This is a genomic window from Pseudomonas sp. IPO3774 (assembly GCF_013386835.1).
GTDB lineage: Bacteria > Pseudomonadota > Gammaproteobacteria > Pseudomonadales > Pseudomonadaceae > Aquipseudomonas.
The window spans coordinates 1-51,222 of record NZ_JACAQY010000072.1; the positions used below are offsets into that span (position 1 = coordinate 1).

Here is a 51,222-nt window from a genome sequence, read left to right on the forward strand (position 1 = left end):
GCTGTAAGAGCGGAACCAATCTCAAACATCACCCAAAAACGGATATACCCCCAATCACCCAGCCACCAAATCCCCCACCCGAGCACTCTGCAAATACGTCTGATACAACGCCGCATAAGCCCCCCCACGATCAATCAACGCATCATGCGCCCCAAGCTCAACGACCTGCCCATGCCGAACCACGGCAATCCGGTCCGCATCCCGGATCGTCGCCAGCCGATGGGCAATGATGATCGCCGTGCGCCCCAGGCACAGCCTGCGCAAGGCCCGTTGAATCCGCCGCTCTGTGTGAATGTCCACCGCCGAAGTCGCCTCATCCAGCACCAGCACCGCCGGGTCCGCCAGATACGCCCGCACCAGGCAAACGAGCTGCCGCTGCCCATGACTCAAATACGCTCCCAAAGGCCCAACCTCGGTGTGGTACTGATGCGGCAACCGCTCCAATACCTCATCGGCGCCCAGCTCCCGGGCCGCCGCGACCAGGGTCGCGTCATCCGCCAACGGCGCCGCCAACCGCAAGTTGTCGAGAATGCTCCCGCTGAACAACACATTGTCCTGCAACACCACCCCGACATTGCGCCGCAACGCATGCTGGGCCAGCTCCCGCACATCAATCCCATCCAGCCGCACCACGCCCGACTGCACCTCATAAAACCGCGTGAGCAACTGCACCAGCGTGCTTTTCCCATGCCCCGAAGGCCCGACAATCGCCAACACCTCACCCGCAGGAATATGCAAATCCAGCCCATTGATCACCGGCGCCTGCGCACTTGGCACATAACTGAAACCCACCTGCTCGAACCGCACCTCACCCCGCGCTCGGCCCAAATGGCGCGGTGTAGCGCTGTCGGTAATCTGCGCCTGGGTATCGAGCAACAGGAAAATCCGCTGCGCCGACGCCGATCCGGTGGCGTAGCGTTCAAACAGGTCCGACAGCTCCTGCAACGGCCCCAAGAACAGGAACACGTAAAACAGACTTTCGGCCACTTGCCCGACCGACACTTCACCGGCCGCCAGCCCATAGCCGCCCACCAGCAATAACAAGGCGATTCCCGCCGAACTCAGCAGCGCCGTAAAGGGCGCAAACCACCCCGAGCGCAAGCTGCCGCGAATCAGTGCATGGTTGAAGTCATCCAACAGCCCGCGATAACGCCGCAGGTTCGGCGTCTCCTGGGCGCACTGCTGCAGCATCCGCGCGCCGCTGACGCTTTCCACCAGGTGTGCGGTAAAACGGCTGCGGTTTTCCGCAACCCGCGCCCAGTTGCGCTGGGAGATCCGCTTGAAACTCCAGGTCGCCAGCACCAGCAACGGTACGGTGGCCACCAGGCTGAGGAAGAAACGCGGGTCGATACGCCACAGCATCACCGATGCCAGGCCACAGCGCAGCAAGGCACCGAGCAGTTCAGGCGGGCCCTGGATCACCAAGGGTTCGAGGGCGTCCACGTCGCGGTCAACCCGGGAAATGATCCGCCCGGCACGGGTCTGGTCGAAGTAGCTGACGCTCAAGCCCTGGACATGCGCAAACACCTGCACCCGCAGGGCGTTCAGGACGCGGATCGCCGCGCCACCGGCAACAAACTGCGAGACCCCGGCCAGCAGGAATCGCACCAGCCAACTGGCGGCCAGCCCCACGCCCAGCCATAGCACCAGGCGCTCGTCCAGCAGCCAGTGGTCGGCCTGCTGAATCAAGCCACGGTCCAGCAGTTCACGCACGAACCAGGGTCGCAAAAACACCGTGAACACCAGCAACAGCTCAATGCCGATCACCGCGAAAATCGAGCAGCGGATTGGCCTGAGCAGCGGCAGCAAGCGTTTGAACATGCTGCGGTCGAGGGCCTTTTTCGCGAGCATTTCTTCAATTTCGATATCGCTCAAGGCTTTGCCGGCGATTGGATTAGCCATGGTCGATCCCCAGCAGGTCGCGGTAGTGCGGGTGGGTGTGTTGCAGTTCGGCGTGGGTGCCTGTGGCGGCGATTTTGCCGTCCGCGAGCATCAGCACCCGGTCGGCCAGGAGGATGGTCGACAACTTGCTGGAGATCACCAGCACGGTGGTACCGCGCAGTTCTCGCAGGTTGTTCAGTACGTGCCGTTCGCTGATGGCGTCGAGGGCGCTGGTGGCGTCGTCCAGGCACAGGATGTCCGGTTGGCCCAGCAGCGCCCGCGCCAGGCACAGGCGCTGGCGCTGGCCGCCGGACAGGGTCACGCCACGATCACCCAGCGGCGTGGCCAGGCCGTGGGGCAGGCGCAGCAAGATGTCGTCCGCTGCGGCGAGGCGCAGGGCTTCAAGCAATTGCTCATCAGTGGCGTCGGGAGCGTTCAGGCGCAGGTTGGCGGCGAGGCTGCCGGCGAACAGGAAGCTCTCTTGCGGCACCACGTGCACCCGTTGGCGCAACGCACCGAGGTCAAGTTCGCGAATGTCTTGCCAGCCAGCGCCGTCATAGCCCAGCAGCACGCGCCCGGTGCTCACATCAGTGAGGCGTGGCAACAGGCTGGCCAGCAGGCTTTTCCCGGTGCCGGTGGCGCCCACCAACGCGACAATTTCGCCGGGCACCAGGGCCAGCGAGCAGTCATGCAGAATGTCCCGCCCACCGCCGGGAGCGCTGACACTGACGTGCTCCAGGCGCAACCCCAGGGGCGAAGCGGGCAGGGTGGCGCTGCCGCTGCGTATCGCTACGGGGGCGTCCAGCAGTTGCCAGATACGTTCGGCACTGGCCCGGGCATCGGCGAAGGTTTGCATCACCCGGCCAATGCCTTCGATGCGAAATACCAGGGTGGTGGCGATCAGCAGCGAGGTCACCAGTTCACCGATGCCCAACTGACCGGCCGCCACCAGGTGGGCGCCGTAGACCAGGATCCACACATGTCCGAGGGCTACCACCGCCTGGGGCAGCGGAATGCGTGAACTGGAATAGGCCAGCGCCTGGCGGGCCAAGCCTGCGAACACTGTAACCTGTTCGGAAAAACCCTGGATACGGCTCTGCTCAAGGGCAAAGGATTTGATCACACGCACCCCGCCGATGCCTTCACTGAGGTCCTGGTTGACGCGGTCGTAGGCCGCGCCGACGCTGCGGTCGAGTTCAACCAGGCGTTCGGTTTGCAGCACGAAAATCCACAATCCGGTGACGGTCAGCAGCAGCGGTACCAAGCCCAGCCACGGGTTGTACCAGCTCAACAGGCCCACGGTGGCCAACACCACCAGCGGGGTTTCCACCACCTGGCGCCAGAAGGTGATCAGCGCGTCACGCACCTTGTCGGCATCGCGGGTGGTGCGGGTGATCATCTCGCCCATGCCGTGCTGCCAGTGATAACCCAGGTGCAGGCTTTGCACCTGGGCGAGGATGCGTTCGCGCAGGCGTGTCAGCAGTTCCTGGCTGAGCACCAGGGACATGACGCTGGCGGCGTATTGCAGCGCGCCACGGCCCAGGGCCACGGCGAGCATCAGCCAAAGCCAGTGCCAGCCAAGGCTGGCATCGAGGCTGCCGTCGGCGTGGCGGATCACTGCGCGACCGGCGCTGACATCGTTGACCGCATGGCCGATCAGCCATTGTTGCCAGACCAGGCCGAGGTTGATGGCCACGAACAGCCCGGCGACCAGAGCGAAGCGCCAGGGCATTTCACGGTAGATCGCCAGGCTGCGCAGAAGGGGGTGTCTTTCGATCATGAAAAGCTCATTGGGTTTATTGATCCTTCCCAAATTGTGGCGAGGGAGCTTGCTCCCGCCGGGTTGCGAAGCGACCCCAAAAACAGGGCCTGCTGCGCAGTCCAGCGGGACCAAGTTCCCTCGCCACAGGGATGTGTTGGGCTGGTCTAGCGAGTGGTAGCGCCCTGGGTTTCCTTGGCATTGAGGATCGCCGTGTACTCCCCCGGATCAATCCCGTTCAGGTAGTAGTTGCCCACATGGTGCAAGCGCCAGCGAATCGGGTCGTGGGTGGTATGCACCCGGGCGTTGCGCCAGAACCGGTCGAGGTTCCATTTGCTCAGCGACGAACTGGCCCCCAGCAACGAGAAAATATCGCTGGAGATCTTCAACGAAGCACTGTCCGAATGCGCCCGTGCCGTGGCCACCGACAGGATCAATTCGTCCTGCAGTTCCTTGTTCTCCGGGTCCAGCTCATGTGCGTCGAACACCCGCGCCGCATCCCGCAGCAGCGACTCGGCTGCACGCAGGGCCACCGCGTATTCACCGATCTGCTTGATGATGTGCGGCTCTTCATTGGCGTGGTCCACGCCGCTTTCCACCCAGGGCCGGGCGTTGTGCTTGAGGTACTCCACCGCCGCGGTCAGCGCGCCCGAGGCAATCCCGGTATCGATCGCCGCATGCAGGATCTGCGGGAAGGTCAGGCCGGTGCGTTTCATCGGGCCCTTGCGCTTCGAAACGAAGTCTTCATCCAGCTCGATATTGTCGAAATTCACCGTGCCGCTGACTGAGTTTTTCTGGCCGAAGGCTTCCCAGTCATCCACCAGGGTCAGGCCCGGTGCGTTGCGGTTGAGCAGCACGCCGGCGCCGCCGTCATCCGAGGCCGCGGTCAGGGAGATCCATTCGGCAAGGTAGGAACCGGTGGAGTAGAACTTGCTGCCATTGAGTACCAGCTTGCCATCTGCACGCCGCTCGACGCGGGTCTTGAGGGCGAACTTGTTCTTGCCGCCGACTTCCGCCAGGGCATTGCCAAAGCGCTTGCCGGCCAGCACATCGGCCACCAGGCGATCACGCACCGCATCCGGATAGCCGTTGAAGATGCCCCGCAGCATCACGTTGTGAATCTGCAGCAACTGGCCCACACCACCATCGGCCACCGAGACCAGGCGCACGGTTTCGACGATGGTTTGCACCGAAGCCCCCAGCCCGCCGAATGCCTTGGGCACACCGATGGCGGTCAGGCCGCTTTGGGACAGCAGTTGCGCCTGGCGCCACGGCAACTGGCCGTTCTGGCTGCTGTCGGCGGCAATCGCGGCGATCTCCACGGCGATTTCCTTGGCTGCGGCAATGGCTTCGGCCTCGCTGTGCAATTGGCGTACCGGTACCTGTTCGAACGTACTCATAGTTTCTTCCCCTGATTTGGCCCGTGTGTTTAAGCCCCTCTGCAGGAGCCGGCTTGCCAGCGATGGACTCAAGTGCACCGCGTAAACCCGTCAGTACACGTCATCGTTAACCACCATCGCTGGCAAGCCAGCTCCTACAGGGGATTGCGCTGGATGTCGGGCATTGAAGGTGCCTTGAGCAAGTTCTGCGCCAATGCCGAAAACCACCCCTGGCGGGGCCTGCGATAACGGGGTGTTGCTGGGGCAGCAGTGGCGAACGGGTGACTGCTGGGCCAGCAGCAGCGCTGCTGACAGGCCAGCAACAGTACTTCGACTCTTTGCGCCAAAGCCCTGCAAACCGGGGCTTTGGCCAATTGGCACGGCCTCTGCAATACCTCCATGGACTGCCTTGCCCAATTCAATGGAGCTGCCCATGACCCTTTCCGCGATCCTGCCCAAGCCTGCGCTTGAGCAGATCTGGTTTACCCGCTGCCCGGTACCGACCGCCTCCGGCATCGCCTACAAACTCGGTTGGCTGGGCGACGAATTCGCCGCCGACGGCCTGCCGGTCTCGACCTTGCAGGAGGCCCGTCAACTGGGCCATCACCACTACGATCACGAGCTGCCGGGGCTGTTTCGCGAAGGCGGTAATGTGCCGGCATTGGCCGCCCGTGCCGCCGGCGCGCCGAGCCGTTTGATCGGCCTGACCTGGATCGAGGAATGGCAAACCATCCTGGTCCGCCCGGACTCCGGCATCACGCGTCCCGAGCATTTGAAAGGCAAGCGCCTGGCCTTGCCGGCCTGGGGTGACAGCCGTCCGGGGAGCATCGCCCGGGCCATGAGCCTGCACGGTTACAAAGGCGCGTTGAGCCTTGCCGGCCTGGGCTTTGATGACGTGCAACTGGTGGAGGTCGCGCTGCACGATCAGGAGCAGGCGCCCAACCCACAGGAAGGTTTGCAACGCCTGTGGTCGGGCCTCGATTACCTGGCGCGCGGCGAAGTGGACGCGGTGTACGTCAAGGGCGCTTCGGCCGCCGACGCCGCGCGCCGTCTGGGCCTGGTGGTGGGCATCGACCTGGACCTGATCGCCGAGCCGCGCTACCGCATCAACAACGGCACGCCGCGCCCTATCACCGTCCACCAGAGCCTGCTGGACAATCACTTTGACCTGGTGGTGCGTTTCCTCGCACAAACCCTGAACGCGGCTGACTGGGCCGCGAACAATCGCGACGGCCTGAACGCGATTCTCGAAGAAGAAACCCGCGCCGGCAGTGCCGGTGTGGCCGAGGCCTATCGCGGTGATTTCCATACCACCCTGGCGCCGGACCTGTCGGCCGAGCGCCTGGATTTCCTCGGCATCCAGAAAGACTTCCTGTACCTGCACGGCTTCCTGGAGCGCGATTTTGCGATCGCCGACTGGGTCGACCCGCGCCCTCTGCAAGCTGCCCATGAACTGTTGGCCAAGCGCCGCGCCTGAACCCGGAGAAACTGCCATGACTGCCATTGTCCACGCCCAACCGATCACCCAGGAACTGCAGGCCTTTATCGACAAGGTCCTGCTGGAAGCCGAAGAAGCCTTCACGGTCTTCCGCGAAACCAACACCATCACCGCCAACGGCACCGTGGGCTTTATTGAGCGCGTGCCGGGCCAGGAACTGCTGGTGTCGGTCAACTACGGCGGCCCGTGGAACTACCGCAAGCCGCTGCAGGCCACCGTCACCGACTTTGCCGGCAACGTGATTGTCGGCAAGGGCAAGGGCGGCCTGGGGCGCTACACCAAGCTGTTCCAGCAGCATGCAGACGTGACCACCGTCTCCCACGTGCACTCGCCGTACCTTGGGGCCTGGGCCCAGACCCACCGCACGCTGCCGTTCCATTACGTGCCGGTGCAGCGTTACCAGTTGGCGCGGGAACTGCCGGTGTACATCGACCGTCGCCAGCAGGAAGTGGATTTCATCCTCGACAAGATCGCGGAAAACCCCTTCAACCTGGCGATCCTCGAAGCCAACGGCGGCTCCACGGTGTGGGGCAAGCAGGGGTTGCGGGCCACGGCTGAGTTCATCCTGTTGCTGGAGGAGGGCGCGCAACTGCAATTGCTGGCGGATGCCCTGGGCGGTTCGCGGGCATACGGGCCGGGGGTGTTGACCCAGCAGTGGAAGATGAGTGGGTTGTTTGAGCAAGCCACGGCGCTTGGCCTGGTCCCCGCCATCGACCGCAAAAACTGAACACACCCTTATCACGGTGACTGAAACCACCACGACCCCTGTAGGAGCCGGCTTGCCGGCGATAGCGGTGCATCAGGCGACATTCCTGTTGGATGTGCCACCGTCATCGCCGGCAAGCCGGCTCCTACAAGGGGCGGTTCCATTCAAGGATGTTGCCCCATGGCGGTAAAAATTCTCTGGTACCTCACCACCCCCGACGGCCCTTATCCATGGGAGCTCGAAGGGCGCTGGAAGACCGACTTCCAGCATCTCAAGCAACTCGCGGTCGCCAGTGATCGCCTGGGTTTCTACGGCTCGCTGCTGGGCTCCAGCCCCAACGAAAGCCTGGCGGTGGCCGCCTCGCTGATCGACGCCACCCAGCGCCTGCGTTTCCTGGTGGCGCAACACCCGGGCGAGCTGTCACCGGCAGTCCTGGCCAAGTGGGCCCTGACCTTCGACCAATTCTCCAATGGCCGCCTGCTGTTCAACGTGGTCAATGGCAATGATGCGGGCCTGGCGACCCTCGGCGTGCATTACCCCCACGATGAGCGCTACGCCTTCAGCCTCGAATACTGGCGCGCCTTCCAGGGCTTCTATGCCGGCGATACTCGGGGTTATGAAGGCCAATACATCAAGCTCGCACCGCGTGCGCCGGGAGCGGCCAAGCATCCGCTGGGCGGCTGGCATCCGCCGTACCAGAAACCGGGCATCCCGCTGTGGGGCGCCGGCACCTCGGGGCCAGGGGTGGAACACTCGGTGCAATTGCTGGACGTGTACCTGAGCTTCGCCAATACGCCGCCAAAGCTGGGGGACAAGTTCCGCAAGGTCGCCGCCGAAGCTGCAAAGATCGGCCGTGAGCTGACCTTCGGTACCCGCCTGCAAATCATCGTGCGCGAGACCGAAGAAGAAGCCTGGGCCCACGCCGAGAAACTGCTGCAACGCACCTCGCTGCAAACTGCGCGCAATGCCATCGAGCGCCAGTTGCCACCCGGGGTGAGCTTCGAGGATTACCACAGCGACGACCCGCAAACCCAGCGCAACGTCGAGACCATTCGCGCCGGCCGCCTGCCCACGGCTCGCGAGCTGGAGATCTACCCCAACGTGTGGCTCGGCCCGAGCCTGTTCGGCTTCAACATCCTCGGCCCGGCCGCCGGCACTTACCTGGTGGGCAGCGCCGAACAAGTGGCCGAGCGTATCCGTGAGTACGAAGCCCAGGGCACCTCGGCGTTCATCCTGTCGGGTTTCCCGCTGATCGATGAGGCGCACCGGGTGGCAGACCTGCTGTTCCCGTTGCTCGACCTGGACCATGGTTTTGATGTGCCGCGTCTGAACGCCGTGCAGCAGCAAGAGGCGTAGCTGATGAGCGAAGGATTTTCCCGCCGAGTGTTTCTCGGCAACAGCCTGGCCATCGGCGGCGGCTTGCTGCTGGGTGGTTGTGACAGCGGGGCGGCGCCGACTGCGGTGTTGTCGACCACACCGACCACCGGCGGACGCCTGCGCATCGGCATTATCGACGGCGACCAGTCCGGCAACCTCGATGCCCACAAACCGGTGGGCGGCGGGATCATTCGCGGCTGGGCGCTGTACAGCAAGTTCTGGGAATGGAACACCGACGTCAGTACCCGCCTGGCCCTGGCCGAGTTCGCCGAGCCGAACGCCGATGCCAGCGCCTGGACCATCCGCATCAAGCCGGGCCTGGAGTTCCACCACGGCAAGACCATCGGCGCCGACGACATGCTGTTCTCGCTGCTGCGCCTCACCGATCCGAAACTTGCCTCGCCGTTTGCCGGACTGGTGGGCGCCATCGACCGCAATGCGCTGCGCAAGCTGGATGAGCGCACCATCGAAATCCGTTTCAAGGAGGGCCAGAGCTTTTTCCCGCTGGATGAAACCCTGATCAGCTTCGGCGGCATCGTGCCCACCGACTACGACCCCATCACCAATCCGGTGGGTGCCGGCCCCTACAAACTCAAGCGCTTCGTGCCCGGCCAGCGCTCGCTCTACAGCCGGTTCGAGAATTACTACAAACCCGGCCAGCCTTATGCCGACGAACTGGAAATCATCGAATTCAAGGACCAGGTCTCGCGGGTGGCCGCATTGCGTGCCGGGCAGATCGATGTCGCCAGCGGCGTGCAGGCCGAGCACAGCGCGCTGCTCAAGGCCGACTCGCGCCTGTCGCTGTGCGTGTCGCCCAGCACCTCGTTTACCGGCTTCAACCTGAACCTGGCCAAGCCGCCGTTTGACGACGTACGGGTGCGCCAGGCGTTTCGCTTGCTGGCTGATCGGCAAGAGTTGGTGGACCGGGGCCTCAACGGTTTCGGGCGCATCGCCAATGACCTGTACTCGCCCCACGACCCCACCTACAACCGCGACATTGCGCAGCGACCCCATGACCTTGAGCAAGCGCGCTCGCTGCTGCGCCAGGCCGGGCAGACCGATCTGCGGGTGGAGCTGACGACCCCGTCAGGCTCCGGCGTGAATGCCGCTTTGGTGTTTGCCCAACAGGCGAAGAAGGCTGGCGTGGAGGTCCGCGTGACCCAGGTCGACGGCGCGGTATTCAACGGCCCGCAGCGCGAGCAGTGGCAACTCTCACCGGGTTCGACCCCGGCCCGTGGGTTTCTCGCGTCGGCGTTGCACAACGACGCGCCCTTGGCGATCTACAACCGCAGCAACTTCCATGACCAGCGTTTCGATGCGCTGTATCGCCAGGCCCTGGCCCAGCCGGATGTGCAATTGCGCAAAGGCCTGGTGCACGAGGCCCAGCAGATTCAACACGAACGCGGTGGCCTGCTGATCTGGGGTTTCAACGATGTGCTGGACGCCGCCTCGGTACGGGTCGGCGGCCTTGCGCCGGAACAGACCACCTTCGCCTCCTGGCGCTTTGACGAGCTGTGGTTGAACCATGTCTAAACCCCTGCGAACGCCGGCCTGGTTATCGTGGTTTATCGGCCGCCTGGGCTACGGCCTGCTCACCGCGTGGGTGATCAGCCTGGTGGTGTTTATCGCCACCCAGGCGCTGCCATCGGACCCGGCCCGGGTGATCCTCGGCCCCGACGCGCCACTGGAAAGCATCCTCACCCTGCAACATCAACTGGGGCTGGACCAACCGATCCTGCGCCAATACCTGCGCTGGCTCGGCTCGGCCCTGAGTGGCGACCTCGGGGTGTCACTGGATTCCAACGCGCCGGTCGGCAGCATCCTGTGGGGGCGTTTCGGCTACACCCTGGCGTTGCTCGCCGGGGTGATCGCCGTGGTGGTGCCGGCGGCGCTGGGCCTCGGCGTGTACCTGGCGCTGCGCCGCGACAGCCACCTTGACCGCTGGAGCCTGTCGTTGCTGATTTTCCTCAAGGCCACGCCGGGCTTTCTGTTGGCCATCGGCCTGGTGCTGCTGTTTTCCATGCCGCATATGGACTGGTTGCCGGCGGTGTCGATCCTCGACCCGGATCAGTTGCTGCGGCGCCAGTTGCCGTTCCTGGTGCTGCCGGTTCTGGCCCTGAGCCTGTCGGCGCTGCCGTACCTCACGCGCATGGTGCGCGCCGCGATGATCGACGCGCTGGAGTCCGACTACGTGATCGCCGCACGGCTGCGGGGCATTCCCCATTGGCGGATCGTGTGGCGGCATACCTTGCCCAACGCGCTGGTCCCGGCGATCCAGGGCGTGGCGCTGACCTTGCGCACGCTGATCGGCGGCGCAGTGCTGGCCGAAGTGATCTTCAGTTACCCCGGCATCGGCACCGCCCTTAACGCGGCGATCCAGATGCGCGACTTGCCGATGATCCAGGCCATCGTGCTGGTGATCACCCTGGCGGTGGTGCTGATCAACCTGTTGGCCGACCTGTTGACGGTGCTGCTCACGCCCAAGCTGCGCACGGCCCGTCGCGTGACCCTGATTTCGCGCAACCGCCGGGGAATCACCCCGTGGTGGCGGCGCTCCCGAGGTGATGCATGAGCAAGACGCGAATTTCCCGCTGGCTGGCCGAACCGCAAACCCGCAAGGGCGCGCTGATCACCTTGCTGGTCATTGCCGTGGCGCTGTTCGGTCCGTTGCTGGCGCCCCATGGCTCGACGGACATGGTCGGGCCGGTGTACGGCGCGCCCACGGGGTGGGCGCTGCTCGGGTATGACTTCCTGGGGCATGACGTGTTGTCGCGGCTGCTCAGCGGCGGCCTCTCGGTGCTGTGGATGTCCGTGGCGGCGGCGAGCATTGCCCTGGCCGTCGGCAGTACTCTCGGCTTGCTTGCGGGGCTGTCGCGGCGGCGCCTGGACCAGTTGATCACCTGGCTGGCGGACGTGTCCCTGGCATTCCCCGACCTGATTCTGGTGCTGTTGATTGTCTCGATGCTCGGCCGCGCGCCGTGGTTGATCGTGCTCACGGTGTCGATTGCGTTTATCCCGGGGGTGATCCGCCTGGCGCGTGCCAGCGCGGTGGCAGTGGCGGGGCAGGAGTTTGTCGAGGCCGCGCAGATGATGGGCTACTCGCGGCGGCGGATCCTGTTCAAGGAGATCCTGCCGAACATCCTTACGCCGTTGCTGGTGCACTTTGGCAACATGCTGACCTGGGGGGTGGGCATGCTCTCGGGCCTGAGCTTCCTCGGTTATGGCGTGGCGCCGCCGACGGCGGACTGGGGCTTGATGATCAATGAAAACCAGGCCGGGTTGCTGGTGCAGCCCTGGGCGGTGTTGGCCCCCGCCGTGCTGATCGGCGTGTTTGCCTATGGCACCAATATCCTCGCTGAAGGCATCGGCCGCAGCAGCGCACGCCTTGGAGAAAAACAGCCATGAATGCAATCGCGCAGATGACGACGACGGTGCTGCAGGTCAGTGGCTTGCGGGTTGAATTGGCGGGGCAGGTGGACGTGTTGTCCGGCGTGTCCTTCAGCCTGGAAGCCGGGGAAATCCTCGGGCTGGTGGGTGAGTCGGGGTCCGGCAAGACCACCTTGGCTACCGCGCTGCTGGCCCATGCCCGACGCGGCGCACAGATTGTCGGTGGCCAGGTGCATGTCGCGGGCCAGGCGTTATTGGGCCTGGAAGGTGAAGCGTTGCGCCGTGCCCGTGGCAGCCTGATCGGCTATGTCGCCCAGGACCCGGCCACGGCGCTCAACCCGGCGCTGCGCATTGGCAGCCTGTTGGATGAAACCCTGGCGGTGCATCAACTGCGCCTGGACAAGGCGGCGCAGCGACAGCGCATCATTGAAACCTTGCGTGATGTCGGCTTGCCGGATGACCCGCAGTTCTTGCGCCGTTTCCCTCATCAACTGTCCGGCGGCCAGCAACAGCGAGTGATGCTGGCCCTGGCGTTTGTGCTGCAACCGCGGCTGATCGTGCTGGACGAACCGACCACCGCCCTGGACGTCACCACCCAGGCGCATATCCTCGCCACCTTGCGCCGCTTGTGCAAAAGCCAGGGCGTGGCGGCGGTGTATGTGTCCCATGACCTGGCGGTGATCAAGGACCTGGTGGACCGGGTGATGGTGATGTACGCCGGGCGGATTGTTGAAACGGCTACTCGGGACGCCTTGTTCAGTCGGCCATCCCATCCCTACACCCGGGGCTTGTTGGCGGCGATTCCCGATGTGGCCGGGCGCCGAGAATTACGGGCGATTGGCGGGCATGCCCCCGCGCCTGGGCAGCGGCCTCAAGGCTGTGGCTTCGGGCCGCGGTGCGAGCGTTTTCGGGCAGGGTGTTCGCAGCAGGAACCGCTATTGCAGCCGCTGTCGCCAGGGCATGAAGTGGCGTGTCTTGCACCCCATGGTCAGCCGTTGCAGCGCATCGCCCTGGCGCCGATTGCTGCGGTGGACGCGCGCACCGACAAGGCCTTGCTGGAAATCAGCGGGTTGAACGTGGCGTACGACCGCCAGGTGCTGTTTGACGTGTCCCTGCAATTGCTGCCGGGGGAGTGCCTGGCGCTGGTGGGCGAGTCCGGTTCCGGCAAGACCAGCCTGGCGCGGGCCGTTGCCGGGTTGGGGGAGAATGCCGAAGGCGAGCTGCGTTACGCGGGGCAACCGCTGCCGTTACAGGCACGGCAGCGCGAGGCGGGCTTGCGGCACCAGATTCAGTACATCTTCCAGAACCCGTACCGGGCATTGAATCCCCGGCAGACGGTGTACCAAACGTTGAGCGCACCGCTGGAGCACTTCTTTGCGGTTAAAGGCAGTGCTGCGCGTGAGCGGGTGGAGGCGGTGCTCAAGCGGGTGTCGCTGCCGGCTTCGGTGGGCGAGTTGTATCCCCATAGCCTGTCCGGCGGTGAGCGCCAGCGCGTGGCAATTGCCCGGGCATTGCTGTGCGAACCGAAGCTGCTGATCTGCGATGAAATCACCTCGGCGCTGGACGTCTCGGTGCAGGCGTCGATTCTGGATTTGCTGCGCCAGTTGCAGCGGGACGGGTTGACGTTGCTGTTCGTCACCCATGACCTGGGCGTGGTGCGGGCGATTGCCGACCGGGTGTTGGTGCTGAAGGTCGGGCGGGTGGTGGAGCAGGGCGCGGTGGATAGCGTGCTGGATCAGCCGCAGGCGGCGTATACGCAGACGTTGCTTGAGCATTCGCCATCGCTGGGCTGATTGGCACTGCTGCGCAGTGATCGCCGGCAAGCCGGCGCCTACGGTAAAAGGCGCACACCTGTAGGAGCCGGCTTGCCGGCGATAGCGGAGGCCGCCTTTACGCGGCCTTGCGGCGCCGAGCCTCTTCGCGCACCGCCGGGATGATCCACCGCCCATAATCCACGGTGTCATACAGCGGGTCGTACCCCCGGTTCAAAAACGTCGTGACCCCCAGATCCACATAATCCAGCAGCGCCTGGGCCACGGTCTCCGGTGTGCCCACCAATGCCGTGGTGTCGCCATACGCCCCAACGGCCGTCGCCGTCGGCATCCACAACGCGCGGTCATGCCGATCGCCTAAAGCCGCCGCTGCCAGCAACCGTTCCGATCCCGTTCCCTTGATCCGCTTCTGCCACGGGCTGCCCGCCGCGAACTGCGGGTTGGCCTTGATCTGCTCCAGAATCTGCTCGGCCCGCTGCCACGCCAGTTCCTCGGTCGCGCCCAAGATAAGGCGCACCGACAAACTCACCCTTGGCGCCTGTACACCCGCCGCACTGGCCGCCGCCTTGAGCTTGGCAATCTGCTCCGCCACACCGCTCAACGGTTCGCCCCACAGCGCATACAGGTCCGCATGCTTGACCGCAATCTGGTAGGCAATGTCCGACGAGCCGCCAAACGAAATCGGGATATGCGGCTGTTGCAGCGGCTTGACCGGGGAAAACGCGCCCTTGATGTTGAAGTACTTGCCCTCGAAGTCGAAAGGCTCCTCGGCGGTCCAGGTGCGCCGCACGATCTCCAGGTATTCGTCGGTGCGTTGGTAGCGCTCGGTCTTGTCCAGCAGGAAGTCGCCTTCCTGGGGTTCGGCGGTGATGCCGGTGATGGCATGCAGGCGAATGCGCCCGCCGCCGGTGGTGTGGTCCAGCGTGGCAAACGCGCGGGCTGCGACCGTCGGCGCAGTGAGCCCCGGGCGGTGGGCGATCATGAAGCCCAGGCGCTCGGTGTGCGCCGCCGCGTAGGCGGCGATTTGCAGGCTGTCAGCGCTGCCGGGCCCGCTGGCGATCAGTACCCGGTCAAAGCCTGCGTGTTCATGGGCGCGGGCGTGGTGGCGGATAAAGTCGAGGTCGAAATCCGGGCTGCGCACGCCACGGGTCTCGGACCATTGGCGGGGGAAGATCATGCCGACAAATTCAATGGACATGCTGGGGCTCCTTTGAGGGTTAGAACTGGTAGTCGACCTGGGCCAGCAAGGTGCGGCCCGGCATCGGTTGCAGGAAGGTGTTGGTGGAGCCGGCCAGGCCGCTGACGAAGTTCAGTTCGTTGGTCAGGTTCAGCACGCGCAAGGTGGTGCTCCACTGCGGCTGGCGGTAGTACACGGCAAGGTCGAGGTTGTATTCGTTGGGGATCTTTACGGTCTTGCTCAGGTTCAGGTACCAGTTGCTGGTCCACCAGCCGGACAGCTCGGCGCCAAAGCCCGAGTCGAAGCGGTAGTCGACGTAGCCACTGGCGGTGTATTCGGGAATCTGCACCGCGTCGAAACGCCCGGAAGGTCGCTGGTTGAGGCTGTTGTTATCGCCGAACACCGTGCCGTTGTCGGGCACGAACCCGGCCGATGCAAATCCCGCCTGGGAGGTGAATTCGTTGTAGGCATTGAGCTTGGACAGGTTCAGGCCGCTGCGCAGGTGGTCATCCGGCTGATAGCGCACGGTGGCTTCCACGCCCTTGATCACCAGCCGCGCGATGCTGTTGTTGCTGTCTGGCGCCTGGTCCCGAGCCTGCTTGAACGCGGCCAGGGTCATGAACAATTGGTTGGGCACCGCTTCGACCTTCACGCCCACTTCGTGCAACACGCTCAGGCTTTGGAACGCCAACGGGTTGAGCTGGTTGGCGCCACTGCCGCTGCCCCAGCCCAGGCCGTTGGAGAAGAACCCGGTGTTGACCGCCAGCGAGCGATCGAAGGTGTAGTACAGCGTGGTGTTTTCCGTGGGCTTGACGTAGGGGCTGACCTGGAACGCGAACAGCCGGTAGTTGTCGCTGTCCTTGCGCGGGTTGCCGCCGGCGAGCACGAACGGGTTGTCGATCTCGGCCTCGATCCAGCTGCGGCTGGCACCGATGTTCAGGCCGAAGTAGTCGCCGTACTTGAGGTTGTGCTGGCTGAACAGGGTCTTGGTGGTCCAGGTGCTTTCGGCGGTGTAGGGCGCTACAGACTCGGCGTAGAGCCCGTGCCCGGCCGGGTACATCGGTGGCAGGTTCAGCCAGCCGTAGTAGTTGGAATACTGCGGCACGCCGGGCTGGCCGATCCATGCGCCATTGCCGCCGGCGGGGTTGGCACCGGTAAGGCCCAGCAGGTCGCCGGGGTTCTTGCCCGAGGGGTTCTGGGTCAGGTCATAGGCGTTGATGGTGGAGCCGAAGCTGTTATTGGCCGCAATCGATTGGTTGAATTCGCGGCGATAGATCAGGCCGGTGTTGCTGTCATCCCGCAGGGTCCAGCCGCCCAGGCGGGTTTCATTGCGCGAGCGGAATTCGAAGCGGTTGTCGAAAATGTTGTCTTTGGACTGCACCTGGAACGAACCCACGGCATCGGTGATGTCCTTGGAGCGTTCGTAGAACGTGCTGTTGGCCAGCGTGATGGTGGGCGACAAGTCGGCCTCGACGCGCAGTTGCGTGGTAAAGCGCCGGGAGCTGCTTTCGTCTTCCTTGCGTTGCCCGGTTTGCGAGGACAGCGAGCGTTCGCCGTTGCCCGCCAGCGTCGGGTCATACACCCAGCCCCGCAGGCTGCCGGGGTTGCTCTGGGTGTTGGGCGAGGCGGTCTGGAAGCTGCCGTCCACCACGCTGTATTGGCCCTGGGCATTGCGCTGGCGCTTGACCCAGCCGAGGGTTGGCGCATCGGCGGCGCCAGAGGCCAGCACCGGCGACCACAGGGTGTTGCCGTTCTGGATAATCGGCGTGGCGCGCCCGGCGTAGTACTTGCCGTTGTCCACCAGGTCCTGGGTGGCGCGGTTCCAGCCGTGGGTGATGTTGTAGTCGTAGTAGTTGTCGTAGCTGGCGTTCCAGTCCACCCGCACGTTGTCGTTGCGCCAGGCGAGGGCGCCGTAGAACGCGTCGAAATTGTTGTCGACGTTGTCGTAGAAGTCCTGCTGGCGCTGCTTGGTGATGCTCAGGCGGTAGGCCAGGTTGTCGCTCAGTGGCCCGGTATTGTCGATGCTGAATTTGTTGGAACTGCGGGACGTGCCGTCCGGTATCCACGAGCCCAGCTCACCGCTGAGCTTGGTCTTGAACTCATTGAAGTCGGGTTTCTTGCTCAGGTAGTTCACATAGCCGCCGCTGCCGGACACCGAACCGTAGGTGACCGACGACGGCCCGGCGACGATGTCGGCGCCTTCGTAGGCGTTGAAGTTCGCCGGGTGGCGCACGCCGTAACCGCGCTGGCCGTCCTGGAACACCTCGGAGCCCTGGGCGCGAAACTGCGGGGCGATGCCGGCGTTCTGGCCGCCGCCCCGGGTGATGCCGGGGGCGTATTTGACCAGGTCATCGGCGCTGCGGATCGAGTCGTTGGCCAACTGCTCGGCGTTGATCTGCACCACCGAACGCGGCGTGTCGAGGACCTTGGTCTCCGTGCCGCCGTACACCGACGTCGGCGGGCGGGTGGGCAGGGCATCATCATCGGACTGGCTGGCACTGGCCTGCACGGTCACGGTTTGCAGTTGGGTATCGGCGGCAAACGCCTGGATTGGCAGGCTTGCGGCCAGCAGCAGAGGTAAACGCAAGGCGATAGCGTGCATGGCAGAGGTGCCCCATAAAAAACAATGAAGAGCGCACGGTCCCTTGTAGGAGCCGGCTTGCCGGCGATGAGGCCCTTGGGCCCTGCGCCGGTCGACCGGACGCCATCGCCGGCAAGCCGGCTCCTACAGGGCGATGCGGTGTAAGTGGGTCAGGCCGTGTCTTTGAGCCAGAGCTTTTCAAAGCGCCAGGTGCTGAACAGCGACTCTTCCGACTGCGCCCCGCCGACGCGGGTGGAAACGCTGTCGAGCAAGTCGGCGTAGCCCCAGATCAGCATCCCGCCGCGCTCGTACTGGATCTGCTGGACCTGATGCACCAGGGCCTTGCGTTTTTCCAGGTCGGGCTGGGCCATGGCGGCCAGGAACAGCTCGCTGAATTGCGGGTCGTTGAAGTGGGTCTTGTTGGACACCGCAAACGGCGCGTCGGTATGGATCGCACTGGCCAGGAACGGCGCGCCGATGCTGCCGCCGGTGCTCAGGGGCCAGTCGTTTTTCAACGGGCCCTGGAAAGTCGCCAGGTCCACCTGCTTGACCTTCAGGGTCACGCCAATGCGCTTGGCCTGCTCGGCCAGCACCAGCGCCGAACTCAAGCCAGGCCCCGGAGTGGTGATCAATTCCACCTCGAGGTTTTCCTGGCCGGCGTCCTTGAGCAGTTGCGCCGCCCGTTGCGGGTCGTAGGGGCGTGGCCCGAGGTCGTGGTTGAAGGTCGGGTCGCTGGGCGCATACAGGTCATTGGCCACCCGGCCCTGGCCATTCAACGCGCGGCGCACCAGTTCTTCGCGGTCGGCCATCAGGCGAAACGCTTCGCGCACCCGTGGGTCGTTGAACGGCGGCTTGTCGAGGTTCATGTCGAACGACAGCCAGTTACCGGTCACCGAGGTGATCACCTTCAGGCGCGGGTCCTTTTGCAGGATCGGCAACTGCTCGGTGGGCATCACGTTGGCCATGTCGATTTGCCCGGAACGCAGGGCGGCCAGGCGCGAGACCTGATCCTTGAAGTCGATGATCTCCAGCTCATCGGCGTAGGGCTTGCCGTCCTTGTAGTAGTTCTCGAAGCGGGTAAACAGTGAGCGTTGGCCGGGGGTGAAGCTTTTGAGCTTGTAGGGGCCGGCGCCCACCGGGTTGGTGACCGGGTGGTAGTCCACCGGCACGATGCCGCCGAAATTGACCCAGGTTTCTGCCAGCGGCATGTAGCTACGCCCCTCCCGGAAGCTCAGGCGCACGGTGCGGTTGTCGAGCTTGACCAGGTTGTCGCGGTCCACCCAGTGCAGCAGCGCCGCGTAGGGCGAGGCCAGCTGCGGGTCGGTGAGGCGGCGGATCGAGAAGATCAGGTCGTCGGCGTCGATGGTCTTGCCGTTGTGGAATTCCAGGCCGGGGCGCAGGCGCAGGGTCCAGCTGCTGGCGTCGGCATTCGGCTCCGCGAACTCGGCCAGAGCCAGGCGCGGCTGCATCTGCTCGTCCCATTCCCAGAGCTTGCTGTACAACGCAAAGCCGCGAACGATGCCGCTGCCAATGGGTTTGTGGGCATCGAGGTTGCCGCTCTGGTTGCCGTCGAGAATCCCCAGGCGCAGGCGCCCGCCGTAGCGGGGTTGATCGTTGCCGGTGACGTTTTTGGGCGTGTCAGCGGGGCCGCAACCGGCCAGCAGCAAGCCGCCGCCGACGGTCACGCTGTAGCCGAGAAAGTCCCGACGGCTAAGCAGTAGGCTCATGGCATCAGACTCCGGCCGGGCCGTTGGCGGAGCGCAGTTCCAACACCGGCTCCTGGGGACGACTCAACTCGGCGCGTTCACTGCGAAAGTGCGGCAGGATGTGCTCGCCGAGGCGGTAGGCTTCTTCCAGGTGCGGATAGCCGGCGAGGAAGAACAGGTCGATGCCGATGCTGTTGTACTCGCGAATCCGCGCCACCACGTTCTCGTAGCTGCCCACCAGCGCACAGCCCGGTGGAATACCGATGTAGCCAAAACCGGTCCATACATTGGGGTGGATGAAGAAGTCATCGAAGCCCTGGGTCTCGGTTTTTTCGCTGAAGCCGTGCTCGTAGCTGAGCTTGCGCGCCGTACGCAACCCGGCGTGGGCCGCCACGGCCTTGACCGCGCCGCGGGCGATGCCTTCGTCGAAGAAGCGTTTGGCTTCGGTGCGGGCCAGTTCTTCGGTTTCCCGGGTGATCACGTCAATCGACAGGCCGAAGCGAATGTCAGTGCGGCCCCATTTCAGCGCGCGCTCGCGCAGGTCGGCGATCAGGGCGGCGATTTCGTCCGGGTGTTCGGCGCGCATCAGGTAGAAGTCGGCATGCTTGGCGGCAAACTCCCGGGCGGCGATGGACGAACCGGCGGTGCAGATCAGCGGCAACTGGGCTTTCTTCAATGGCCCGCGCAGGCCACCACCGTCGGCCTTGTAGAACTTGCCGTCGTAGTGGAAGGACTCGTTGTGCCAGAAGCCCTTGACCACGTCCATGAATTCGGTGGCGCGTTCGTAGCGTTCATCGTGGTCGCTGAAGTCGCCGACCTGGCGCTGGATCACGTCCGAGCCGCCGTTGATGATGTTCCACACCAGGCGGTTGCCGGTGGCCCGCTGGTAGGTCGCCGCCTGCTGCACCGCCACCCACGGGGTGTAGTGGTAAGGCTGGAAGGCGGTGACGAATTGCAGGGTACGGGTTTCCCGGGCCAGCAGCGCGCAGACGGTCCACGGTTCTTCGCCGGTGGGCGCGTTGACCATCAGTGCGCCGCCAAAGCCGTTGATCTCCGCAGCCCTGGCGATTTGCCCGAGGTAGTCGATGTAGGTGAAATGATCACCGACACTGAAGCCCGACACCGCGCCGGTGCTGGGCCCGCTGCGATGCCAGTCGCCCCGGTTGCGCGGGTCGCCGGGCAGGAACTGGGTTTCGCCGTGCAAGGGCAGGCGGGTAAAGAATTCGATGCTCATGCAAGCCTCCTGCTTATTGCGCGGTGGGGGCGCAGATCGGGGTGATCGGCTGGTCGTTGATGACTTTGTGGGCAAACGGGATCGAGTCCTTGAGCGATGCATTGACCGTGGCACTGTGGCCCAGGCCTTTGTACAGGTGGCCTTCGACGATGGAGCCAGCCTTGCAGGCGTCCTGCATCAGCTTGACCTGGGTCGCGGCGGCCGGCGTGGTGTCTTCGGCGCCGGTGCCGATGAAAATCGGCTTCGAGGTTTTCAGCGTCGGGTAAGACACCTGCGCCAGCCACGGCGCGAGTTGCTTGCCCTTGTAGTCTTTCTTGGTGTTGGCGATGCTCAGGCCGAGGCCTTCGACATCGCCTTCGAGGGCGAACAGGCAACTGGTACGGGCCTGCTCGAAAATCGGCAGGGCCTTGTCGGTATAGAAGTCGGCGGGGTTGATGCTCGGGTCGTATTGCTGGGCGGCGAGCAACGTGTAGAAGCCGTAGGCCAGGGTGGGATCGACCTTGTTGCGCACTTCCTCGCTGGGGTTCTTCGCGTAGTCGAGGGTGTAGATCACGCCGGTGCCGATGCTGCCTTTCACTCCCAGGTCCGGAGCGTAGGTGGCGGCATAGGCGGCTGCGGCGAAGGCGCCGGCACCGCCTTGGGACTGGCCGACGATCAGCACTTTGTCGGCCAGCCCGGGTACCCCGGCCACCACGGCCTTGGCGGCGTCGAGAATCCCGTAGGCGGCCATGCGGCTGTTCAGCAGCGGATGGCCACCGGGTACGCCGAGGCCCTGGTAGTCGGTGGCGACGACGGCAAAGCCTTCGGCCAGCCAGCGATTGAGGTAGGCCACGTCACGGTAGGAGCGACCTTGCCACGACGGCGCACACACATCCGCCACGCCCACGGTGCCATGGCCCCAGCTCGCCACTGGCCAACCACCGGCAGGCGGCGTGCCTTTGGGCAGGAACAACGCGCCGGACACCACGATCGGTGTCTTGTTATCGATGCCGTCGGTGGAGGTGTACAGGATGCGTTGGGCGCTGGCGGCATTGGCCAGGCTCAGGGTGTTGTCCAGCGGCTCGCTGCGCAGCAGTTTGCCGGGAACGGCCGGGATGGCTTTTTCCCAGGTGTAGAAAGCCGAGACGCGGCCATCACCTTGCAGCGGGTCAGGTTTGGGGGCGTAGGTGTCGGCAGCAAACACGCTCATGGACAGGGCCAGGACGCTGAGGCCGAAGGCAAAGGAGTGCGGCAGTTTCATGCTCAATTTCCCTATTACGGATTGGTGCTGACCTGGCCACGCAGGGCCGGCCAGTAGTCGGTGAGTTTCAGGTCGATCAGGGCCTGGTTGGTAAAGCCGGTGGCCAGTGACGGGCCGATGTCGTAGGTGTCGCGAATCAGGTGATTGGCCAGGGCGTAGGTGGTGAGGGCCTGGTAATGAGCCTTGAGTTGCTGGTCGCTTTTTGGCGCCCAGCGATCCTTCCAGGCCACCGGGTCGTTCTGGTCGTCGCGACGCAGCACGCTCTCGGCGGTGCCGGCGCGGGATGACAGTTGGTAATAGGCGTCCTGGTTCTGTGGCTGGGAAATCCACCACGCAGCTTTCACCCAGGCGGTGGCGAGCAATTGGGTGATATCCGGGTGCTGCTGTACGAAGGTCTCGGTGCCCCACAGGTCGGACACCAGCCGCCAGTCGTTGCTGCCTTGCTTGGTCGACCAGATGATCTTGCCCACGCCTTTGTCTTCCAGGGCATAGGCCTCGCTGAGCAACACTGCTGCGTCGACCTTGCCGGCAGACACAGCCGCGGCGCCGACTTGCGGGTTGAGGTTGGCAATCTTGAAATCGTCGAGCTTCAGGCCCTTGCTGGCCAGGAAGTTGCTGAAGGCGAACTCCCATGGCCGACCGCGATGCAGCGCCAGGCGCTTGCCCTTGAGGTCTTCGATGGTGTTCGCGGCGGAGCCTTCCGGTACCACCAGGTAAATATTGTTGCCGCTGCCACCGGGCACGATCAGCTTGCCTGGTACGCCACCGGCGCCGGCAATTACCGAGGGCAGGTCACCGCGTACGGCGAAGTCCAGGCTGTTGTTGCTGAAGCCTTCGTTGATCTGCGGCCCGGCGCCGGCATGGGGCAGGGCGATCCACTCCAGCTTGACCCCGCGCTCACGCAGTTGCGCTTCGAGCCAGCCGTCTTCGATGACGCGCCCGGCGATGCCGCCGAACACCGGTTTGCCGCCCTGGGTGTAGGCGACGATCGCGATCTTCACCGACGCCGGTGGCGCCTGTTCGGCCAGCACGCCGGTGCTGACCAGCACAGCGAACATGGTGGCGATGCTGTTGCGCCAGAATCTTTTCATTGGGATCTCCCTGCTAAGTGATCGCGACCCCCTGTAGGAGCCGGCTTGTCGGCGAAAGCGTCCGTTTAGTCGGTGCAAGGCTTTAGGGCCTCTTCGCTGGCAAGCCAGCTCCTACAGGGCAGGTGGCGTTGAGAGGGAGAGAGCAGATTGCATGCCATCAGCCGAAAAACGCGCTGCACGCCTTGTAGAACGTGGCTTTGCGGGTTTTCGAAGGACTGCCTGGCAACGGCTTGGTGTTGATCTGCACACACGCAGGTGCTGGCTGATTGCTGCTCCAGCAGCAGGCGAGGTGCGACGTGTTGGCATATTCTTTTTGGGAATATATAAATATTAATTAATAATTAAATGGTATAGAAAACTTCATGCACTATTGACACGCGCTTTTACTGCCAGGAATGCACCATGTCGCTGATCACCCATCCCAATGCCCGTGAATTGACCAAGTCGGTGCGCGCCACCGTGCTGGTCTTCAAGGACCCGCGCTCACAGGAATTGCTGGCGCGTATCGAGCGCCTGGCCCCCAGTGAGGCCAACACCTTGATCATCGGCGAGACCGGCACCGGCAAGGAATTGGTCGCGCGGCATATCCATCACCTGAGCCGTCGCGGGCGTGAACCGTTTGTGGCGGTGAACTGCGGCGCCTTCGCCGAAACCCTGGTGGAAAGTGAGTTGTTCGGCCACGAGAAAGGCGCATTCACCGGCGCCACCACCCACAAGGCCGGCTGGTTCGAAGCGGCCAACGGCGGCACGCTGTTTCTGGATGAGATCGGCGATTTGCCGTTGAACATGCAGGTCAAATTATTGCGGGTGTTGCAGGAGCGAGAAGTGGTGCGCCTGGGCTCGCGCACACCGATTCCGATCAACGTACGGCTGGTGGCGGCCACCAACGTCAACCTCGCCGACGCGGTGGTGGCGGGGCATTTTCGTGAGGATTTGTTCTACCGCCTGCACGTCGCCACCATCCGCCTGCCGCCCCTGCGGGAACGGCCCGGCGACATCCTGCCGCTGGCGGAATTTTTTCTTGAAGAGCACTGCCAGCGCCTCGGCTACAACCGCGCGTCACTGAGCATCGATGCCGAGCGCAAGCTGCTGGAACACAGCTGGCCGGGGAATATTCGCGAGCTGGAAAACGCCATTCACCATGCGTTGCTGGTGTGCCGCAATCAACTGGTGCAGCCGCCGGATTTGCACCTGGTGGACATGCGTTCTTCCGGCATTCGCCAGGACGAGGCGAACCAGGCCGCGCCTGCGATCACTGGGCCGGTGAGCCTGGAGGCGGCGCTCACTGCGTTGTTCGAACAGAACATTCCGGACCTCTACGAGCACATCGAAGAGACGATCTTTCGCGCGGCCTATCGCTATTGCCATGGCAACCAGTTGCAGACCGGGCGCCTGCTGAATATCAGCCGCAACATCGTGTGGGCGCGGCTGGAGAAGATCGGCGAGTTGGGCAAACCGGTGCTGCTCGACGGGCAGTGACGGGGGTGTTAGCGTTTCGGGCTTCTCTGATCTGTAGAGGGCTCGACGTTGATTCGACTGACCGATTACATCGCTGATTTTTCCCGTTCGCCGCTGGCACCCTGGGTGGATCTTGCGCCGTGGGAGTTGGTGACCCAGGCGCCGGAAATCGTTCGCAAATTGCTGGCGGGGCTTTCTGATGATGACTATGAGATTCATGACGAGATTGCCGTGCACCGTACTGCGGTCGTGGAGGCGGGCGCTGTTTTGAAATCGCCGCTGATCATCGGCGCCCACTGTTTTATCGCTGCCGGTGCCTACCTTCGCGGCGGTTGCTGGGTGGATGAATATTGCATCTTCGGACCGGGTGCCGAGCTCAAGACGTCCTTTGTCTTCAGCGGCAGCAAGTTGGCGCATTTCAACTTTGTCGGTGATTCGGTATTGGGCCGCGGGGTTAACCTGGAAGCCGGCAGTATCGTGGCCAACTACCGGAACGAGCGTGACGACAAGGAAGTGCAGGTGCGCATTGACGGGCAGTTGCAGCGCACCGGCTGTGACAAGTTTGGCGCGCTGCTTGGGGATCAGTGCCGGGTGGGAGCCAATGGCGTGCTGGCGCCGGGTGCGGTGCTCGGTTCAGGTCGTGTGGTGGGGCGCGGTCAACTGTTCGATGGAGAAGTGGGCAACGGTTAGTCGAAAAGAACGTGGTACGCCGGCAGGTTATTAAATAGAATGAATCTCATTTGAGACTGACTCGCGCCGCGCAGGTTACTTGCCATGAATGATGCTGTAGTGCCGACGCACCTCGCTGAACCCAGCCTTCACACGTTGTATCGCGACCACCGCAGCTGGCTCGAAAGCTGGCTGCGGCGCCGCTTGGGCAACGCCTGGGATGCGGCCGACCTGAGCCAGGACACGTTCCTGCGGGTGCTGGCCAGCGCGCAGCCGATTGCGCAATTGCAGGAGCCCCGGGCCTATCTGGTAACGGTGGGCAAGCGCTTGCTGGTGAATTTTCACCAGCGGCGCAGTCTGGAACAGGCGTATCTCAATGCGTTGATGCAGTTGCCGGAGGCTTGCGTGCCGTCGCCGGAGCAACGCTGGTTGCTGCTGGAAACCCTGCAAGCCCTGGATGAATTGCTCGACGGTTTGCCGGCGGTAGTGCGCCGCGCGTTTCTTTGGAGCCAGCTGGAAGGACTCGCCTATCGGGAGATTGCCGAGCGGCTCAAGGTATCCGAGCGTACGGTCAAGCGCTACATGGCCCAGGCTTACGAGCATTGCCTGCTGGTGGAACTGTGAGCCGTACTGCGCCGGATCTCGCCCGGGCGGCGGCGCAATGGCTGGCGTTGCTGGAGTCCGGCAGCGCCACCGAACGAGATCACGCCCGCCTGCAGCAGTGGCGTGACAGCCATCCCCAGCATGAGCAGATCTGGCAAAAAGCCCAATCGCTGCGCCAACGGTTTACCGACTTGCCGCCAGCGTTGGCCATGGCCAGCCTTGATCGTCCGCAACCGGGACGGCGTGCAGTACTCAAGCGTGCCTTGGGCGTCGCCGCGTTGTTGCCAACCGCGTGGTTGCTCAGCCGGCAATTGCCTATCGACGTGTGGCGCGCCGACCTGCACACCGCCACTGGCGAACGCAAGCGAGTGCCGCTGTTGGATGGCAGCAGCCTGCAACTGAATACCGCGAGCGCGGTGGACGTGGATACGGCCCGGCGCCGTGTGACGCTGGTGGAAGGGGAGATGGCGTTGACGGTGCCGGGGGCTGGTACGCTGACGGTGCAGACGCGTTATGGCCAAGTGATCGTCAGCCAGGCTGAAGTGTGTGTGCGGCAGTTGTCTTCCGGGTGTTTGGTGTCGGTGTTGAAGGGCGCGGTGCAGGTGCAGGACCTGCGTGGGCAAGTGGCGACATTGCAGGGGGGGCAGCAGGCACGGTTGCAGGCGTCGGGGATGGGCGCTGCGGTGGGGTTTGATGCGTTGCAATTGGGTTGGCGCGACGGTGTGCTGACTGCGCAGAACCAGCTCTTGGGTGATTTTTTGCGGGAGCTGGAGCGGTATCGGCCGGGTGTGCTGCGCTGGGACCCGAGCCTTGAAGCGCTGCGGGTCACTGGGAGTTTTCAGTTGGCCGATACCGATCGAATTCTTGCGTTGCTGGCGTCGACGATGCCGCTGCAAGTGCAGTCCCGTACGCAGTATTGGGTGACGTTGACGCCGCGTAAATCGGCTGCTTGATGCGATCCTTGTGGGAGCGGGCTTGCTCGCGAAGAACCTGAGAGCGCCGCGTTGAATCAGGATGCCCGCGTCATCGTTAACGACCNNACATTTGAACCGTGCCCGCTTCAGCTTTTGATTTTGGGCGGACTCAACACGTGCCTTTCAGATCACATGCGCCCGTTGCAGCTCAGTCAACGCCAGTGCCTTGAGCCGCGCCAACAGCGGATCCCGCCGATCCCGCGGATGCACCAGCTCCACCGCCAGCTCCTGGCGAATACTGCTCGGCCGGTTATCCATCACCAACACCCGGTCACTCAGGTACAGCGCCTCGTCCACATCGTGAGTCACCAGCAGCAGGGCGATCCCGTGGTGCTCGGCCAATTGCAGCAGCAGGTCCTGCAGCTTCATGCGGGTAAACGCATCCACCGCGCTGAACGGTTCGTCCAGCAACAGCACCTGCGGTCGTGAATACAGCCCGCGAGCAATCGCCACCCGTTGCGCCATCCCGCCAGACAACGCCTTGGGCAACGCCTGGCCAAAACCCGTAAGCCCCACCTCATCGATCAACTGCGCGACCCAGGCCTTGTCATAGCCAACGTCATCGCTGAAACCAATGTTTTGCTCCACCGTCAGCCACGGCATCAGGCGTGGCTCCTGAAATACAAACGCGACCTCACCACCGCCTTGCAGCAGTTCCCCCTGATAGTCCTTTTCCAGCCCGGCGACGATCCGCAGCAAGGTGCTTTTGCCGCAGCCACTGGGGCCCAGCAAACTGACGGCTTCCCGCGGCTGCAAGGCCAAATGGACGTTGGTCAGCACCGTCGTCGCGCCGAAGTTTTTCCGCTCGACGCGAATATCCAGTAGCGCTTCACTCATGCTCAATTCTCCGGGCCTTGGCCGTTGAAGGTATCGCGCCAGGCCAGGCAGCGTTTTTCCAGGGCCGCCAACAGGCCGTCGCTGATCTTGCCCAGCAGCGCCAGCACGATGATCGCCGCCAGCACAATGTCGGGCCGTGAGGTTTCCCGGCCATCGCTGAGCAGGTAACCCAGGCCCCTGGTCGCGGCGATCAACTCGGCCGCCACCAGGAACATCCACGCCAGGCTCAGGCCGCTGCGCAAGCCGGTGAACAGGCCGGGCAGGGCGGCAGGCAACAGGATGCGACGCACCAGGCGCGTGCGGCTGAAGCCATACATCTGCCCGACTTCCACCAGCTTGCGGTCGATGTCGCGAATGGCCGCGACGCCATTGAGGTACACCGGGAAGAACGCGCCGATGGCAATCAGCACGATCTTCGAGGTCTCATCAATGCCCAGCCACAGCAGCAACAGCGGCACCCAGGCCAGGCTCGGGATCGAGCGCAGGCCGGCGAAGGTCGGCTCCAGATACGCCTCGGCTTCGCGGCTCAAGCCGACCCAGGCGGCAAACACCAACGCCAGGCTGGCACCAATGGCGAACCCCAGCAGCACCCGCAACAGGCTGGCGCTGATGTGTTTCCACAGCGCGCCTTCGGCGAGGTCGGTGAGGGTCACGGCGATCTCGCTGGGCGCCGGCATCTGGTAGGACGGCAGCCAGCCGATGCGCACCACCACTTCAAGGATCACCAGGATCAACACCGGCAACGCCAGGCCCTTGAGCCGCCGCGGCCAGGCGCTGCGCTGCACGGTGAGCGTTGGCGCGAGTGCGACGGGCAGGGTTTCGCTTTTGCTGCTCATGACGCTCCCCTTATGGACGAGGCAAAGCCTGGCCAAAGCTTGGGTCGATCAACTGGTCGATCACCTGATCCACATTCACCCCACGGCGCACCAGTTCTTCCGACACCAGGATCGGCGCGGCCGCCTTGGACGACACCACGTCCTGGGCAGTGAGCAATGGGCTGCTAAGGTCGGTACGCGACAATTGCAGCTTGGCCACGTCCAGGGGCAGGCCGGATTCGTCGGCCAGCAGCTTGGCGAATTCGTCGGGGTGTTTCACCGCCCAGTTGCGGGCTTTTTCATAGGCACCGAGCACCTTGGCGATGGTCTGTGGATGCTCCTTGGCGTATTTGTCGGTCACGCTGACCACGCCGTAGCTGTTGAAGTCCTTGTTGCGGTACAGCAGGCGCGAACCCGCCTGGATTTCGCTGGCGGCCATGTGCGGGTCGAGACCGGCCCAGGCGTCCACATCACCTTTCTCCAGGGCGGTACGGCCGTCCGGGTGCTGCAGGTGCACCAGCTCCACGTCGTCCTTGCTCAGGCCGGCTTTCTGCAGGCTGCGCAGGGTGAACAGATACGGGTCGGTGCCTTTGGTGGCGGCGATTTTCTTGCCCTTGAGGTCGCTGACGCTGTTGAACGTCGAGTCCTTGCGCACCACCAGTGCAGTCCACTCGGCGCGGCTGTACACATACACCGACTTGATCGGGCTGCCATTGGCCCGGCTGAGCACCGCCGACAGGCTGGCGGACGAGGCGAAGTCGACGCCGCCGCTGTTGAGGTATTCCAGGGAACGGTTGCTGCCCTGGCTCAACACCCAGCCGACCTTGGTTTGCGGCAGCGCTTCTTCAAGCCAGCCGAAGTGCTTGAGCACCAGGCTCACCGGGGAGTAGTAGGCGTAGTCCAGGTTGACTTGCGCAGGGTCGGTTTCCGCTGCTTGGGCCAGGGGTTGCAGGCTGAAGGCGAGGGCGCAGGCGCCCAACAGGGTATTGAAGAAGGGTTTCATGGAACAGCTCCGGACAAGGCGGGAAAAGAGAAGGCTTTTCTTATATTCAGAAAATTCATATGGCATGTTCCATCATGCGTTATAGGAATATGCAGTCTCTGTGCCAGCGTCTTTGCAGGGCAGGGCAGCACCCTGGTGTAGCAGCTGTCGAGCCCAAGCGAGGCTGCGTTCGCGGTGTGTCAGATAGACCGCTGACGCAGTATCGCTTGGGCTCGACAGCTGCTACGTGGGGAGTGGTTGGGAGTGGGGAGGCGGGCACTTTGTTGAATCACTGTTGGCTGTGCAACAGCTTGCATATGTTTTTATGGAATAAATAAAGAGTTATATATTCCTTTTGTTGGTTTCACGAATAGGGCACTTTGAGTGCCTGCGCATTCGTGCGGATTGACCCAACAGACCAAAGGAAAGCCGACATGACCATTAAAGCGATCAACGTGCGCAACCAGTTCAAAGGCGTGATCAAGGAAATCCTGATCGGCGAAGTGGTGTCCGAGATCGACGTGCAAACCGCGTCGGGGATCGTGACGTCGGTGATTACCACACGCTCGGTGCGTGACCTGGAATTGAAGGTGGGCAGTGAAGTGATTGCCTTTGTGAAGTCGACTGAAGTGTCGATCGCCAAGCTGTAAACCCGAGTCCAGTTGTGAACCCAATCCAAATGTGGGAGCGGGCTTGCTCGCGAAGGCGGTGTGACAGTCGACATCTACAATGACTGATCCACCGCTTTCGCGAGCAAGCCCGCTCACACATTTTGTTTTGCATACAGCCGTTGGAGAGTTAGTTGAGCCGAGGCCCGCCTCCCGATGGCCGGGACCCAGGCTTCTCATCCGAAGCATCCGGCAGTGCCTTGGGCGTTTCACTCGGGTCCTTGTAGTCCTTGTGCAAATCCCCATCCAGCCGGTTGCTCGACGAGCCGCCGCTTTGTGGTGTGGAGTCGAAATGCTCCCACTCCGATTGCTGGAAGCGGAACAGGCTGTCATCGGTCGGCGTGTCGCGGCCGTGGTAGTGGTGGATCTCGTAGTGGGCGTATTCGACCTTGTCGGCCCAGTTGTCCTGCAGCAAACCGTCGCCGGCCAGGTCGCGGTACCAGTCGTTTTCCTTCTCGGTAGCCTTCTGTTTTTTATTGTGGTCGACGAAGTAGCCGATGATTCCGCCTACCACCGCCAACACCACGCCCACCAGGAACAGCGGCCCGGTCAGCGCCGCCGCCGTGCCTGCGCCAAACAGCGCCGCCGCACCCAATACCCCGGCCGACGCGCCGAACGCACCGCCCGCCACTTGCAAGCCACCTGCGGCCTGAGCCAACGGGTCTTTGCTGTCCACGCCGCTTTTGATCGCCAGGGCGCCGAGCACAATGTCGGCAAAACCACCGGCAATGTCCGTCGCCGGGCCCAACACCTTGATCACGGAACCGGCGATCTTCGCCGATTGGGAGGCGCCAAGCTTGGCCGCACCGGCTGCCTTGAGGCCGTCATCCAGGTGAGTGGCGAGGCCTTCGGTGGCTTCGGTTACCGCCTTGTCGCCCTCGCCAAACAGCTTGGCCACGCCGTCGTACTGGCTGTCGGGAACCGCGTCCAGGGCCGCAGCGATTTCCTTGCTGACCTTTGAGTCGATTTCGGTGGGTTTGCTGAAGTCGATGACTTTGCCGGCCGCCCCTTCCTTGCCCCAGATTTCCGGCAGGGTCTTGTCCAGGCCGAGGAAGTCCACCAGGCCGCCCTTGCCCAGGGCTTCGCCGATCTTGTCACCGAGCTTGACGAAGTGGCTGGCGCCGCCGGCAAAACTCAGGAAGTCCTTGGCGATGGTCATGCGTTGGGCCGGGGTTTCGCCGAGCTTGCCGCCTTTGCCCACCAGTTGGTAAATCCCCGAAAACAGGCTGACGCCGGCGCCCATCGAACCGAGGATGCCTTTGCTGTTGAGGGTGTTGAACACTTCGCCGAGCATGCCGCGATCCGCCACCGGGATATACGGTTTGCTCAGGGCGGTTTTCACGTCGGCTTCGCTGATGGTGCCGCTGTTCTTGTAGACGTCGCCGAGCTCTTCCAGGGCCTTGGTCACGGCCGAGGATTTCTCCTTGCCCTCCAGGCCTTCGTTGAGGAATTTCTCCAGCACTTCCTGGCTGCGGCGCGGCAGGTCCAGCAGGTTGCCCTTGAGCACGCCCTTGAGCAGGCCGAACAGGTCCTTGGTGGCCAACTCCTTGTTGTCGTCGGAGATCTTGCTCGGGTCCGAGAGAATCTCGTTGAGGTCGGTGGTGAGGCCATCGGCCTGGATATTCTGCGCGGCCTTGGTGGCGGCTTCCGGGTCGAACAGCGACAGCGAGGTCAGGGTGTTGCTCAGATCCTGCTGGGCTTCGTGGCTCTTGCCCTGTTTTTGCAGGTCCTTGAGGTACAGCACATAGTCGGGGTTGCTGGTCAGGTCGAGAAGCTTCTGCTTGATCTCGTCCTTGTTGGGCAGGTGACTGATGGCGTCGTCCATCTTGGTCTTGTAGTCGGCCTGCACCGTCGGGTCCTTGAACAACTCGCCGATCTGCTCCTGCACCGCCTTGCCGTCGATGATGTCGTGCATGTCGGCGGAGGTGAGCTCGGTCTGCTTGTCATCGAACTCGCGCCAGGTGGTGTTGAACGGGCGCTTGGATTCTTCGTAGCCGGTGATGCCATGGCCGTTCTGGTAGGCGGCCTGGGCTTCCAGGGCGCGGACCAGTTTGGCCCGTGGATCGTCCTTGGGAATCGAGCCGTCCTTGACGCCGGCGCGGTAGGTGTCGATCAGTTCGGTGGTGGCCAGCTCGCTGACGCTCTGGGTCGGCGATTTGTCGTCGTCCTTGTCGGCATGCACGCCGGTGTCGAGGTTGAGCACGTCGAGCTCATCGTTGCTCGGCAGGTTGTACTTGGCGCGGGTCTCGTCGACGGTGCCGGCGCTCCAGGCTTCCCATTTCGCCACCACTTCGTCGTAGAGCTGCGGGCTGAGCTCCTTGGAGACGATGACCTTGCCTTCGCTCGTTTCATAGCGGATCAGGCCGTCCCCCAGCTCGTCGGGAGAACCGAAGGTGATCTCGGTGTTCTTCAGGAAGTCATTCGGCCCGGCCAGCTTGTAGCCGGCGTCTTCACTGGAGTGGATCTTGCTCCAGGTGTCCTGGGCGGTGGCCACGCTCTTGAACAGTTCCGGGCTGACGTCGGCCGATACGACGACCTTGGTGCCGTCGTGGGTTTCATAGGTCAGCACATTGCCTTGCTGGCCTTCGATCCAGCCGAAGCCCTTGTAGTCGTTCAGCTCCGGCGCCTTGGTATTGGCGTCTGCCAGGGTCGAGCCGTCGTTGAGCGCGGACTCTACGGCGGCCTTTTTGTCGGGGCTGGTGTAGACCTCGTGCAGGCCTGCCAGGTAGTCGAACAGCTTGGGGTTGTCGTCGCGGGCCACGACCATTTTCTGACCGTTGCTTTCAAAGCGGATCAGGCCGGGGCCGACTTCATCCTTAGGGCCGACGGTGGTGCCGGCGTAGGGCGGCCACACTTCGTTGTCGCTGGCGCGCTTATAGCCGGCGTCTTCGCTGCTGCCCAGGCCGGTGAAGCTTTCATAGGCTTCCTTGGCTTTCTGGAAGGCCTCCGGGTTGTCGCGCTGGCTGATGACGAACTTGTTGCCGTCCTGGGTCTCGTAGCGAATCACGCCGGGGCCGGTTTCGTCGGGCGGGCCGAGGGATTTGTAATCACCGAGCTTTTCCGGGGCCGTGGCGTCGCCGCCCAGGCGCTGGTAGCCGGCGGCTTCGCTGGCGTTGACGCCGGAGAGTGCCTTGAAGTCGGCGCTGACTTGCTTGAACAGCTCGGGGCTGTCTTTTTCGCTGACGATGACTTTCTTGCCGTCCTGGGTTTCATAGCGGATCAGGCCGGGGCCGACTTCGTCCGCCGGGCCGATGGCCTTGTAATCCCCCAGGGTGGTGGGCGGCGCGGCGTCCTTGGCGGCCAGTTCATAGCCTTGTTCCTTGCTGGCAGCGAGCCCTTGCGCGGTTTTGTCGCCGGCCTCCACCTTCTTGTTGTTGGCGCTGTTCTTGAGCAGCACGTGGAACGCCGCGCCGGACTTGGGCGGTGTGAGAGGAAGGGCTTTGGGGTCGGTCGAGCGGTTGAGCGGCTGGGTCGTCATGCCATGGAACTCCTGCTGTTACCGGTGGGACGAATCGGCAAAAACAGTAACAGCAGGGGTTCGGCGGTCGTTGCGAAAAGTTGTGAATTGCGCCTTAACGGTGACGCAGGCTGCGTTCCAGGCGGGCGATGCCTTCTTCCAGCATGGCCCGTGGGCAGCCGAAGTTCAGGCGCACGAATTGCTGGCTGTCATCGCCGAATTCAATCCCGGCGCTCAAGCCGACCCTGGCCTGTTCGAGGAAGAACCGTTGCGGGTCGTCCAGGCCCAGGGCGCTGCAATCCAGCCAGGCCAGGTAGGTGCCTTGAGGCGCATGCATGACCACGCCGGGCAGGCGGGTTTGCACGGCGTTCAGCAGGTAATCGCGGTTGGCTTGCAGGTAGGCCACCAGCGCCTGCAGCCAGTCGCCGCAGTCGCTGTAGGCCGCACGCGTGGCTTCCAGGCCCAGGGGGCTGACGCTGTCGACCATGCCGCAGCGGGCTTGGTTGAAGCGCTCGCGGATCTCGGGATTCTGGATCACCGCGAAGCAGGTCTTCAACCCGGCGACGTTATACGCCTTGCTCGCCGACATCAGGGTGATGGTGCGCTGGGCAATCTCGGGGCTGAGGCTGGCGGTGGGAATATGCCGGCGGCCGTCAAAGCACAGCTCGGCGTGGATTTCATCGGAGACGATCAGCGCACCCTGGTCCAGGCAGGCGCTGGCCACGGCCAGCAGTTCCTCACGGGGGAAGACCTTGCCCATCGGGTTGTGCGGGTTGCTCAACAGCAGCGCCCCGGCGCCGGTGAGGGCTTCACGCATTGCCGGCAACGGCGTGAGGTACTCGCCTTCGGCGCTCAGCTCAAATGGCACTTCGATCTTCGGCAGGTTCCAGTGGCCGGGCGCCAGGCGGATCGGGCGATAGTTGGGGGTTTGTAACACCACCGGTTGGCCGGGCTGCACAAATGCGTGCAGCGCCATGTTGAAACCAGGCTCGACCCCCGGCAGGAACAGCAACTCATCCGGCTGTACGCGCCAGGCGTACTTGGCCCACAGGTCGGCGACGATCGCCTCGCGCACGCCATCGCAGGCCACGCTGTAGCCGAGGATCTGTTGACCGAGGCGCTGGTGCAGCGCCTGAAGCACAGCCGGTGGTGCGGCGATGTCCATGTCGGCAATCCACATCGGCAGAACGTCTTGCGGGTAACGACTCCACTTGGTGCTGCCGGTGCCGAGGCGGGAGTGGATCGTGTCGAAATCAAAGCTCATGGGTGGCTCGTATCAGGGAGGCGGGCGTAGAAATGGCGCTGATTCTAGCGCCATTAATTTTACGCGCCAGCGCTGATTGCCGCCCGGGCGCCCGCTTGCCGGTCAAATGCCTCGGCCAACTGCGTGTGGGCCTGTTCCAGGCTGCGCTGCACGGCGGCTGCGCCACGCACCATGGCCCCCAGATAGACGAAATCCACCGCGTGAATGCCCACGGTTCCAAGGATCGCCTGCAGGTAGGGCGTGAGGAAGTCGGGCTCGCGGTTTTTTCGCGAACTGCCGGAGCTGACCAGTACAAAGGTGCGCCGGTCCTTGAGCAAGCCGACTTTCTCAAACTGCGGATTCACCGTGAAACTGCGGTGGATGCGCACCACATGGTCGATCCAGCACTTGAGGGCCGCCGGCACCGTGAAATTGTGCACGGGGGTGCAGATGATCAACAGGTCACAGGCTTCCAGCTCGACAATCAGTTGCTCGGAGCGCTCGGTTGCCGGGCCGCTCAGGCCGCCGGGCGTGGTCAGGGCGTTGGCGTATTCCCGGGTCAGCGCCGGCAGGGCCTGGCCGCCGTAGTCGCGTTCGACCACTTCGGCCTCGGGTGCCTGTTCGCGGAGCAGGGCGCGGGCCAGGCGGAAGGTCTGGGCGGCCTTGCCGTGGGGGCTGAAGCTCAGTAGCAGGGCGCGGGTCATTGGCCGAGGTCCTGTGAAAAGTGCATCCCCAGTGGCAGCAGGCCCTGGCGAAAATAGAAGCGTTGGGCCAGGGCCATGTGCATGCCGGTGTCCAGCACCAGGTAGCGATAGCCCAGGCGGCGGGTGTGCTGGCGTACCTCGTCCAGCAGGTGCGCACCCAGGCGTCGGCGTTGCAGCGAGGCGTCCACCACCAGGTCATCGACGTAGATAAAGCGGCCATACAGCAGGTTTTCCGTCAGGCGATAACCGGCCAGGCCCAGCACCTGGCCGTTTTCCCGGGCGGCCAGCAGGCGGTAGCCGGTTTCGCGCTGGCGCTGGATCTGCTGGACGAAGGCGTGCGGGTCTTCGAGCTTTGGCCGCAGTTGCTGCATAACGGCAAAGCAGGCCAGGCAGTCGGCGTCGCTTTCGATGTGCACAAACTCAACAGAGTCATTCATGGTTGCCGTGCTCCATGTGCGCTTTTACGGCGGCAGGGACTTTGCGAAAGCTGATGGCGACGCGGTTCAGGGCGTTCATCAGGGCGATAGCCAGGGTCAGGTCGGCAATTTCCTTGTCATCGAAGAGGGCCTTGGCCTCGGCATAGTGTTCGTCCGGCACCTCGGTTTGTGCGACCTGGGTGACCGACTCGGCCCAAGCTAACGCGGCGCGTTCACGCGGGCTGAACAACGGCAACGCTTCGCGCCAGGCGGCCAGCAGCATCAGCTTTTCCAGGCTCACGCCCTGTTTGAGCAGGTCGCGCGAATGTGAGTCCAGGCAGTAGGCGCAGCCGTTGAGTTGCGAGACCCGCAGGTACACCAGGTCAATCAATTCCTTCTCCAGGTCGCAGCCGTGGATGTAGCTGTGCACCGAGCCAAGGGCCTTGTAGCCGACGGGCGCCGCCAGGGCGTAGTCGAGACGGTGTTGCATGGGGTGCTCCTTGTTTCATGAAGTGATGCCGTCAGTGTGGCGGCCGGGTCGCCGGCTCAATAGGGCCAAGAATGGACAAGCGGGTTGGGACAAGATCAGACTTCAGGGCTGATTCACTGTGAGCCGGATAACGATGTCGTCACTGCCCAAATACCAGGAGATCTACCGGCGCTTTCGCCAGGCCATCGACCAGGGCCAACTGCGCCCCGGTGAGCGGGTGCCGTCGGTGCGCAGCCTGGCCCAGGAACTGAAGGTGGCCCGGGGCACGGTGGAGGCGGCCTACCAGTTGCTGGTGAGCGAAGGGTTCTTCCTGGCGCGGGGCCAGGCGGGAACAGTGGTGGCCGAGGCGTTGCCGCAGCGCTCGATCAAGTCGTTGCCGGTTGAACCCGAACCCGTGGCGCCGGCGTCGGCCCCGCGCCTGTTGCAGTTGGGCTTGCCGGCGCTCGACAGCTTTCCGCGCAAGCTGTGGGCGCGGCTGGTCACCCGGCAAGTGCGCCGAGTCGATGTGAACAGCCTGGCCATGGGCGATGTGCGTGGCGCCCGCTCGCTGCGTGTGGCGATCTCGCAATACCTGGCGCTGTACCGGGGCGTGGAGTGTTCGCCGGAGCAGGTGTTCGTGTGTGCCGGTTACTCGGCGTGCCTCGCGCTGGTGTGTGATGCGCTGCAGATGGCCGGCCAGCCATGCTGGTTCGAAGACCCGGGCTACCTGCATGCGCGGCAACTGCTGCTGCACCTGGGGGTGCAGTTGGTCCCGGTGCCGGTGGACCACGACGGGCTTGATGTGGAGGAGGGCATACGGCGTGCGCCCGGCGCCCGGCTGGCGATTGTCACCCCGGCCCACCAGAGCCCGCTGGGGGTCGCCCTCGGTACTGCGCGGCGCCATCGCTTGCTCGATTGGGCACAGGCCCACGGCGGCTGGGTGGTGGAAGACGACTACGACAGTGAGTTTCGCTACAAGGGCCAGCCCCTGGCCGCGCTCAAGAGCCAGGACACGGCCGACCGGGTGATCTACTCCGGCAGTTTCAGCAAGATGCTCTTCCCGGGGCTGCGCCTGGGTTATCTGGTGGTGCCTCGGGCGCTGCTCCCGGCCTTTGAGGCCAGCGCCGGCGTGCTGCAAAACCGCAGCGCCGAATTGCTGCAAGCCACCACGGCGGACTTTCTCGACCAGGGCCATTTCACCCGTCACCTGAAAAAAATGCGCCAGCTCTACACCGCGCGGCGCGGCTTTCTGGTGGAGGCACTGGCCAGTCATTGCGGGGCGCTTTTGCAGGTGGATGAGCAGTCCGGCGGGATCAACCTGCTGGCGCGGCTGCGGGTGGACGTCTGCGATCAGGCCGTCGCTGCGGCCGCCGCACGTGCCGGGCTGGGGATACAGGCCGTGTCGGGCTGGAGCATCGAGCCCGGCGGTCAGCAAGGCCTGTTGATGGGCTTCACCAACCTGGCGACTCGCCAGCAAGCGGTGCAAGCGGCGCTGGTGTTGCGCGAGGTCATCGACGGCGCTTTATGAACACCGGTTGAACATCTTCATTCGCCACATCGGCCCCGAGCTTCTACCCTGAAGGCATAGCCCTCAGGACGCCAAGCGCTCATGTACAAAGACCTGAAGTTCCCGGTTCTGATCGTACACCGCGACATCAAGGCCGACACCGTTGCCGGCGACCGCGTCCGGGGCATCGCCCGGGAGCTTGAGCAGGAGGGCTTCAGTATCTTTTCGGCGGTGGACTACGCCGAGGGTCGCCTGGTGGCTTCGACCCATCACGGCCTGGCCTGCATGCTGATTGCCGCCGAGGGCGCCGGGGAAAATACCCATCTGATGCAAAACATGGTGGAGCTGATCCGCCTGGCGCGGGTGCGGGCGCCAAACCTGCCGATCTTCGCCCTCGGTGAGCAGGTCACCCTGGAAAACGCCCCAGCCGATGCCATGAGCGAGCTGAACCAGTTGCGGGGCATTCTTTATCTGTTTGAAGACACCGTGCCGTTTCTTGCCCGGCAAGTGGCCCGTGCGGCCCGCGCCTACCTGGATGGCCTGTTGCCGCCATTCTTCAAGGCCCTGGTGCAGCACACGGCGGATTCCAATTATTCCTGGCACACCCCCGTCACGGCGGCGGCGTGGCCTATCGCAAGAGCCCGGTGGGGCAGGCGTTTCATCAGTTCTTCGGGGAAAATACCCTGCGTTCGGACTTGTCGGTGTCGGTGCCGGAGCTCGGCTCGCTGCTGGACCACACCGGCCCGTTGGCCGAAGCCGAGGCGCGGGCAGCGCGCAACTTCGGCGCCGATCACACCTACTTCGTGATCAATGGCACTTCCACCGCCAACAAGATCGTCTGGCACTCGATGGTGGGCCGGGATGACCTGGTGCTGGTGGACCGCAACTGTCACAAGTCGGTGTTGCATTCGATCATCATGACCGGCGCCATCCCGCTGTACCTGTGCCCGGAGCGCAATGAACTGGGGATCATCGGGCCGATTCCCCTGAGCGAGTTCAGCCCCGAGTCGATCCGCGCCAAGATCGACGCCAGCCCGCTGACCCGAGGCCGACCGGCCAGGGTCAAGCTGGCGGTGGTCACCAATTCCACCTACGACGGCCTGTGCTACAACGCCGAGCTGATCAAGCAGCAACTGGGCAACAGTGTCGAGGTGCTGCACTTTGACGAGGCGTGGTACGCCTACGCGGCGTTTCATGAGTTTTTCGCCGGGCGCTATGGCATGGGCACTTCGCGCACGCCCGAGAGCCCGCTGGTGTTCACCACGCACTCCACGCACAAGCTGCTGGCGGCGTTCAGCCAGGCGTCGATGATCCATGTGCAGGATGGCGGCGTGCGCAAGCTGGACCGCGACCGCTTCAACGAAGCGTTCATGATGCATATTTCCACCTCGCCGCAGTACAGCATCATCGCCTCCCTGGACGTGGCCTCGGCGATGATGGAAGGCCCGGCGGGGCGTTCCTTGCTGCAGGAGATGTTTGACGAAGCCCTGAGCTTCCGACGTGCCCTGGCCAACCTGCGCCAGCACATCGCCGCTGAAGACTGGTGGTTTTCCATCTGGCAGCCGCCGCTGGTGGCGGGCATTGACCGGGTGGTGACCGCAGACTGGCTGCTGCAACCCCAGGCCGACTGGCATGGCTTTGGCGATATCGCCGAAGACTACGTGCTGCTGGACCCGATAAAAGTCACCCTGGTGATGCCTGGCCTGAATGCCGGCGGGGCTTTGAGCGAGTGCGGAATTCCCGCTGCGGTGGTCAGTAAATTCCTCTGGGAACGTGGGCTGGTGGTGGAAAAGACCGGGCTGTATTCGTTCCTCGTGCTGTTTTCCATGGGCATCACCAAAGGCAAGTGGAGTACCCTGCTCACCGAACTGCTGGAATTCAAGCGCAGTTATGACGCCAACGTGAGCCTTGCTGTGTGTTTGCCATCGGTGTTTCAGCAGGGCCCGGCGCGGTATCAGGGATTGGGTTTGAAGGATCTGTGCGACCAGTTGCACAGCTGTTACCGCAGCAATGCCACGGCCAAGCACCTGAAGCGGATGTACACGGTACTGCCGGAAATCGCGATGAAACCGGCCGACGCCTACGACCTGTTGGTCAAGGGCGAAGTCGAGGCGGTGTCCATCGACGCTTTGCCAGGTCGGGTCGCAGCGGTCATGCTGGTGCCTTACCCGCCGGGCATTCCGTTGATCATGCCGGGTGAGCGCTTTACCGAATCGACTCGCTCGATCATTGATTACCTGGCGTTTGCCAGGACGTTCGATAGCAGTTTCCCCGGCTTTGTTGCCGATGTTCATGGATTGCAACACGAAGATGACGGCAGTGGTCGTTGTTACACCGTCGACTGCATCAAGGGTTAAGGATGTTTATGCAAGCTGTAATGAACCCGAAGTACCCGGGCCTCAGTGTCCGGGTGGCTGACGAAGGATTTGACGCCTACGTGTGGGGGAACGACTTCAGCTTTGAAGTCAACGCCTACGGCAAGCCGGAAAATGGGCAAGCGCGTCGACCAGTGGGCGGTGGAGCGTATCGTGCCATACCGCAAATGCTACGGCATCGATCCCGAGGAATTCGCCAGCTTCCGTGACGCGGCCGACAGTGCGGTGTTCATGGCCTACCTCGATGACCGGCCCGTGGGGCATATCGTGGTCAGCACCAACTGGAACGGCTTCGCCCATGTGGATGAGCTGGCGGTGGTCTTGCCCGCGCGGCGCCACGGGGTGGCCAAGGCATTGCTGGACGTGGCGCAGTTCTGGAGCCGCAAGAAGAACCTGCCGGGGATGATGCTGGAGACCCAGAACAACAACCTCGGTGCCTGCCGGCTGTATGAGCGCTGCGGGTATGTGATGGGCGGGATCGACCACCTGCGCTATCGCGGGATTGATCCGCAGACGCGCGAAGTGGCGATTTTCTGGTATCGGTTGTTCAAGACAGAATTGGAAGCAGTCTGAGCTGCACCGATCAACTGTAGGAGCCGTCGAGCCCCAGCGAGGCCGCGATGGCGGTGTGTCAGGCAACCTCTTTATCGACTGTGCCGCCGCCTTCGCAGCCTCGCTGAAGCTCGACAGCTCCCACATTCGATTTGCGCAACTCAAGTACTTGCGACCGAACACACAGCTCCCAGACTTCCCCCGATCCCCTGTGGGAGCCGTCGAGCCCCAGCGAGGCCGCGATGGCGGTGTGTCAGGCAACCTCTTTATCGACAGTGCCACCGCCTTCGCAGCCTCGCTGAAGCTCGACAGCTCCCACATTCGATTTGCGCAACCCAAGTACTTGGACCGAACACACAACTCCCAGACTTCCCCCGACCCCCTGTGGGAGCCGTCGAGCCCCAGCGAGGCTGCGATAGCGGTGTGTCAGGCAACCTCTTTATCGACAGTGCCGCCGCCTTCGCAGCCTCGCTAAAGCTCGACAGCTCCCACATTCGATTTGCGCAATTCAAGTACTTGCGACCGAACACACAACTCCCAGACTTCCCCGATCCCCTGTGGGAGCCGTCGAGCCTCAGCGAGGCCGCGATGGCGGTGTGTCAGGCAACCTCTTTATCGACAGTGCCGCCGCCTTCGCAGCCTCGCTGAAGCTCGACAGCTCCCACATTCGATTTGCGCAACTCAAGTACTTGCGACCGAACACACAGCTCCCAGACTTCCCCCGATCCCCTGTGGGAGTCGTCGAGCCCCAGCGAGGCCGCGATGGCGGTGTGTCAGGCAACCTCTTTATCGACTGTGCCGCCGTCTTCGCAGCCTCGCTGAAGCTCGACAGCTCCTACATTCGATTTGCGCACCCCAAGTACTTGCGACCGAGCACACAACTCCCAGACTTCCCCCGACCCCCTGTGGGAGCCGTCGAGCCCCAGCGAGGCCGCGATAGCGGTAGGTCAGGCAACCTCTTTATCGACTGTGCCGCCGTCTTCGCAGTCTCGCCAAGGCCCGACAGCTCCCACATTCACGGCAATGTGCTTGTCAGCAGGCTTTCAGCCTTCTCGGTGACAATCTCCAGCAGCGCATTCAAGGCGGGCGATGGCTCGCTGCCCTTCAGGGTCAACGCATACAAGGTCACCACAATCGGCGGTGACAATGGGCACGCATCCAGCCCGGCTTCCCGTGCTCCGCTGGCGGTGAACGGGTCGACAATCGCCAGGCCTTCCCCGGCTTCTACCATGCTGCGCATCATCTGATACGTCTGCACCCGCGTTTGCACCACCGGCAGCGGGCGCAGGGCTTGCAGCTTGCTGTCCAGCAGGCGGCTCAGCGGGTCCTGGCCTTCAAGGCCGATCATCGACTGCCCGGCCAGTTCCTGTAGCGCAATGTACTTCTGCCGAGGCTTCAGCCAGCCATGGGGCGCGAGCAATTGCAGCTTGCCGTGGGCCAGCGGTTGGCTGTGGATTTGCGGGTGTTCCGGGTCGTGCAGGCTCAGGCCGAGGTCGGCTTCGTGCAGCAGCAGGCTTTTGACGATGTCCCGGGTGGAATGGCTGGAGAGGTTGCACGGCGTGTCTTGGAAACGTCGGCGCAGCACGGCGATCGCCTGGGGCAGCAGTTGATTGGCCAGCGGCGGGGTGCACAGTGCGCGCAAGGGCGGGGCATGGTGGTGCTTCAGGCTGCTGGCCAGGCGTTGCACCGGCTCAAGGGCTGCATAGAGGTGGGCGATTTCGGCCTGCAGCTCAAGGGTTTCCCGGGTGGCCTGCAAGCGTCCGCGCACACTGGCGAACAGCATGAAGCCCAATTGCAGCTCGGCATCCTTGAGGGTAGCGTCCACATCGGCCACGGGCAGTTGCAACCATTCGGCGGCGGTGCCGAGGTGTCCGGTCTGTAAAATCGCTTGAATGACTTCGATATGACGTAAACGCATGGCCGGAGTCTATGTTCAGCGCGACGTGGATTCAATGGCTCAGGCCCGGGCGTGGAAAAAAGACCCGCCACGGCAGCGCCCCAACTAGACTTGCACGATCAAGTCCCTTGGCGCCTGCAACCAGCAGGTCATACAAAGGGCGTATCAACCAGAGGATCCACGGGGGAGCCTTATCGATGCTCGGTAAAACAGACACGCGCGGGTTTTCGTTGTGGGACCTGCTGGTGGTGGTGCTGGTGGTCGGTGTGTTGGCGGTTGCGGTGGGGCCGCGGATCTTCGGCGACGTGACCCAATCGGAAATCGCCACGGCCAAGGTCCAGTTGAAAGAGCTGGGCAAGGCGGTCGAGCAGTTTCATCAGGATGTAGGGCGTTATCCTACCGACGACGAGGGTCTGGCGGTGTTGACGGTTCAGCCAGCGGGAGAAGGGAAGTGGCGGGGCCCCTATCTCAAGGATCAGGACATGCTGACGGACCCTTGGGGCGTGGCCTATCAGTACCACTATCCTCCCAGCCAGGCCAAAACCAACTTTGATCTGTTCTCGTTCGGCAAGGACCGGACACTAGGAGGCGTCGGCGATAATGTTGATATCGCCTATGGGGAATAACGTCTTATGAAGCGTGGATCGTGGCGGATTCGCGGGTGATGATAGTGCCCGACTGAATCAGCCTGAACTCATCGCCATCCAGTTTTTCTACGCGGTCGCCAATGGCCAGCTTGTAGGTGGTGGTGGGCGCCGAGCCAGCCAGGCCGTCGAGGGGCGGGTTGGATTCCTGGAACTCATGCACCGAATAAACGCGACCTTCCGCGTCTCTGGCATGGAACTGTCCGACAAGTACTGCTGCCATCTGTTTAGAACCTCTGGAGATAAACACTCGATTTGCGGTTCTGTAGACCGTAGGAGAGCGGGGTAGTTTACCTATTGAAAAAAAATACTATTCGTTGACTTTTTCAGACATTACTTACAAATCCATCTGCGGTGTAAACGTCCCTGGGGATTGCAAAAACGCGCTGGTGATAGCGTCGCGCAGGCTCTATAACTACAAACTCCTTAAGTCAGAAATCGGGAAACCCCAATGAGCAAGGTCTACACGATTGCCGTACTGGTCGGCAGCTTGAGAAAAGAGTCGATCAACCGCAAGGTCGCCCTGGCACTGGCCGAGTTGGCGCCCGCCAACCTCAAGTTGAACATTGTCGAAATTGGCGATTTGCCGCTCTACAACGAGGACATCGACGGTGCTGCACCGCCGGCAGCCTACAGTACTTTCCGTCAACACGTGCGTTCATCCGACGCGGTGTTGTTTGTGACCCCCGAATACAACCGCTCCGTGCCGGGTGTATTGAAGAATGCGATTGACGTCGGTTCACGTCCTTATGGCCAGAGTGTCTTCAGCGGCAAGCCGGGTGCGGTGATCAGTGTGTCCCCCGGCGCCATCGGCGGTTTTGGGGCCAATCACCATTTGCGCCAGTCGCTGGTGTTTCTCGATGTGCCGTGCATGCAGCAGCCGGAAGCCTATCTGGGCGGTGCGGGCAGCGTGTTCGATGAGTCGGGCAAGGTCTCGGAAAAGACCAAGCCGTTTTTGCAGGCGTTTATCGACGCCTATGGCAAGTGGGTGGAAAAACAGCACGGCTGATCAGCCGTGCGAAAAAAGACCCCGCTATTTAAGCGGGGTCTTTTTTGTCTGCGGTCAGGCCGCGTGGTCGGCCACTACGGCGCTATTAACGCAGCCAGTTGGTTTTCGCCAACTCGATCACCTCATCACCGCGCCCACTCATCACCGCCTTGAGCATGTACAGGCTGAAGCCCTTGGCCTGCTCCAGCTTGATGCTCGGCGGCATCACCAGTTCCTGGGTGGCGGTGACCACGTCCACCAGCACCGGGCCGTCGTGGGCCAGTGCGCGGCGCAGGGCCGGTTCCAGGTCTTCGGACTGCTCTACGCGAATACCGAGGATGCCCATGGCGTTGGACATGGCGGCAAAGTCCGGGTTTTTCAGCTCGGTGCCGGTATCCAGGTAGCCCGCCGCTTTCATCTCCATGGCGACGAAGCCCAAAGAAGAGTTGTTGAACACCACCAGCTTCACCGGCAGGTTCAGTTGCGCCAGGCTGATGAAATCCCCCATCAGCATGGTGAACCCACCGTCGCCGGACATCGAAATCACCTGGCGCCCGGGAAACGCGGCTTGCGCACCGATGGCCTGGGGCATGGCGTTGGCCATCGAGCCATGGTTGAACGAGCCGATCAACCGGCGCTTGCCGTTCATTTTCAAGTAACGCGCCGCCCAGACTGTCGGCGAGCCAACGTCGGCGGTGAAGATTGCGTCGTCGTCCGCCAGTTCGCTGAGCAGGCGCGCAACGTATTGCGGGTGAATTGGCCGGCCGGCCTTTGACGGTTCCGCCAGGTCATCCAGCCCTTGGCGGGCTTTTTCATAATGCTTGAGCGAGGTTTCGAGGAAGCTGCGGTCCGTCTTGCGGGTCAGGCGCGGCAGCAGCGCCTGGATGGTCTCACTGACGTCAGCTGCAATGCCCAGGTCCAGCGTGGCACGCCGGCCCAGTGCCTGTGGGTTGCGGTCGACCTGGATAATTTTTGCGTCGGTCGGGTAGAACTGGCGATACGGGAAGTCGGTGCCGAGCATGATCAGCGTGTCGCAGTTGAGCATGGCGTGGTAGCCGGAGCTGAAGCCGATCAGGCCGGTCATGCCGACGTCGAACGGGTTGTCCCACTCCACATGTTCCTTGCCGCGCAGGGCATGCACCACGGGCGCGCCGAGGGCGTCGGCCAGGGCCACCACCTCATCGTGGGCGCCGGCACAGCCGCTGCCACACAGCAGGGTGACTTTGCCGCTGTGTTCGAGGATGTCGGTGAGGCGTTGCAGGTCCTGTTCCGCCGGCAAGGTGCGCGGTGCCAGCAGGGCCGGCCACGGTTTGAATTTATCTTCTACTTCCAACAGTGACACATCCCCCGGAATCACCACCACCGCTACGCCGCGGTTGAGGATCGCCGAGCGCATGGCACGGTGCAGCACGTGAGGCATCTGCTCGGGGTTGGTCACCAGCTCGATAAAGTGGCTGCACTCCTTGAACAGTTCCTGGGGATGGGTTTCCTGGAAGTAGTTCAGGCCGATCTCGGAGGAGGGGATCTGTGCGGCAATGGCCAGCACCGGCACGTGGTTGCGATGGCAATCGAACAGGCCATTGATCAAGTGCAGGTTGCCGGGGCCGCAGCTGCCGGCGCATACGGTCAGTTCGCCGGTGGCGGCGGCTTCGGCACCGGCGGCAAACGCGGCCACTTCTTCGTGGCGCACATGCATCCACTCGATGCTGTCCATGGTGCGCAGGGAGTCGGTCAGGCCGTTGAGGCTGTCGCCGGTCAGGCCCCAGATGCGCTTGATGCCCGCCTGTTCAAGGGTGGTCGCCAATTGCTGGGCCAGGGTGATTTTCGCCATGAAGAACTCCAATCGTCAGTGAGGGTAAAAAGCTGCTGATCAGTTAAGGACAGTTCCATGGCGCTGAATGCTCCCCGCTCAATGTGAAGAATTGGTCATCGCAGCGCGATATTGCCGAGTGCGGCGGGCGATAAACAGTTGGTCTTTTATCAACGCCAGCAGCGGCGTCACCCCGGGTTTCGGCTGGCGGCCACGGCTCAGGCGGCGAAGCTGATAGCGCACCACTGCCATGCTCGCCAGGCTGGCCAGGGGTTTGCGCTTCCAGCGGATCGGCGGCAATTGCGGGTTGAGATCGCGGCCGGCGCGCCATTGCTTGATCAGGTGCGGCTCCAGGGTCAGCGCGGTGGCGATCCCGGCCATGGCGATGCCGCTGTCCAGGACTTGCTGCACGATCGGCAAGCGCCGGATGCCGCCGGTGACCATCACCGGCATGTTGGCGACTTTCGCCAGGTCGCTGGCCATCTCGATGAAATAGGCTTCGCGGGCCAGGGTGCGTCCGTCGCGAGCCTCGCCTTGCATGGCCGGGGCTTCGTAGCTGCCGCCGGACAGTTCCAGCAGGTCGATGGCCAGCGGGTTGAGCAGTTCGACCACGGAGCGGGCGTCGGCGGCGTCGAAGCCACCGCGCTGGAAGTCGGCGGAATTGAGTTTCACCGCCACGCAGAAATCCGCGCTCACGGCGGCGCGCACGGCTTTGATCACTTCCAGCAACAGCCGCGCACGGTTTTCAACGCTGCCGCCCCAGCGGTCTGTGCGCTGGTTGCTCAAGGGCGAGAGAAACTGGCTGAGCAGGTAGCCGTGGGCCGCGTGAATCTGCGCACCGCTGAAGCCGGCCTTTTCGGCGAGACGCGCGCTGGTGGCGAAGCGCGTGATGACGTCCTGGATATCTTCTTCGGTCATGGCCTTGGGTTGGGCGAACATCTTCGAAAAACCGCCGAGATCGAGGGCCACCGCCGAAGGTGCCAGGGCCTGCTGGCCGAGGTTGGCCATGGTCTGACGGCCCGGGTGGTTGAGCTGCACCCAGAACTGCGCGCCCTTGGCCCGGCCAATCGCGGCCCATTGGCGAAACTTGTCCAGGTGACGTTCGTCTTCCAGCACCACGCCGCCGGGCCCGGTCATGGCGTGGCGGTCGATCATCACGTTGCCGGTCAGGATAAGGCCGGGCTCGCCGTCGACCCAGGCTTGATACAAGCGCATCAGGGCCTCGGAAGGCGCCTGGTTCGCATCCGCCATGTTCTCTTCCATCGCCGCCTTGGCGATGCGGTTACTGATGAGCTGGCCGTTGGGCAATTGCAACGCTTCAAAGGGCGACATGCTTGACTCCTCACATTGGGAGCGCTCAGGCTAAGCTTAAAGGTCACTTTAAGGTCAATGGGGTTGGCGATGAATATTGGTGAACTGGCGGAACGCAGCGGCTTGGCAGCCTCGAAGATTCGCTTTTACGAAGCCCAGGGGCTGATCCAGGTCGAGCGACAAGGTAATGGCTATCGCCGTTATCCCATGCAGACGTTGCAGACGCTGCAATTGATCCAGGGCGCTCAGCGCGCCGGTTTCAGCTTGCAGGAGTTGAAGGCGCTGATGCCCGACGATTCCCCGAGCGAGGCGAAACGCGCCGATATCGTCTTGAGGCTTGAGCGCAGGATTGCGCAGATAGAAGAGCTTCAAGCCCGAATGGACCAGAGCAAGGCCGAGTTACGCGCGGTGATCGCCACGATCCAGGCGCACCCGGAAGGCACGCCGTGCACCCAGGCGCAGGACAAGGTCTGGGCCTCAATCGAGGCGCATAAAAAAACGCCGCGCATCTGACGATACGCGGCGTTCGTTTACAGCAACAAAACCTTAGGCTTGAACCACAGGGATGTTGGCGCTTGCAGCAATTTCACGGAACTCGGCGATCTGGTCAAAACTCAGGTAGCGATACACGTCGCTGGCCATGGTGTTGATCTTCGCGGCGTATTCCATGTACTCCTCGACGGTCGGCAGGCGACCCAGGATGGAAGCCACCGACGCCAGCTCGGCCGAAGCCAGGTAGACGTTTGCGCCGTCACCCAGACGGTTCGGGAAGTTACGGGTCGACGTCGACACAACGGTCGAGTTCGGCTCTACACGTGCCTGGTTACCCATGCACAGCGAGCAGCCCGGCATTTCCATGCGCGCGCCAGCCTTGCCGTAGATGCCGTAGTAGCCTTCTTCGGTCAGTTGGTGAGCGTCCATCTTGGTCGGCGGCGACAGCCACAGACGGGTTGGCAGCTGACCCTTGACCTGATCCAGCAGTTTACCGGCAGCGCGGAAGTGACCGATGTTGGTCATGCACGAACCGATGAACACTTCGTCGATCTTCTCGCCAGCAACGCTGGACAGCAGACGGGCGTCGTCCGGATCGTTTGGCGCACAGAGCACAGGCTCCTTGATGTCGGCCAGGTCGATCTCGATGATTTCAGCGTATTCGGCGTCAGCATCGGCAACCATCAGCTCAGGGTTGGCAACCCAGGCTTCCATCGCTTGGGCACGACGTTCCAGGGTACGCGCATCGCCGTAGCCTTCACCGATCATCCAGCGCAGCAGGGTGATGTTGGAGTTCAGGTACTCGGTGATGGATTCTTTCGACAGCTTGATGGTGCAACCGGCAGCCGAACGTTCAGCCGAGGCGTCGGACAGCTCGAAGGCTTGTTCGATGCTCAGGTTGTCCAGGCCTTCGATTTCCAGGATGCGGCCGGAGAAAGCGTTCTTCTTGCCTTTCTTCTCTACGGTCAGCAGGCCAGCCTGGATCGCGTAGTAAGGAATGGCGTGAACCAGGTCACGCAGGGTGATACCAGGCTGCATTTCACCTTTGAAGCGCACCAGGATCGATTCCGGCATGTCCAGCGGCATGACGCCGGTGGCGGCGGCGAACGCTACCAGGCCGGAACCGGCCGGGAACGAAATGCCCATCGGGAAACGGGTGTGGGAGTCACCACCGGTACCGACGGTGTCCGGCAGCAGCATGCGGTTCAGCCAGCTGTGGATGATGCCGTCGCCCGGACGCAGCGATACGCCGCCACGGGTCATGATGAAGTCAGGCAGGGTGTGGTGGGTGGTCACGTCGATCGGCTTTGGATAGGCCGCGGTGTGGCAGAACGACTGCATTACCAGATCGGTGGAGAAGCCCAGGCACGCCAGGTCTTTCAGTTCGTCACGGGTCATGGGACCGGTGGTGTCCTGGGAGCCGACGGTGGTCATCTTCGGTTCGCAGTAGGTGCCTGGACGAACGCCAGCCACGCCGCAGGCCTTGCCGACCATTTTCTGCGCCAGGGTGTAGCCCTTGTCGCTTTCAGCCGGGGCTTCCGGCAGCTTGAACAGGGTCGAAGGTGGCAGACCCAGCTCGGCACGTGCCTTTTCGGTCAGGCCACGGCCGATGATCAGCGGGATACGACCGCCGGCACGGACTTCGTCCAACAGGACCGGAGTCTTCATTTCGAAGGTGGTCAGGACTTCATCGCTGTTGTGCTTGGTGACTTTGCCAGCATGCGGGTACAGGTCGATCACGTCGCCCATGTTCATGTTGGTAACGTCGAACTCGATTGGCAGTGCGCCGGCATCTTCCATGGTGTTGTAGAAGATGGGGGCGATCTTGCTGCCGAAGCAGAAGCCGCCAGCGCGCTTGTTCGGCACGTAAGGCACGTCGTCGCCGAAGAACCACAGTACCGAGTTGGTGGCCGATTTACGCGACGAACCGGTACCGACCACGTCACCGACGTAGGCGATCGGGAAGCCCTGGCCGCGCATTTCTTCGATCTGCTTCATCGGGCCGGTCTTGCCTTGCTCATCCGGCACGATGCCTTCACGGGCCATTTTCAGCATGGCCAGGGCGTGCAGCGGGATGTCAGGGCGGGACCAGGCGTCCGGGGCAGGGGACAGGTCGTCGGTGTTGGTTTCGCCGGTGACCTTGAACACGCGCAGGCTGATCTTGTCGGCCAGGGTCGGGCGATTCTTGAACCACTCGCCGTCGGCCCAGGACTGGATCACGGCTTTGGCGTGTTCGTTACCGTTCCTGGCTTTTTCCGCGACGTCGTGGAAAGCATCGAACATCAGCAGGGTGTGCTTGAGTTGGGCGGCAGCGACGGGGGCCAGGGTGGCGTCGTCCAGCAGCTCGACCAGGGTCACGATGTTGTAGCCGCCTTGCATGGTGCCGAGCAGTTCAACAGCGCGTTTCTTGTCGATCAGGGGAGAAGTGGCTTCGCCCTTGGCCAGGGCAGACAGGAAACCGGCCTTGACGTAGGCAGCTTCGTCAACGCCTGGTGGAATGCGGTTGGTGATCAGGTCAACGAGGAATTCTTCTTCGCCAGCCGGGGGATTTTTCAGCAGCTCGACCAGGCCTGCGGTTTGTTCGGCGTTAAGCGGCTGGGGAACGATACCCAGGGCTGCACGCTCTTCGATATGTTTGCGGTAGGCTTCAAGCACAGTTATTACCCTCATCAGTGGTCCCACGGGACGCTCATCCAGAAATGCACGGCACGCATGCGCTCAGGGGCTTTTTGGGCCGTAGAGCCAGCGCTGCCGGCAATCCTCACAGAAGCTGCTTTCAAAGTTTTACGCCTGCAGAACGGAGCTGATGAGGGTTGGCGCTGGCTATTTACCGGGTAAATAACCATCGCCAACACCGTTCTTTAGGAACGACTGTGCTCGTGACGCTTTGAAAACAGCTTCCAACGGATTATTGGCGCCTTACAAGGCCGGATGATTCTACGGCAAAAAAATTCTAAACGTAAGTTGCCGCGCCAAGTTTGCAGGGTGATCAACCTTAGACAAAGGGCTAACATGTGCAACTGTTTCGCTGATTTGTGCGTTGTCGACCATGTCTAACCAAACCATCAAGACCCCCTGCGTAGGCCTGTGCTCCACGGTTTACGGCGATCTTGTGTGCCGGGGGTGCAAGCGGTTTCACCATGAGGTGATTCAGTGGAACGGGTATAACGAGGAAGAAAAACGTGCGGTGTGGCTGCGGCTGGAGCAGTTGTTGGTGCAGGTGATGGCCGGGAAGCTTGAGGTGTTTGACCCTAAAATGCTGCGGGGGCAGCTGGAGCAGCGCAAGATTCGGTTTGTGCCGCATCAGTCGGAGTACTGCTGGGCGTATCAGTTGATTGCCCGGGGGGCGCGGGTGATCAGCAATCTGGAGGCTTACGGGATGGTTTTGATGCCGGAGTTTCGGGAGTGGGGGTTGCCTGAGTTGCGGGATGCGATTGATCGGGAGTTTTTTATTTTGTCCGAGGCGCATTATCAGCGGTATATCGCGCCGGGGTTTCTCAGGGATGCGTTTGGGGGGTGATTGAGTACATATCCGTTATTTGGGTAACGGCCGCTTATGGTTC

39 protein-coding genes and 2 pseudogenes are annotated in these 51,222 nt (G+C 63.0%); 19 read left to right on the forward strand and 22 right to left on the reverse strand.

Annotated elements, in window-relative coordinates:
* Positions 1 to 54: 54 nt before the first annotated feature.
* The 3 genes from HYE77_RS31395 to HYE77_RS31405 all read right to left on the reverse strand — a co-directional run bounded on the left by HYE77_RS31395 (position 55) and on the right by HYE77_RS31405 (position 5,040).
* Entirely contained in the window at positions 55 to 1,902 is a 1,848-nt protein-coding gene (locus tag HYE77_RS31395) for an ABC transporter ATP-binding protein (protein ID WP_177070489.1), read from the reverse strand.
* A complete protein-coding gene (locus HYE77_RS31400; RefSeq protein WP_177070491.1) occupies positions 1,895 to 3,661 on the reverse strand; it encodes an ABC transporter ATP-binding protein in 1,767 nt (588 codons plus the stop codon). The genes HYE77_RS31395 and HYE77_RS31400 overlap by 8 nt, the downstream gene beginning before the upstream one ends.
* 146 nt (positions 3,662 to 3,807) lie before the next feature.
* Positions 3,808 to 5,040, reverse strand: coding sequence for an acyl-CoA dehydrogenase family protein (locus tag HYE77_RS31405; protein WP_177021448.1), 1,233 nt, complete (start codon positions 5,038 to 5,040; stop codon positions 3,808 to 3,810).
* A 412-nt stretch (positions 5,041 to 5,452) separates the two neighbouring features.
* Here HYE77_RS31405 and HYE77_RS31410 point away from each other — a divergent pair, with 412 nt between their 5' ends.
* From HYE77_RS31410 to HYE77_RS31440, 7 genes are all read left to right on the forward strand, one after another.
* Complete coding sequence (locus tag HYE77_RS31410; RefSeq protein WP_177070493.1) at positions 5,453 to 6,496, forward strand: ABC transporter substrate-binding protein; 1,044 nt, start codon at positions 5,453 to 5,455, stop codon at positions 6,494 to 6,496.
* 16 nt (positions 6,497 to 6,512) lie between these two features.
* A complete protein-coding gene (locus HYE77_RS31415; protein ID WP_003216972.1) occupies positions 6,513 to 7,244 on the forward strand; it encodes a class II aldolase/adducin family protein in 732 nt (243 codons plus the stop codon).
* Positions 7,245 to 7,403: 159 nt separating this feature from the next.
* Positions 7,404 to 8,579: an LLM class flavin-dependent oxidoreductase gene (locus HYE77_RS31420; protein ID WP_177070495.1), complete on the forward strand. Its 1,176-nt coding sequence runs from the start codon at positions 7,404 to 7,406 to the stop codon at positions 8,577 to 8,579.
* A gap of 3 nt (positions 8,580 to 8,582) precedes the next feature.
* Positions 8,583 to 10,133: an ABC transporter substrate-binding protein gene (locus tag HYE77_RS31425; protein ID WP_087693866.1), complete on the forward strand. Its 1,551-nt coding sequence runs from the start codon at positions 8,583 to 8,585 to the stop codon at positions 10,131 to 10,133.
* On the forward strand, positions 10,126 to 11,172 hold the full coding sequence (locus tag HYE77_RS31430) for an ABC transporter permease (protein WP_177068038.1): 1,047 nt from the start codon (positions 10,126 to 10,128) through the stop codon (positions 11,170 to 11,172). The genes HYE77_RS31425 and HYE77_RS31430 overlap by 8 nt, the downstream gene beginning before the upstream one ends.
* Positions 11,169 to 12,005: an ABC transporter permease gene (locus HYE77_RS31435; protein WP_087693864.1), complete on the forward strand. Its 837-nt coding sequence runs from the start codon at positions 11,169 to 11,171 to the stop codon at positions 12,003 to 12,005. Before HYE77_RS31430 ends, HYE77_RS31435 begins: the two co-directional genes overlap by 4 nt.
* Positions 12,002 to 13,780: an ABC transporter ATP-binding protein gene (locus HYE77_RS31440; protein WP_087693863.1), complete on the forward strand. Its 1,779-nt coding sequence runs from the start codon at positions 12,002 to 12,004 to the stop codon at positions 13,778 to 13,780. The genes HYE77_RS31435 and HYE77_RS31440 overlap by 4 nt, the downstream gene beginning before the upstream one ends.
* A 97-nt stretch (positions 13,781 to 13,877) precedes the next feature.
* Here HYE77_RS31440 and HYE77_RS31445 read toward each other — a convergent pair whose 3' ends face one another.
* The 6 genes from HYE77_RS31445 to HYE77_RS31470 all read right to left on the reverse strand — a co-directional run bounded on the left by HYE77_RS31445 (position 13,878) and on the right by HYE77_RS31470 (position 22,788).
* The gene (locus HYE77_RS31445) at positions 13,878 to 14,957 is read right to left on the reverse strand and encodes an LLM class flavin-dependent oxidoreductase (protein ID WP_010171267.1); all 1,080 of its coding nucleotides are present in this window, start codon (positions 14,955 to 14,957) and stop codon (positions 13,878 to 13,880) included.
* 19 nt (positions 14,958 to 14,976) lie between these two features.
* A complete protein-coding gene (locus HYE77_RS31450) occupies positions 14,977 to 17,538 on the reverse strand; it encodes a TonB-dependent receptor plug domain-containing protein (RefSeq protein ID WP_177027873.1) in 2,562 nt (853 codons plus the stop codon).
* Between the two features lie 149 nt (positions 17,539 to 17,687).
* On the reverse strand, positions 17,688 to 19,244 hold the full coding sequence (locus tag HYE77_RS31455) for an ABC transporter substrate-binding protein (protein ID WP_003216988.1): 1,557 nt from the start codon (positions 19,242 to 19,244) through the stop codon (positions 17,688 to 17,690).
* A 4-nt stretch (positions 19,245 to 19,248) separates the two neighbouring features.
* Positions 19,249 to 20,457, reverse strand: coding sequence for an LLM class flavin-dependent oxidoreductase (locus tag HYE77_RS31460; RefSeq protein WP_177070497.1), 1,209 nt, complete (start codon positions 20,455 to 20,457; stop codon positions 19,249 to 19,251).
* 13 nt (positions 20,458 to 20,470) lie between these two features.
* The gene (locus tag HYE77_RS31465) at positions 20,471 to 21,697 is read right to left on the reverse strand and encodes a S9 family peptidase (RefSeq protein ID WP_177035539.1); all 1,227 of its coding nucleotides are present in this window, start codon (positions 21,695 to 21,697) and stop codon (positions 20,471 to 20,473) included.
* 14 nt (positions 21,698 to 21,711) lie between these two features.
* A complete protein-coding gene (locus HYE77_RS31470; protein WP_003216993.1) occupies positions 21,712 to 22,788 on the reverse strand; it encodes an ABC transporter substrate-binding protein in 1,077 nt (358 codons plus the stop codon).
* A 402-nt stretch (positions 22,789 to 23,190) separates the two neighbouring features.
* Here HYE77_RS31470 and HYE77_RS31475 point away from each other — a divergent pair, with 402 nt between their 5' ends.
* From HYE77_RS31475 to HYE77_RS31490, 4 genes are all read left to right on the forward strand, one after another.
* Complete coding sequence (locus HYE77_RS31475; protein WP_177070499.1) at positions 23,191 to 24,267, forward strand: sigma-54-dependent Fis family transcriptional regulator; 1,077 nt, start codon at positions 23,191 to 23,193, stop codon at positions 24,265 to 24,267.
* Positions 24,268 to 24,315: 48 nt separating this feature from the next.
* Positions 24,316 to 24,936 carry an LpxA family transferase gene (locus HYE77_RS31480; protein WP_003216998.1) on the forward strand — a complete coding sequence of 207 codons (621 nt, stop codon included), beginning with the start codon at positions 24,316 to 24,318 and terminating at the stop codon, positions 24,934 to 24,936.
* Positions 24,937 to 25,020: 84 nt separating this feature from the next.
* Positions 25,021 to 25,539 carry a sigma-70 family RNA polymerase sigma factor gene (locus tag HYE77_RS31485; protein WP_003217001.1) on the forward strand — a complete coding sequence of 173 codons (519 nt, stop codon included), beginning with the start codon at positions 25,021 to 25,023 and terminating at the stop codon, positions 25,537 to 25,539.
* Positions 25,536 to 26,471 (forward strand): FecR domain-containing protein, encoded by a 936-nt coding sequence (locus tag HYE77_RS31490; protein WP_177070501.1) that lies wholly within the window; start codon positions 25,536 to 25,538, stop codon positions 26,469 to 26,471. The genes HYE77_RS31485 and HYE77_RS31490 overlap by 4 nt, the downstream gene beginning before the upstream one ends.
* A 144-nt stretch (positions 26,472 to 26,615) precedes the next feature.
* Here the strand turns inward: HYE77_RS31490 and HYE77_RS31495 are convergent, their stop codons facing one another.
* The 3 genes from HYE77_RS31495 to HYE77_RS31505 are packed head-to-tail and all read right to left on the reverse strand — an operon-like array spanning position 26,616 to position 29,147.
* Positions 26,616 to 27,329, reverse strand: a complete 714-nt coding sequence (locus tag HYE77_RS31495) for an ABC transporter ATP-binding protein (RefSeq protein WP_177019626.1) — start codon at positions 27,327 to 27,329, stop codon at positions 26,616 to 26,618.
* 2 nt (positions 27,330 to 27,331) lie between these two features.
* Positions 27,332 to 28,165 carry an ABC transporter permease gene (locus HYE77_RS31500; RefSeq protein WP_177070503.1) on the reverse strand — a complete coding sequence of 278 codons (834 nt, stop codon included), beginning with the start codon at positions 28,163 to 28,165 and terminating at the stop codon, positions 27,332 to 27,334.
* Positions 28,166 to 28,175: 10 nt separating this feature from the next.
* Positions 28,176 to 29,147: an aliphatic sulfonate ABC transporter substrate-binding protein gene (locus tag HYE77_RS31505; protein ID WP_177027878.1), complete on the reverse strand. Its 972-nt coding sequence runs from the start codon at positions 29,145 to 29,147 to the stop codon at positions 28,176 to 28,178.
* Positions 29,148 to 29,560: 413 nt separating this feature from the next.
* Between HYE77_RS31505 and HYE77_RS31510 the strand changes: the two genes are divergently transcribed.
* The gene (locus HYE77_RS31510) at positions 29,561 to 29,776 is read left to right on the forward strand and encodes a molybdopterin-binding protein (protein ID WP_003217010.1); all 216 of its coding nucleotides are present in this window, start codon (positions 29,561 to 29,563) and stop codon (positions 29,774 to 29,776) included.
* Positions 29,777 to 29,924: 148 nt separating this feature from the next.
* Here HYE77_RS31510 and HYE77_RS31515 read toward each other — a convergent pair whose 3' ends face one another.
* The 5 genes from HYE77_RS31515 to HYE77_RS31535 form a co-directional block, all read right to left on the reverse strand.
* Positions 29,925 to 33,272: a hypothetical protein gene (locus HYE77_RS31515; protein ID WP_177070505.1), complete on the reverse strand. Its 3,348-nt coding sequence runs from the start codon at positions 33,270 to 33,272 to the stop codon at positions 29,925 to 29,927.
* Positions 33,273 to 33,366: 94 nt separating this feature from the next.
* A complete protein-coding gene (locus HYE77_RS31520) occupies positions 33,367 to 34,515 on the reverse strand; it encodes a MalY/PatB family protein (protein ID WP_102605241.1) in 1,149 nt (382 codons plus the stop codon).
* Between the two features lie 59 nt (positions 34,516 to 34,574).
* Positions 34,575 to 35,198 carry an FMN-dependent NADH-azoreductase gene (locus HYE77_RS31525; protein ID WP_003217017.1) on the reverse strand — a complete coding sequence of 208 codons (624 nt, stop codon included), beginning with the start codon at positions 35,196 to 35,198 and terminating at the stop codon, positions 34,575 to 34,577.
* On the reverse strand, positions 35,195 to 35,635 hold the full coding sequence (locus tag HYE77_RS31530) for a GNAT family N-acetyltransferase (protein ID WP_177021460.1): 441 nt from the start codon (positions 35,633 to 35,635) through the stop codon (positions 35,195 to 35,197). The genes HYE77_RS31525 and HYE77_RS31530 overlap by 4 nt, the downstream gene beginning before the upstream one ends.
* A complete protein-coding gene (locus tag HYE77_RS31535) occupies positions 35,628 to 36,104 on the reverse strand; it encodes a carboxymuconolactone decarboxylase family protein (RefSeq protein ID WP_177021461.1) in 477 nt (158 codons plus the stop codon). Before HYE77_RS31535 ends, HYE77_RS31530 begins: the two co-directional genes overlap by 8 nt.
* 133 nt (positions 36,105 to 36,237) lie before the next feature.
* Between HYE77_RS31535 and HYE77_RS31540 the strand changes: the two genes are divergently transcribed.
* The 3 genes and pseudogenes from HYE77_RS31540 to HYE77_RS31550 all read left to right on the forward strand — a co-directional run bounded on the left by HYE77_RS31540 (position 36,238) and on the right by HYE77_RS31550 (position 40,538).
* Positions 36,238 to 37,611 (forward strand): PLP-dependent aminotransferase family protein, encoded by a 1,374-nt coding sequence (locus HYE77_RS31540; protein WP_177070507.1) that lies wholly within the window; start codon positions 36,238 to 36,240, stop codon positions 37,609 to 37,611.
* Between the two features lie 81 nt (positions 37,612 to 37,692).
* Positions 37,693 to 39,947, forward strand: a pseudogene (locus tag HYE77_RS31545) (Orn/Lys/Arg decarboxylase N-terminal domain-containing protein).
* A gap of 20 nt (positions 39,948 to 39,967) precedes the next feature.
* A pseudogene (locus HYE77_RS31550) lies at positions 39,968 to 40,538 on the forward strand (GNAT family N-acetyltransferase).
* 994 nt (positions 40,539 to 41,532) lie between these two features.
* Here HYE77_RS31550 and HYE77_RS31555 read toward each other — a convergent pair.
* A complete protein-coding gene (locus HYE77_RS31555) occupies positions 41,533 to 42,435 on the reverse strand; it encodes a LysR substrate-binding domain-containing protein (protein WP_003209251.1) in 903 nt (300 codons plus the stop codon).
* Between the two features lie 176 nt (positions 42,436 to 42,611).
* Between HYE77_RS31555 and gspG the strand changes: the two genes are divergently transcribed.
* On the forward strand, positions 42,612 to 43,040 hold the full coding sequence (gene gspG, locus HYE77_RS31560; protein ID WP_102369043.1) for a type II secretion system major pseudopilin GspG: 429 nt from the start codon (positions 42,612 to 42,614) through the stop codon (positions 43,038 to 43,040).
* 4 nt (positions 43,041 to 43,044) lie between these two features.
* Here gspG and HYE77_RS31565 read toward each other — a convergent pair whose 3' ends face one another.
* Entirely contained in the window at positions 43,045 to 43,281 is a 237-nt protein-coding gene (locus HYE77_RS31565; RefSeq protein WP_003209248.1) for a hypothetical protein, read from the reverse strand.
* A 228-nt stretch (positions 43,282 to 43,509) separates the two neighbouring features.
* Here HYE77_RS31565 and HYE77_RS31570 point away from each other — a divergent pair, with 228 nt between their 5' ends.
* Positions 43,510 to 44,067: an NADPH-dependent FMN reductase gene (locus HYE77_RS31570; protein WP_008431334.1), complete on the forward strand. Its 558-nt coding sequence runs from the start codon at positions 43,510 to 43,512 to the stop codon at positions 44,065 to 44,067.
* Positions 44,068 to 44,152: 85 nt separating this feature from the next.
* Here the strand turns inward: HYE77_RS31570 and poxB are convergent, their stop codons facing one another.
* Together poxB and HYE77_RS31580 are read right to left on the reverse strand one after the other, a co-directional pair.
* On the reverse strand, positions 44,153 to 45,877 hold the full coding sequence (gene poxB, locus HYE77_RS31575) for a ubiquinone-dependent pyruvate dehydrogenase (RefSeq protein ID WP_008431335.1): 1,725 nt from the start codon (positions 45,875 to 45,877) through the stop codon (positions 44,153 to 44,155).
* Positions 45,878 to 45,955: 78 nt separating this feature from the next.
* On the reverse strand, positions 45,956 to 47,188 hold the full coding sequence (locus HYE77_RS31580; protein WP_177070509.1) for an NADH:flavin oxidoreductase/NADH oxidase family protein: 1,233 nt from the start codon (positions 47,186 to 47,188) through the stop codon (positions 45,956 to 45,958).
* 69 nt (positions 47,189 to 47,257) lie between these two features.
* Here HYE77_RS31580 and HYE77_RS31585 point away from each other — a divergent pair, with 69 nt between their 5' ends.
* On the forward strand, positions 47,258 to 47,680 hold the full coding sequence (locus tag HYE77_RS31585) for a MerR family transcriptional regulator (RefSeq protein ID WP_008431339.1): 423 nt from the start codon (positions 47,258 to 47,260) through the stop codon (positions 47,678 to 47,680).
* Positions 47,681 to 47,713: 33 nt separating this feature from the next.
* Here the strand turns inward: HYE77_RS31585 and acnB are convergent, their stop codons facing one another.
* Positions 47,714 to 50,314, reverse strand: coding sequence for a bifunctional aconitate hydratase 2/2-methylisocitrate dehydratase (gene acnB / locus HYE77_RS31590; protein WP_003209239.1), 2,601 nt, complete (start codon positions 50,312 to 50,314; stop codon positions 47,714 to 47,716).
* 394 nt (positions 50,315 to 50,708) lie between these two features.
* Here acnB and HYE77_RS31595 point away from each other — a divergent pair, with 394 nt between their 5' ends.
* Positions 50,709 to 51,179, forward strand: a complete 471-nt coding sequence (locus HYE77_RS31595) for a DUF1289 domain-containing protein (RefSeq protein ID WP_003209237.1) — start codon at positions 50,709 to 50,711, stop codon at positions 51,177 to 51,179.
* Positions 51,180 to 51,222 lie beyond the last annotated feature (43 nt).

Excerpts from the sequence above, each read along its gene's own strand:
- HYE77_RS31435 (WP_087693864.1), top strand. The coding sequence starts at position 11,169 with ATGAGCAAGACGCGAATTTCCCGCTGGCTGGCCGAACCGCAAACCCGC.
- HYE77_RS31520 (WP_102605241.1), bottom strand. The coding sequence starts at position 34,515 with ATGAGCTTTGATTTCGACACGATCCACTCCCGCCTCGGCACCGGCAGC.
- HYE77_RS31595 (WP_003209237.1), top strand. The coding sequence starts at position 50,709 with ATGTCTAACCAAACCATCAAGACCCCCTGCGTAGGCCTGTGCTCCACG.
- HYE77_RS31470 (WP_003216993.1), bottom strand. The coding sequence starts at position 22,788 with ATGAAAAGATTCTGGCGCAACAGCATCGCCACCATGTTCGCTGTGCTG.
- HYE77_RS31565 (WP_003209248.1), bottom strand. The coding sequence starts at position 43,281 with ATGGCAGCAGTACTTGTCGGACAGTTCCATGCCAGAGACGCGGAAGGT.
- HYE77_RS31395 (WP_177070489.1), bottom strand. The coding sequence starts at position 1,902 with ATGGCTAATCCAATCGCCGGCAAAGCCTTGAGCGATATCGAAATTGAA.
- HYE77_RS31525 (WP_003217017.1), bottom strand. The coding sequence starts at position 35,198 with ATGACCCGCGCCCTGCTACTGAGCTTCAGCCCCCACGGCAAGGCCGCC.
- HYE77_RS31415 (WP_003216972.1), top strand. The coding sequence starts at position 6,513 with ATGACTGCCATTGTCCACGCCCAACCGATCACCCAGGAACTGCAGGCC.
- HYE77_RS31430 (WP_177068038.1), top strand. The coding sequence starts at position 10,126 with ATGTCTAAACCCCTGCGAACGCCGGCCTGGTTATCGTGGTTTATCGGC.
- HYE77_RS31425 (WP_087693866.1), top strand. The coding sequence starts at position 8,583 with ATGAGCGAAGGATTTTCCCGCCGAGTGTTTCTCGGCAACAGCCTGGCC.
- HYE77_RS31500 (WP_177070503.1), bottom strand. The coding sequence starts at position 28,165 with ATGAGCAGCAAAAGCGAAACCCTGCCCGTCGCACTCGCGCCAACGCTC.
- HYE77_RS31535 (WP_177021461.1), bottom strand. The coding sequence starts at position 36,104 with ATGCAACACCGTCTCGACTACGCCCTGGCGGCGCCCGTCGGCTACAAG.
- HYE77_RS31510 (WP_003217010.1), top strand. The coding sequence starts at position 29,561 with ATGACCATTAAAGCGATCAACGTGCGCAACCAGTTCAAAGGCGTGATC.
- HYE77_RS31450 (WP_177027873.1), bottom strand. The coding sequence starts at position 17,538 with ATGCACGCTATCGCCTTGCGTTTACCTCTGCTGCTGGCCGCAAGCCTG.
- HYE77_RS31530 (WP_177021460.1), bottom strand. The coding sequence starts at position 35,635 with ATGAATGACTCTGTTGAGTTTGTGCACATCGAAAGCGACGCCGACTGC.
- HYE77_RS31570 (WP_008431334.1), top strand. The coding sequence starts at position 43,510 with ATGAGCAAGGTCTACACGATTGCCGTACTGGTCGGCAGCTTGAGAAAA.
- HYE77_RS31410 (WP_177070493.1), top strand. The coding sequence starts at position 5,453 with ATGACCCTTTCCGCGATCCTGCCCAAGCCTGCGCTTGAGCAGATCTGG.
- HYE77_RS31540 (WP_177070507.1), top strand. The coding sequence starts at position 36,238 with ATGTCGTCACTGCCCAAATACCAGGAGATCTACCGGCGCTTTCGCCAG.
- HYE77_RS31420 (WP_177070495.1), top strand. The coding sequence starts at position 7,404 with ATGGCGGTAAAAATTCTCTGGTACCTCACCACCCCCGACGGCCCTTAT.
- HYE77_RS31515 (WP_177070505.1), bottom strand. The coding sequence starts at position 33,272 with ATGACGACCCAGCCGCTCAACCGCTCGACCGACCCCAAAGCCCTTCCT.
- HYE77_RS31485 (WP_003217001.1), top strand. The coding sequence starts at position 25,021 with ATGAATGATGCTGTAGTGCCGACGCACCTCGCTGAACCCAGCCTTCAC.
- HYE77_RS31580 (WP_177070509.1), bottom strand. The coding sequence starts at position 47,188 with ATGTCGCCCTTTGAAGCGTTGCAATTGCCCAACGGCCAGCTCATCAGT.
- HYE77_RS31585 (WP_008431339.1), top strand. The coding sequence starts at position 47,258 with ATGAATATTGGTGAACTGGCGGAACGCAGCGGCTTGGCAGCCTCGAAG.
- HYE77_RS31555 (WP_003209251.1), bottom strand. The coding sequence starts at position 42,435 with ATGCGTTTACGTCATATCGAAGTCATTCAAGCGATTTTACAGACCGGA.
- HYE77_RS31445 (WP_010171267.1), bottom strand. The coding sequence starts at position 14,957 with ATGTCCATTGAATTTGTCGGCATGATCTTCCCCCGCCAATGGTCCGAG.
- poxB (WP_008431335.1), bottom strand. The coding sequence starts at position 45,877 with ATGGCGAAAATCACCCTGGCCCAGCAATTGGCGACCACCCTTGAACAG.
- HYE77_RS31465 (WP_177035539.1), bottom strand. The coding sequence starts at position 21,697 with ATGAAACTGCCGCACTCCTTTGCCTTCGGCCTCAGCGTCCTGGCCCTG.
- HYE77_RS31400 (WP_177070491.1), bottom strand. The coding sequence starts at position 3,661 with ATGATCGAAAGACACCCCCTTCTGCGCAGCCTGGCGATCTACCGTGAA.
- HYE77_RS31405 (WP_177021448.1), bottom strand. The coding sequence starts at position 5,040 with ATGAGTACGTTCGAACAGGTACCGGTACGCCAATTGCACAGCGAGGCC.
- HYE77_RS31460 (WP_177070497.1), bottom strand. The coding sequence starts at position 20,457 with ATGAGCATCGAATTCTTTACCCGCCTGCCCTTGCACGGCGAAACCCAG.
- HYE77_RS31505 (WP_177027878.1), bottom strand. The coding sequence starts at position 29,147 with ATGAAACCCTTCTTCAATACCCTGTTGGGCGCCTGCGCCCTCGCCTTC.
- HYE77_RS31475 (WP_177070499.1), top strand. The coding sequence starts at position 23,191 with ATGTCGCTGATCACCCATCCCAATGCCCGTGAATTGACCAAGTCGGTG.
- HYE77_RS31495 (WP_177019626.1), bottom strand. The coding sequence starts at position 27,329 with ATGAGTGAAGCGCTACTGGATATTCGCGTCGAGCGGAAAAACTTCGGC.
- HYE77_RS31455 (WP_003216988.1), bottom strand. The coding sequence starts at position 19,244 with ATGAGCCTACTGCTTAGCCGTCGGGACTTTCTCGGCTACAGCGTGACC.
- HYE77_RS31440 (WP_087693863.1), top strand. The coding sequence starts at position 12,002 with ATGAATGCAATCGCGCAGATGACGACGACGGTGCTGCAGGTCAGTGGC.
- gspG (WP_102369043.1), top strand. The coding sequence starts at position 42,612 with ATGCTCGGTAAAACAGACACGCGCGGGTTTTCGTTGTGGGACCTGCTG.